Source organism: Pseudoalteromonas sp. 2CM28B (assembly GCF_023161935.1).
On the sequence record NZ_JALNTH010000031.1, the window covers coordinates 1 to 57,671 of the forward strand.

Annotated in this window: 48 protein-coding genes and 1 pseudogene (1 of these 49 running past the window's edge); 24 read left to right on the forward strand and 25 right to left on the reverse strand. The window is 40.5% G+C overall.

Features of this window, described 5'->3' with window-relative positions; translation table 11 throughout:
- Positions 1-569 precede the first annotated feature (569 nt).
- Positions 570-1,097 (reverse strand): sugar O-acetyltransferase, encoded by a 528-nt coding sequence (locus tag MTN96_RS27700; protein WP_036980694.1) that lies wholly within the window; start codon positions 1,095-1,097, stop codon positions 570-572.
- A 162-nt stretch (positions 1,098-1,259) separates the two neighbouring features.
- Between MTN96_RS27700 and MTN96_RS27705 the strand changes: the two genes are divergently transcribed.
- The 4 genes from MTN96_RS27705 (at position 1,260) to MTN96_RS27720 (ending at position 6,650) form a co-directional block, all read left to right on the forward strand.
- Positions 1,260-2,024 (forward strand): DeoR/GlpR family DNA-binding transcription regulator, encoded by a 765-nt coding sequence (locus tag MTN96_RS27705; RefSeq protein ID WP_036980693.1) that lies wholly within the window; start codon positions 1,260-1,262, stop codon positions 2,022-2,024.
- Between the two features lie 46 nt (positions 2,025-2,070).
- Positions 2,071-3,891, forward strand: coding sequence for a glutamine--fructose-6-phosphate transaminase (isomerizing) (gene glmS / locus MTN96_RS27710; RefSeq protein ID WP_248533491.1), 1,821 nt, complete (start codon positions 2,071-2,073; stop codon positions 3,889-3,891).
- Positions 3,892-4,001: 110 nt separating this feature from the next.
- Positions 4,002-5,192 carry an alpha/beta hydrolase-fold protein gene (locus tag MTN96_RS27715; protein WP_036980691.1) on the forward strand — a complete coding sequence of 397 codons (1,191 nt, stop codon included), beginning with the start codon at positions 4,002-4,004 and terminating at the stop codon, positions 5,190-5,192.
- A gap of 150 nt (positions 5,193-5,342) precedes the next feature.
- Positions 5,343-6,650 carry a DEAD/DEAH box helicase gene (locus tag MTN96_RS27720; RefSeq protein ID WP_036980689.1) on the forward strand — a complete coding sequence of 436 codons (1,308 nt, stop codon included), beginning with the start codon at positions 5,343-5,345 and terminating at the stop codon, positions 6,648-6,650.
- Positions 6,651-6,732: 82 nt separating this feature from the next.
- Here the strand turns inward: MTN96_RS27720 and MTN96_RS27725 are convergent, their stop codons facing one another.
- The 3 genes from MTN96_RS27725 to MTN96_RS27735 all read right to left on the reverse strand — a co-directional run bounded on the left by MTN96_RS27725 (position 6,733) and on the right by MTN96_RS27735 (position 8,444).
- Positions 6,733-7,635 (reverse strand): homocysteine S-methyltransferase family protein, encoded by a 903-nt coding sequence (locus MTN96_RS27725; RefSeq protein WP_036980687.1) that lies wholly within the window; start codon positions 7,633-7,635, stop codon positions 6,733-6,735.
- Positions 7,636-7,811: 176 nt separating this feature from the next.
- Positions 7,812-8,057, reverse strand: a complete 246-nt coding sequence (locus tag MTN96_RS27730) for a DUF3297 family protein (protein ID WP_036980685.1) — start codon at positions 8,055-8,057, stop codon at positions 7,812-7,814.
- Positions 8,058-8,120: 63 nt separating this feature from the next.
- Complete coding sequence (locus MTN96_RS27735) at positions 8,121-8,444, reverse strand: putative sulfate exporter family transporter (RefSeq protein ID WP_308200739.1); 324 nt, start codon at positions 8,442-8,444, stop codon at positions 8,121-8,123.
- Between the two features lie 123 nt (positions 8,445-8,567).
- Here MTN96_RS27735 and MTN96_RS27740 point away from each other — a divergent pair, with 123 nt between their 5' ends.
- From MTN96_RS27740 to MTN96_RS27750, 3 genes are all read left to right on the forward strand, one after another.
- Complete coding sequence (locus MTN96_RS27740) at positions 8,568-10,157, forward strand: alkaline phosphatase (RefSeq protein ID WP_248533493.1); 1,590 nt, start codon at positions 8,568-8,570, stop codon at positions 10,155-10,157.
- Positions 10,158-10,168: 11 nt separating this feature from the next.
- Entirely contained in the window at positions 10,169-11,965 is a 1,797-nt protein-coding gene (locus MTN96_RS27745) for an alkaline phosphatase (RefSeq protein ID WP_248533495.1), read from the forward strand.
- 120 nt (positions 11,966-12,085) lie between these two features.
- Positions 12,086-12,814 (forward strand): hypothetical protein, encoded by a 729-nt coding sequence (locus MTN96_RS27750; protein WP_248474557.1) that lies wholly within the window; start codon positions 12,086-12,088, stop codon positions 12,812-12,814.
- Here MTN96_RS27750 and MTN96_RS27755 read toward each other — a convergent pair.
- The 9 genes and pseudogenes from MTN96_RS27755 to MTN96_RS27795 form a co-directional block, all read right to left on the reverse strand.
- Positions 12,789-14,684: a monovalent cation:proton antiporter-2 (CPA2) family protein gene (locus MTN96_RS27755; RefSeq protein WP_248474556.1), complete on the reverse strand. Its 1,896-nt coding sequence runs from the start codon at positions 14,682-14,684 to the stop codon at positions 12,789-12,791. The genes MTN96_RS27750 and MTN96_RS27755 overlap by 26 nt on opposite strands.
- A gap of 102 nt (positions 14,685-14,786) precedes the next feature.
- Complete coding sequence (locus tag MTN96_RS27760) at positions 14,787-15,680, reverse strand: DUF4097 domain-containing protein (RefSeq protein WP_248533497.1); 894 nt, start codon at positions 15,678-15,680, stop codon at positions 14,787-14,789.
- A 207-nt stretch (positions 15,681-15,887) separates the two neighbouring features.
- Positions 15,888-18,422 (reverse strand): TonB-dependent siderophore receptor, encoded by a 2,535-nt coding sequence (locus tag MTN96_RS27765; protein ID WP_248533499.1) that lies wholly within the window; start codon positions 18,420-18,422, stop codon positions 15,888-15,890.
- A 274-nt stretch (positions 18,423-18,696) separates the two neighbouring features.
- On the reverse strand, positions 18,697-19,542 hold the full coding sequence (locus MTN96_RS27770; RefSeq protein WP_069438887.1) for a DUF4198 domain-containing protein: 846 nt from the start codon (positions 19,540-19,542) through the stop codon (positions 18,697-18,699).
- 34 nt (positions 19,543-19,576) lie between these two features.
- The gene (locus MTN96_RS27775; protein ID WP_013466240.1) at positions 19,577-20,086 is read right to left on the reverse strand and encodes a DUF2271 domain-containing protein; all 510 of its coding nucleotides are present in this window, start codon (positions 20,084-20,086) and stop codon (positions 19,577-19,579) included.
- A complete protein-coding gene (locus MTN96_RS27780; protein WP_036983344.1) occupies positions 20,086-20,718 on the reverse strand; it encodes a PepSY-associated TM helix domain-containing protein in 633 nt (210 codons plus the stop codon). The genes MTN96_RS27775 and MTN96_RS27780 overlap by 1 nt, the downstream gene beginning before the upstream one ends.
- An 82-nt stretch (positions 20,719-20,800) precedes the next feature.
- Positions 20,801-21,196, reverse strand: a complete 396-nt coding sequence (locus MTN96_RS27785; RefSeq protein ID WP_036980673.1) for a YbaN family protein — start codon at positions 21,194-21,196, stop codon at positions 20,801-20,803.
- A 142-nt stretch (positions 21,197-21,338) separates the two neighbouring features.
- A pseudogene (locus MTN96_RS27790) lies at positions 21,339-22,297 on the reverse strand (hypothetical protein).
- 110 nt (positions 22,298-22,407) lie between these two features.
- Positions 22,408-22,893, reverse strand: coding sequence for a MarR family winged helix-turn-helix transcriptional regulator (locus MTN96_RS27795; protein ID WP_008466785.1), 486 nt, complete (start codon positions 22,891-22,893; stop codon positions 22,408-22,410).
- A gap of 406 nt (positions 22,894-23,299) precedes the next feature.
- On the opposite strand from MTN96_RS27795, the gene MTN96_RS27800 reads away from it, so the two are divergent.
- From MTN96_RS27800 to MTN96_RS27815, 4 genes are all read left to right on the forward strand, one after another.
- On the forward strand, positions 23,300-24,154 hold the full coding sequence (locus MTN96_RS27800; protein ID WP_036980670.1) for a D-hexose-6-phosphate mutarotase: 855 nt from the start codon (positions 23,300-23,302) through the stop codon (positions 24,152-24,154).
- A 16-nt stretch (positions 24,155-24,170) separates the two neighbouring features.
- The gene (locus MTN96_RS27805; protein ID WP_248533552.1) at positions 24,171-24,716 is read left to right on the forward strand and encodes a PH domain-containing protein; all 546 of its coding nucleotides are present in this window, start codon (positions 24,171-24,173) and stop codon (positions 24,714-24,716) included.
- Positions 24,706-26,256, forward strand: a complete 1,551-nt coding sequence (locus MTN96_RS27810) for a PH domain-containing protein (RefSeq protein WP_248533501.1) — start codon at positions 24,706-24,708, stop codon at positions 26,254-26,256. The genes MTN96_RS27805 and MTN96_RS27810 overlap by 11 nt, the downstream gene beginning before the upstream one ends.
- 143 nt (positions 26,257-26,399) lie before the next feature.
- Complete coding sequence (locus MTN96_RS27815; RefSeq protein WP_248533503.1) at positions 26,400-29,213, forward strand: hypothetical protein; 2,814 nt, start codon at positions 26,400-26,402, stop codon at positions 29,211-29,213.
- 65 nt (positions 29,214-29,278) lie between these two features.
- Here the strand turns inward: MTN96_RS27815 and MTN96_RS27820 are convergent, their stop codons facing one another.
- Positions 29,279-30,412: a PepSY domain-containing protein gene (locus MTN96_RS27820; protein WP_036980663.1), complete on the reverse strand. Its 1,134-nt coding sequence runs from the start codon at positions 30,410-30,412 to the stop codon at positions 29,279-29,281.
- A gap of 272 nt (positions 30,413-30,684) precedes the next feature.
- Between MTN96_RS27820 and MTN96_RS27825 the strand changes: the two genes are divergently transcribed.
- Together MTN96_RS27825 and MTN96_RS27830 are read left to right on the forward strand one after the other, a co-directional pair.
- A complete protein-coding gene (locus MTN96_RS27825; protein WP_069438893.1) occupies positions 30,685-31,299 on the forward strand; it encodes a PQ-loop domain-containing transporter in 615 nt (204 codons plus the stop codon).
- 65 nt (positions 31,300-31,364) lie between these two features.
- On the forward strand, positions 31,365-32,153 hold the full coding sequence (locus MTN96_RS27830) for a PhzF family phenazine biosynthesis protein (protein ID WP_248533505.1): 789 nt from the start codon (positions 31,365-31,367) through the stop codon (positions 32,151-32,153).
- 52 nt (positions 32,154-32,205) lie between these two features.
- Here MTN96_RS27830 and MTN96_RS27835 read toward each other — a convergent pair whose 3' ends face one another.
- Complete coding sequence (locus MTN96_RS27835; protein WP_248533508.1) at positions 32,206-34,716, reverse strand: zinc-dependent metalloprotease; 2,511 nt, start codon at positions 34,714-34,716, stop codon at positions 32,206-32,208.
- Between the two features lie 292 nt (positions 34,717-35,008).
- Between MTN96_RS27835 and MTN96_RS27840 the strand changes: the two genes are divergently transcribed.
- The 3 genes from MTN96_RS27840 (at position 35,009) to MTN96_RS27850 (ending at position 41,513) form a co-directional block, all read left to right on the forward strand.
- Positions 35,009-36,187, forward strand: a complete 1,179-nt coding sequence (locus tag MTN96_RS27840) for an efflux RND transporter periplasmic adaptor subunit (protein ID WP_069438896.1) — start codon at positions 35,009-35,011, stop codon at positions 36,185-36,187.
- Between the two features lie 13 nt (positions 36,188-36,200).
- Complete coding sequence (locus tag MTN96_RS27845) at positions 36,201-39,332, forward strand: efflux RND transporter permease subunit (protein WP_248533510.1); 3,132 nt, start codon at positions 36,201-36,203, stop codon at positions 39,330-39,332.
- A gap of 108 nt (positions 39,333-39,440) precedes the next feature.
- On the forward strand, positions 39,441-41,513 hold the full coding sequence (locus MTN96_RS27850) for a S9 family peptidase (protein ID WP_248533512.1): 2,073 nt from the start codon (positions 39,441-39,443) through the stop codon (positions 41,511-41,513).
- Between the two features lie 64 nt (positions 41,514-41,577).
- Here the strand turns inward: MTN96_RS27850 and MTN96_RS27855 are convergent, their stop codons facing one another.
- Entirely contained in the window at positions 41,578-42,051 is a 474-nt protein-coding gene (locus tag MTN96_RS27855) for a Dps family protein (protein ID WP_008112861.1), read from the reverse strand.
- 400 nt (positions 42,052-42,451) lie between these two features.
- Here MTN96_RS27855 and MTN96_RS27860 point away from each other — a divergent pair, with 400 nt between their 5' ends.
- Positions 42,452-42,661: a hypothetical protein gene (locus MTN96_RS27860; RefSeq protein ID WP_036980649.1), complete on the forward strand. Its 210-nt coding sequence runs from the start codon at positions 42,452-42,454 to the stop codon at positions 42,659-42,661.
- On the opposite strand, the gene MTN96_RS27865 is transcribed toward MTN96_RS27860, so the two are convergent.
- The gene (locus MTN96_RS27865) at positions 42,658-43,263 is read right to left on the reverse strand and encodes an alpha/beta hydrolase (protein WP_010392243.1); all 606 of its coding nucleotides are present in this window, start codon (positions 43,261-43,263) and stop codon (positions 42,658-42,660) included. The two genes, MTN96_RS27860 and MTN96_RS27865, sit on opposite strands and share 4 nt — an antisense overlap.
- A 498-nt stretch (positions 43,264-43,761) precedes the next feature.
- Positions 43,762-44,298 (reverse strand): YaeQ family protein, encoded by a 537-nt coding sequence (locus MTN96_RS27870; RefSeq protein ID WP_036980646.1) that lies wholly within the window; start codon positions 44,296-44,298, stop codon positions 43,762-43,764.
- Between the two features lie 306 nt (positions 44,299-44,604).
- Here MTN96_RS27870 and MTN96_RS37075 point away from each other — a divergent pair, with 306 nt between their 5' ends.
- A complete protein-coding gene (locus MTN96_RS37075) occupies positions 44,605-44,706 on the forward strand; it encodes an AlpA family transcriptional regulator (protein WP_282452114.1) in 102 nt (33 codons plus the stop codon).
- A 153-nt stretch (positions 44,707-44,859) separates the two neighbouring features.
- Here the strand turns inward: MTN96_RS37075 and MTN96_RS27880 are convergent, their stop codons facing one another.
- From MTN96_RS27880 to MTN96_RS27895, 4 genes are all read right to left on the reverse strand, one after another.
- Positions 44,860-45,543, reverse strand: coding sequence for a hypothetical protein (locus MTN96_RS27880; protein WP_248533514.1), 684 nt, complete (start codon positions 45,541-45,543; stop codon positions 44,860-44,862).
- A gap of 432 nt (positions 45,544-45,975) precedes the next feature.
- Positions 45,976-46,518: an Eco47II family restriction endonuclease gene (locus MTN96_RS27885; RefSeq protein ID WP_308200740.1), complete on the reverse strand. Its 543-nt coding sequence runs from the start codon at positions 46,516-46,518 to the stop codon at positions 45,976-45,978.
- A 15-nt stretch (positions 46,519-46,533) separates the two neighbouring features.
- A complete protein-coding gene (locus MTN96_RS27890; protein WP_248533516.1) occupies positions 46,534-46,773 on the reverse strand; it encodes a hypothetical protein in 240 nt (79 codons plus the stop codon).
- Positions 46,774-46,833: 60 nt separating this feature from the next.
- Positions 46,834-48,075 carry a DNA cytosine methyltransferase gene (locus tag MTN96_RS27895; protein ID WP_248533518.1) on the reverse strand — a complete coding sequence of 414 codons (1,242 nt, stop codon included), beginning with the start codon at positions 48,073-48,075 and terminating at the stop codon, positions 46,834-46,836.
- A 145-nt stretch (positions 48,076-48,220) separates the two neighbouring features.
- Between MTN96_RS27895 and MTN96_RS27900 the strand changes: the two genes are divergently transcribed.
- The 3 genes from MTN96_RS27900 to MTN96_RS27910 all read left to right on the forward strand — a co-directional run bounded on the left by MTN96_RS27900 (position 48,221) and on the right by MTN96_RS27910 (position 50,586).
- Positions 48,221-48,928: an Eco47II family restriction endonuclease gene (locus MTN96_RS27900; protein ID WP_248533520.1), complete on the forward strand. Its 708-nt coding sequence runs from the start codon at positions 48,221-48,223 to the stop codon at positions 48,926-48,928.
- On the forward strand, positions 48,921-49,319 hold the full coding sequence (locus MTN96_RS27905; RefSeq protein WP_248533522.1) for a MazG nucleotide pyrophosphohydrolase domain-containing protein: 399 nt from the start codon (positions 48,921-48,923) through the stop codon (positions 49,317-49,319). The genes MTN96_RS27900 and MTN96_RS27905 overlap by 8 nt, the downstream gene beginning before the upstream one ends.
- A gap of 64 nt (positions 49,320-49,383) precedes the next feature.
- Positions 49,384-50,586 (forward strand): IS256 family transposase, encoded by a 1,203-nt coding sequence (locus MTN96_RS27910; RefSeq protein WP_248533524.1) that lies wholly within the window; start codon positions 49,384-49,386, stop codon positions 50,584-50,586.
- A gap of 4 nt (positions 50,587-50,590) precedes the next feature.
- Here MTN96_RS27910 and MTN96_RS27915 read toward each other — a convergent pair whose 3' ends face one another.
- Together MTN96_RS27915 and MTN96_RS27920 are read right to left on the reverse strand one after the other, a co-directional pair.
- Positions 50,591-50,899 carry a hypothetical protein gene (locus tag MTN96_RS27915; protein ID WP_248533526.1) on the reverse strand — a complete coding sequence of 103 codons (309 nt, stop codon included), beginning with the start codon at positions 50,897-50,899 and terminating at the stop codon, positions 50,591-50,593.
- A gap of 59 nt (positions 50,900-50,958) precedes the next feature.
- Positions 50,959-51,885, reverse strand: a complete 927-nt coding sequence (locus MTN96_RS27920) for a hypothetical protein (protein ID WP_248533528.1) — start codon at positions 51,883-51,885, stop codon at positions 50,959-50,961.
- A gap of 280 nt (positions 51,886-52,165) precedes the next feature.
- Here MTN96_RS27920 and ylqF point away from each other — a divergent pair, with 280 nt between their 5' ends.
- From ylqF to fusA, 3 genes are all read left to right on the forward strand, one after another.
- Complete coding sequence (gene ylqF, locus MTN96_RS27925; RefSeq protein ID WP_248533530.1) at positions 52,166-53,119, forward strand: ribosome biogenesis GTPase YlqF; 954 nt, start codon at positions 52,166-52,168, stop codon at positions 53,117-53,119.
- 942 nt (positions 53,120-54,061) lie between these two features.
- The gene (locus MTN96_RS27930; RefSeq protein WP_374276066.1) at positions 54,062-54,490 is read left to right on the forward strand and encodes a hypothetical protein; all 429 of its coding nucleotides are present in this window, start codon (positions 54,062-54,064) and stop codon (positions 54,488-54,490) included.
- 432 nt (positions 54,491-54,922) lie between these two features.
- Entirely contained in the window at positions 54,923-57,007 is a 2,085-nt protein-coding gene (gene fusA / locus MTN96_RS27940; RefSeq protein ID WP_036983338.1) for an elongation factor G, read from the forward strand.
- Between the two features lie 163 nt (positions 57,008-57,170).
- Here the strand turns inward: fusA and mdoH are convergent, their stop codons facing one another.
- Positions 57,171-57,671, reverse strand: the final stretch of a protein-coding gene (mdoH, locus tag MTN96_RS27945; RefSeq protein ID WP_138627375.1) for a glucans biosynthesis glucosyltransferase MdoH. 1,464 nt of this gene lie beyond the right edge of the window; the window shows 501 of its 1,965 coding nt (coding positions 1,465-1,965); its start codon lies off the right edge, out of view; it ends in the stop codon at positions 57,171-57,173.

The following is a 57,671-nucleotide window of genomic DNA, read 5'->3' on the forward strand; positions in this document are numbered from 1 at the left end:
ACCCCATGCCGAACTCAGTAGTGAAACGAAACAGCGCCGATGATAGTGTAGCATTTGCTATGTGAAAGTAGGACATTACCAGGCTCCAAATTGAGAAAGCCCGACTAGCAATAGTCGGGCTTTTTTACGTCTGCAGGAAAGTAAAAACGCAGGTGAAAGGTAAAAGGCATCAGGTAAAAGGAAAATAATAAGCGCCTAATGCCGACTCTATACATTTGCTATGTGGCTCTCTACCGCTGTGGGCACCACGACATCACCAAGCTCCAAATTGAGAAAGCCCGACTAGCAATAGTCGGGCTTTTTTACGTATGCAGGAAAGTGAAAGCGCAGGTGAAAGGTAAAGGGCATCAGGTAAAAGGAAAATAATAAGCGCCTAAAGCCGACTCTATACATCTGCTATGTGGCTCTCTACCGCTGTGGGCACCACGACACTCTACTGCGTAGCGCACCGACTCCAAATAAGAGAAAGCCCGACTAGAAATAGTCGGGCTTTTTTACGTCTGGAATAAAGTGAAAATATGGGTTCGAGGTATAAGGGTAAATGTGAGTCTAAGGCTTAACGATGATCCTTAGCACTTTCTTATTTCACGTGCTGGATTGCCGGCAACCACGGTATTTGATGCAATGCTCTTAGTTACCACTGAACCCGCACCAACAACAGTGTTATCACCAATGGTAACACCAGCTAACACAATAACTCCCGCGCCAATCCATACGTTATTACCTATAGAAATTGGTGCTGCAAAATTTTCTTTATTGAGGCGCTCAGTTGGGTTCACAGCATGTGAAACTGCTAATAGCTGAACATTAGGGCCAATTAAGCAGTCACTACCAATCTTAATCACTCCTTCATTAATTGGTGCATCTAATACAGTGCAGTTAATGTTTATAAAAGTACGATCACCTATATGTATTTGCGAGCCATAGTCACAATGAAAGCCCGCTTCAATAATTACTCCATCACCACAGTGTGAGCATAATTCTTTTATTCGCTTTAAATTACCTTTACTGGGGCTTTTATTAAATAAGCGGCAAATTTCGTGCACAGCTTTTCGCTGCGCTAGATTCTCTTTACTAATACTATTAAATGACTGCATATCAATTTTGTTTAACTTAAATAATGGTGCCTAGCTTAACCTACTTTATGCATGATGATAATTTGAATAAAATTGCTTTATTTTTATGCATTCACTTGCCATTTATAATGTTTCGTTTAAAATCCACTAACTTTCGAAACGAAACTTAATAGCAGTTACTTAATGACCAAACGAAACACTCAGCAACGCCGTCATCTGATCCTTAGCCAAGTAAATGAGCTTGGTGAAGTGGCCGTTGAGACTCTTGCTGAACAGTTTCAAACATCAGAAGTAACCATTCGAAAAGACTTAACCGCGCTTGAAAAAAGTGGCTTGTTGCTGCGCCGTTATGGTGGAGCTATTGCGCTACCAAAAGAGATTGTAAGCGATGAGATTGATTCTAAGCGCAAAGTAGCCATTGCTCAGGCAGCAGCGGCGCTTATAAAAGATCATAACCGCATTATTATTGACAGCGGGCGTACAACAGCAGCGATGATCCCTGAGTTGGCTACCAAGCAGGGGTTAGTTGTTATGACGAACGCGATTAAAGTAGCAACGCGTTTATTAGCACTTGAAAACGAGCCAACCCTTTTGATGACAGGTGGCACGTGGGATCCGCATTCAGAATCGTTTCAAGGGCAAGTAGCCGAAAATGTACTATGCTCATATGATTTTGATCAGCTGTTCATTGGTGCCGATGGCATTGATGTAGCACGAGGAACAACCACGTTTAATGAACTTGTTGGGCTAAGCCAAGTGATGGCTAAAGCGGCGCGTGAAGTTATTGTGCTGGTTGAGTCAGAAAAAATCGGCCGAAAAATACCAAATTTAGAATTACCGTGGCAAACAGTAACCACATTAATAACCGACAGTGGCTTAGCGCATGATAAACGCGCAGCGATTGAGGCATGTGGTGTAAAACTAATTTGCGCAGAGATTATGGATTAGTAACTACGCCGTGAGTTGCTAGAATTAAAAAATTAATGGAGACACTATGTGTGGAATCGTTGGGGCTGTTGCAGAACGTCCAGTAAATAAAATCTTAGTTGAAGGCCTTAAACGTCTTGAGTACCGTGGTTATGACTCAGCAGGTGTAGCTTTACTTGAGGGTAATACTCTTAATACAGTTAAAGCAGTTGGTAAGGTTGTAAACTTAGAATCAGCACTTGAACAAGCTGGTGTTAGCGGTCACACAGGTATTGCACACACTCGTTGGGCAACTCATGGCGGTGTAACTGAAGCCAATGCTCACCCACATGTTTCAAGCAATCAATTAGCGCTTGTACATAACGGTATCATTGAAAACCACGCAAGTTTGCGTGCAGCACTTAAAGGCGACGGTTACGAGTTTTTATCAGATACCGACACCGAAGTAATGGTGCATTTAATTCATCAGTTACGTCAGCAGCACACCACTTTATTAGCGTCAGTTCAAGCTGCTGTTAAACAGTTTGAAGGTGCATTTGGTACAGTTGTGTTCGATAAAGCGAATGATAACGAAATTATTGTAGCGCGCTCAGGCAGCCCGTTAGTTATTGGTTTAGGCCTTGGTGAAAACTTTATTGCTTCTGATCAACTTGCATTATTACCGGTGACTCGCAGCTTTATCTTCTTAGAAGAAGGTGATGTAGCGCGCATTACTCGCGACACAGTAGAAATTTTTGATGCCGATGGCAACGCGGTTGAGCGTGAAGTTGTTGAATCAAACATTACACAAGATGCATCAGGTAAAGGTGATTACCGTCACTACATGTTAAAAGAAATTTATGAGCAACCACTTGCAGTACGTAACACCCTTGAAGGACGTTTAAACGATGACCGCGTAGCGATTGATGCTTTTGGCGACAGCGCACAGCAAATATTTAAAGATGTAAAACACGTACAAATTATTGCCTGTGGTACGTCATACCACTCAGGTATGGTTGCTCGTTACTGGCTTGAGCAATTTGCAGGTGTTAGTTGTAACGTAGAAATAGCCTCTGAGTTTCGTTACCGCCAATCGTATGTACACGAAAACAGCCTACTTGTGACTATTTCACAATCGGGTGAAACAGCCGATACGCTAGCAGCACTGCGCTTAGCCAAAGAGCAAGGCTATATGGGGTCAATGACTATTTGTAACGTACCAGCCTCATCGCTTGTACGCGAATCCGACCTTGCCTTTATGACCAAAGCAGGCGCTGAAATTGGTGTAGCCTCTACTAAAGCATTTACTACGCAGCTTGTTGGTTTGTTAATGCTTACTGCGTCTATTGCGCAAGAGAAAGGCTTAGATCAAAGCACGATTGTTAACGCTATTAAATTACTTCCTGCTAAATTAGAAGAAACGCTACTATTGGCTGATGGCATTGCTGACCTTGCAGAAGAGTTTGCTGATAAGCATCACTCACTGTTTTTAGGTCGCGGTTCACAATACCCAATTGCAATGGAAGGCGCGCTTAAGCTTAAAGAGATTTCATACATTCACGCAGAAGCCTATGCAGCAGGTGAGCTTAAACACGGCCCATTAGCACTGATTGATGCCGACATGCCAATTATTGTTGTAGCACCAAACAACGAGCTGCTTGAAAAGCTTAAATCAAACGTAGAAGAAGTACGTGCACGTGGCGGCATCATCTATGTATTCGCTGATAAAGATTCACACTTTGAGTCAGACGACACAATGCGTGTAATCAACGTAAACCACGTAGACGACGTAATTGCTCCTGTTGTATATACAATTCCACTACAGTTGCTGTCGTACTATGTAGCGGTCATTAAAGGCACAGATGTTGACCAACCACGTAACTTAGCAAAATCGGTTACAGTTGAGTAAAATCAACAGGTTATAGTTTTTTATTAATGTTAAAAAAGCGCTTAAGGCGCTTTTTTTGTGCCTGAAACTCTGTTAGCTTAAGTAACTTATTATTCTCTAAGGGATTAGTCATGCGTTTATTAACCGTTATTTTTTTTGTTAGCTTTAGTATTTTTAGTTCACAAAGTGCCTTTGCACAAGCTAGCATTAAACAGCAAAGTGCTGATTATTCTCAGTACACACATACATTTAAATCTACTGTTTTAAATGAAGAACGCACTGTTGTTGTACAGTTACCAAAGAGCTATCAAGCTGAGCCAAATAAGGTATATCCTGTCATATATCGCTTAGATGGCGCGGGTAATATACCGCTTGCTAGTGCTGTTATTGAGCGTTTACAAAATGATAATCGTGCGCCTGAGGTTATTATTGTCGCTATTGAAAACACTAATCGACTTAGAGATATGTATCCTACAGTGAACAAGGAACCACAAGGGCCTGTCGGTGAAGGGGGCGGCGCGGCAAAGTTTTTAGCGTTCTTTGAACAAGAGCTCATTCCTTTAGTAAATAAGAACTATCGCACGCATGACTATAAGGTTATTGCTGGCGCATCTGCTGGTGGTGTATTTGCGCTGTATGCGTTGCAGGCCAAATCTGAGTTATTTCAAGCGCATATTGCGTATAGCCCTGCTGTTTGGTGGAATTATGGCGCAATGGTAAAAAGCACAAAATCATTTATAACTAAAACGAAAGACCTGAATAACTACGTTTACATCAATATCGGCGAAGAAGCCGGCATAATGCGGGAAAGGTATGATGAATTGCTGCAAGGTATGCAATCGCCTAAAGTGCGGGGGTTACGCTTTTTTAATGATGCGTTTGATGGTATCTCACATGGCTTAACCTCTGTTGCTGGCGTATTTAATGCCTATTACAACTTATTTTTACCTAAGCAAATGCCAATCAGTGCTTTAACTGACGATGTAGCTTCTATTGATGCTTATTATCAAACATTATCTCAGCAATGGGGCGAGCAAATATCACCACCGGATCGCGCTGTTAGATCGCTCGGTTATAACTTAACGGGCAGCAAGCAGTTTACCCGCGCTATAGAGGTGTTTAAGTACAATATAAAAAACTACCCAAAATCAGCTGATGCGCTTTCTGCCCTATCTTATGGCTATGAAATGCAAGGTGATACTCGTCAAGCACTTGAACAGATGGAGTCTGCTTTAGCCATTGCAGATGACTCATATCCTTATATAAATTATTTAAGAGAAACAAAAGCTAGGTTGCAGGCAGAGTTTGATAAGCGTAACTAGGGTTTTTAGTTACTGTTAAATAAAAACGACGCGCAAGCGTCTTTTTATTAGTTGTAGTTAAATATTATTTAAATCACTAATCTCTACTTAATAGCTGCTAAATACGCTAAAATTACAGGCTACTTTTTTAGCAATAAGCCCGTAATAAATATGACCTCAGCCGCAAGCCCTAGTACTTTTAACGATCTTGGCCTTATTCCAGAGCTAATTGCTCGTTTAACTGATTTACAATATAGCCAGCCTACGCCAATTCAAGCTAAGGCGATCCCAAGTGTACTTGCTGGTAGCGATTTAATTGCGGGGGCAAATACCGGCTCAGGTAAAACAGCAACGTTTGCCTTGCCTATGCTACAAACGCTATTTTTAGCGCAAGGTGCTAAAAAAACTGCTAGCAAAGATAACTTTGTTTCAGGGCTTATTTTGGTACCTACCCGTGAGCTTGCAACGCAAGTAGCTGATAATGTTAAATCGTATTCTGCACACTTTAATGGCGCCATTAAAACGGTGGCGGTATTTGGTGGTGTGTCGGTTAATACCCAGATGCAGGCACTTCGCGGTGGTGCTGATATTATCGTAGCAACCCCAGGGCGTTTACTCGATTTAATCTCAAGCAACGCCATTAAGCTTGATAAAGTAAATACCTTAGTGCTTGATGAAGCCGACCGCTTATTAAGCTTAGGCTTTACCGAAGAGTTGGCTAACTTATTAGCGCTTATGCCTGCTAAAAAGCAAACCATGTTGTTTTCAGCTACTTTCCCAGAGCAAGTAACGCTTTTAACGCAATCGCTGTTAAATAATCCGGTTGAAATACAAGTTCAGAGTAAAGACGAAAGCACCTTAGTACAGCGCGTATTTACAGTTAATAAAGGCGAAAAAACCACGGTTTTAGCGCATTTAATTAAGCAGCACAAATGGCGCCAAGCGCTGATATTTGTCAACGCTAAAAAAGATTGTGAGCACTTAGCCAGCAAGCTTGAAAAGCGCGGCGTGAATGCACAAGTATTCCATGGTGATAAAGGCCAAAGTGAGCGTACTCGCGTAATCGAAAAATTTAAAGCGGGCGAAATAGAAGTACTTATTGCCACCGATATAGCAGCCCGTGGTTTAGATATTGCCAAACTGCCTGTTGTTATTAACTTTAACTTACCGCGCAGCCCCGCTGATTACATGCACCGTATTGGCCGCAGCGGCCGTGCCGGTGAAGTTGGCCTAGCGTTATCGTTAATTGATTATGAAGACTTCCATCACTTTAGAATTATCGAAAAGAAAAATAAACTACGCTTAGAGCGCGAAGAGGTAGCAGGCTTTGCAGTAAACCAAGCGAATCTTGATGCAGCTGATGCGCTTAAAAACGATAAACCCATGGCCAAGCCCGAAGGCACCGGCAAGAAAAAGAAAAAAAATAAAGCTAACCCAGAAAATGATGTGTGGAGTGGCTGGCGAGGCCGTTCTAAATAATACAAGGGCTCGATTGGGTATTGGGAATCAGTCAATAAGCTCGAAAGGGATTCTCGATACTTTTGTAATTAAATAAATGATATTAAAGCGCTTCAATATCGCTTTTCCACTTTACCAGCGCTGCTATGAATTCGGGGCCAATACCACAGCAGCCGCCAATAATTGTTGCGCCTAGGCTATGCCATTGCTTTGCAAACGCTACATACTCAGCGGGTGATAAGTCGCGGTAACCTTGCGAGCCTTCATTGGCTTTATAATCGCTGGCGATTGGTGTAAAACCATTTGCAAAGACTCCTAAATCAAGATGTTTATTTTGCTTGGCTAATACCGCGTTGGTATCGCTAAAGGCTTGCTCTATAACCTCAGGAATAGAGCAGTTGAAGAGTATGCCCGTTATATTATGTTCGAGTAATGCTAAGATAGCGTCGGATACTAATTCACCAGAGCGCAATGTCGCTTGTTCGCTTACTTCATCATTTAAGGTAAATGCGTAATAACATGGTTTGTTTGAATTCTTAAGTACCCTTGCCATAACCCGCGACTCTTCAATGTTTGATATGGTTTCACCAATCCAAACATCTACATATTCATCCTGTGCTTTATACAGGGTATTTAAAATAGTAAATGCGCGTTCACTTTGAAAAAAATCAGCACGGTACGATCCAAATGCGGGTGGCAATGAACCCGCAACTAGCACGTTTTGATTAGTGTTTTGAGCTGCTTTTTTTGCAATTACAGCAGCTTGCTGTGCAAGTGCTGCACCTTGTGCTTGGTAAAGCGTTTCACCTAAATGAAAGGGGACACACGCATAGCTATTTACTGTAATAATTTCAGCGCCCACACTTATGAAAGCTTGATGCGCTTGAGTTACACATTGTGGTGCTTCTATTAAAGCTTGTGCACTCCAAAGTGGCTGTGAAAATGGCGCGCCCATGCGTTTAAGTTCACAACCCATGCCGCCATCTAATATTATTAATTTGCTTATAATAGACTTTTATACGTCTAAATGGTTGGGCTATTCAAACATACTTTTTGAAAATTCATAATGAAACTTCATCAGGTTGAGTATGAAAAAAGTTCAACATGTTAAAGCTGTTTTTAAAAGGCACAAAAAAAGCGACTACCCAGTAAGGTGTCGCTTTTCTTTTTACAAGTAAGCAATTACTTGTAAAACGCTTCTACCGTGCCTTTTACTTTCATAAGTAAAGGTTGGCCGCGGCGGTCTAGCGCTTTAGGTGCGGCAATTTTAATCCAGCCTTCGCTAATGCAGTATTCTTCTACATCAAAGCGCTCTTTACCGTTTAACTTTACGCCAATTTCGTGTTCAAACACTTCTTCTACGTAATGCTTGCTGCGTGGATTAATAGAAAGCTGATCAGGTAATGCTGGTTTTGTTGAATCGGTCATGATTTTAATCTTTATTAAAAAGTGATGCGCTATTGTAGGCAATCCACTCAATACGCTCAAGGTTTAACTACACAATACAAAGCCAAGTATTAACAGTGGTATCCAAATTGTTTCAGCAACAATCATTATTATTGGTTTTAAGCCCACCTCGGTGAGTTTGCCTAAGTTTGTTTTTATACCAATAGCGGCTATGGCGGCAATTAAAAAGAATCGAGAAAGCTCGTTAGCGGTTTCGAGCACGATAGCTGGTAGGTTAAAGGTGCTGTTAATAAGCATTAAAATAACAAAGCCAATTAAAAATCCGGGTACTTTTGGCAACTCGCCATGGTTACCTTTATTTGAGCGGTTAACCGCTGCGCTTTTTTTGTGTCTTAATTTTGTAATGATTTAGTCATTTTTTTTTAATTAAAAATACGCTTAGAGGTCACATCTGTTTTTTATAGTGCTGCGGTTACTTATTTGAGGCTTAGGCTTCAAGCAAAAATAACCACTACATAATGGGAATTACGGATGAAAATTAAAAAAGTTGCTGCGGCAATCGCACTAACCTGTGCGTTTAGTGCCGTTAGTCATGCCAATGTTTTACCGCAAAGTCAAAAAGACAGCAGCTGGTACAGCGCTGCCCAAGCAAAACTAACAACAAAAACAACGCAAGCGCAGGCAATTAAAAACACTAAAGCTAAAAATGTTATTTTGTTTGTGGGCGACGGTATGGGTGTATCTACCCTTACCGCAGCACGTATTTTACAAGGGCAAAGAGCGGGCAACTTAGGTGAAGAAGGTTATTTAAGCTTTGAAAAGTTCCCGTACTCAGCACAAGTAAAAACATACAACGTAGATGCACAAACACCGGATTCTGCAGGCACAATGACTGCGATGATCTCAGGGGTTAAAACCGATGTAGGTGTTATTGGTGTTGATGAAGAAATTGAGCGCGGTGAGTGCTCAACGGTGGCTGGTAATGAGTTACTTACAGCCACTGAGCTTGCTGAAATTAAAGGCCTAGCAACAGGAATTATCTCTACTGCCCGCATTACCCATGCAACGCCTGCGGCAACCTATGCTAAATCGGCTGATCGCAACTGGGAAGATATCTCAGACATGCCTGAGGCAGCAGTGAATGCTGGCTGTGAAGATATTGCCTCACAGCTGGTTAATTTTGAAAAAAACCTAGAAGCACGCTTTGTCGGAACCGATGTTGATGGCTTAGATTTTGTTATGGGTGGCGGCCGTCGTCACTTTTTACCAAAAGAGGCCGCGGCAAATTCTACTGATGCTATGAGCGCAGTAGAAGGCGATCGTACCGATGAGCGTAACCTTGTTACTGAGTGGCAAACACAATATCCAAATGGCACTTATGTGATGGATCAAGCTGGGTTTGATGCTATTGCCGATGACGCCACTAAAGTATTTGGCTTATTTAACGAATCGCATATGCAATACGAAGCTGACCGTGCAAACGATATAGCTGGTGAGCCGTCGCTTACCAATATGACCACCAAAGCGATTGATGTACTGGGTAAAAACGAAAAAGGCTTTTTCTTAACCGTAGAGTCGGGCCGTATTGACCATGCTCACCATGCGGGTAACGCATACAATGCACTTAATGACACCATTGAATTTGCAAAAGCAGTACAAGCTGCCGTTGATAACACCAATCCAGAAGAAACCCTTATTTTAGTTACAGCTGACCACAGCCATGTATTTACTATTGCAGGGTACCCTAAACGTGGTAACCCAATTTTAGGTAAAGTGGTTGCTGTAGGGCAAACTACACCAACGCTAGCTGCTGATAACATGCCATACACCACAGTAGGTTATGCAAACGGCCTCGGTTTTAGAAACTTAATCGATGAAACGGATGCGGACGCAAGCTATGAAACAGCTGCGGTTGCAGGACGTGTTGAGCTAAATGGTGTTGATACAACAACGCCAGGTTTTCACCAAGAAACCACGGTACCACTGAGCTCTGAAACACACGCAGGTGAAGATATTTCACTGCATGCAACCGGACCGGGTGCTCACCTAGCTCAAGGTGTTATTGAGCAAAACGTTGTATTTCATTTAATAAATCAAGCTCTTGAACTAACTCAGCAATAATGGCGGCTCACATGAATAAATTAACAGTACTTTCTTTAGCAGTAATGGTCGCATTAACGGGGTGTTCGAGTGATGACGACAAAAACAGCAATAATATTTTAGCGGTCGATCTCCCAATTGCAGTGGGATCTGCGCAATGTATCAATGGCGGCGTAGAAACACAAAGCGGTGTTGATACCAATACAAACGGGCAATTAGAGGGCAACGAAGTAACGCACACTAACTTAGTCTGTAACGACCCAGCCACCTCATTAACGAGTGAGCAGCTGGCGTCTCTTAGCAATAACGTATGGTTTAGTGATGCACAAACTAAGCTCGCCGGCGCGCAAGATGCTGCAAGTAAAGTGGTAACTGAATCGGGTAAAGCTAAAAATGTGATCTTGTTTGTTGGCGATGGAATGGGTATTTCTACTGTGACAGCTGCTCGTATTTTAGCGGGGCAATTACAGGGTGAAATGGGTGAAGATCACCAATTAAGCTTTGAAACCATGCCGTACTCTGGGTTTGTAAAAACCTATAATGTGGATGCACAAACGCCAGATTCTGCCGGTACAATGACGGCAATGGCCTCAGGTGTAAAAACCGATGTGGGTGTAATTGGTATAGACGAAGCGGTTGAACGTGGTAGTTGTACATCAGGCAAAGGACATGAGCTTGTTACGTCATTAGAGCTGGCTGAGATTGCCGGTAAGTCTACGGGTATTGTTTCTACTGCGCGTATTACCCATGCAACACCTGCGGCAACCTACGCTAAATCGGCAGACCGTAACTGGGAAGATATTTCAGATATGCCTGCTTCTGAGTCAGCTAATTGTGAAGATATTGCCTCACAGCTGGTTAACTTTGAAAAGAACCTAGAAGCACGTTTTAGTGGTGTTGATGTAGACGGAATTGAAGTGGTTATGGGTGGCGGGCGTCGTCACTTTTTACCAAAAGATGCCGCGTTTAACTCAGCTGATGCTGTTAGTGCTGTAGAGGGCGATCGTACAGATAATCGCGACTTAACCGCCGAGTGGAAAACGCAATATCCAAATGGTGCTTATGTGATGGATCAAGCGGGTTTTGCTGCTATTGATGCAACCACAACTGAGCGTGTATTTGGTTTATTTAATGAATCTCACATGCAGTACGAAGCCGACCGTGGCAATGATATTGCAGGCGAGCCTTCATTATCACAAATGACCGAAAAAGCGATTGATGTGCTTGATAATAACGAGCAAGGGTTTTTCTTAACGGTTGAGTCGGGACGTATTGACCACGCGCATCATGCGGGTAATGCATACAACGCACTTAACGATACTGTAGAGCTGGCTAAAGCAGTAAAAGTAGCGATGGAAAACACCAACCCAGAAGAGACGCTAATTGTAGTAACAGCCGATCACAGTCACGTATTTACCATTGCGGGTTACCCTAAACGCGGTAACCCAATTTTAGGTAAAGTGGTTGGTGTAGGGCAAACAGAGCCCAGCCTTGCTGCCGACGATATGCCTTATACTACAGTTGGTTACACTAATGGTTTGGGTTACAGAGACCTAGGTGCAGAAACCGATGCTGATGCATCTTACTTAGCAGCACCCGTTACAGGGCGTGTTGATTTAAGTAATGTTGATACTACAACGCCAGGTTTTCACCAAGAGGCACTTGTGCCACTATCATCAGAAACTCACGCAGGCGAAGATGTAGGTGTGTATGCAATGGGCCCTGGGGCGCATTTAGTAACAGGTACTAATGAGCAAAGCTTTTTATTCCATGTTATGGACTTTGCCGCTGACTTTGTAAAAGCCGCGGATGAAAAAGTAGCGCAATAAACCTTGCGATATAAAACAACCCGCACACTGTGTGGGTTTTTTTATGTCATTAAACTGCCATTATTTTTGGTTATGATAAAGGCAATTAAGCTAAAAGCGATTAACTAAAGAGATAGCCCAATGAAAAAAGTATTTTTAATAATGAGCGCATTATTTAGCGCAAGCAGCTTTGCTGAGCAGTGCGATATAAATCCACAGGTATTAAAAGCCACTTACACTATTATTAATAAGGCTCCACAAACGCTTAAAAATAATAAGGCAAACAGCCAAACTCTCATCCTTTGGCGAAATGAGCAACAAGTGGCGCACCAAAGCCAAGTTATTACAGAGCTTTGGCAGTATACTAGCAACAATCAAATACGACCTATTCGTTATTTTAATGCGCAGCAGCGCGGTATTGAATATCAGCCATCAGAGGTGCAAGGAGTGCAAAACTGGAGTGCAAAAGTACAGCTGGTAGATAATCATCTCATTAAAAAAATGACATTAGTAAGCACCGAAGGCGAAGGCTGCAACGAAATAAAAAATTACAGCTTAGAAGAAAATAACTCTCAGTATAACTTGGCATTTTTTACCCATTCAAAACTAGTAAAAACATTTAGTATTAGTAACCTAGCGAATAAAGCAAGCACGTCGCTTAGCTTAGACGCGGTGCAAAATGACACACCAGCTATTAAGGCTCAGTTTGCAAAATGGGATAACTTTCAAACCACCGACTATGCCGACATTGGCGATAACGAAAGCGACCCATTTTTAGCAAAAATGATTAACCTAGGTTTTATAGAGCACGGCGCCACCGGTTTTTATAATCCTCAAGGTGAGGCTATTCAAGGTGGGCATCACCATTAGGTCGTTTTTTAGGCTTAGCAGAGTCTTCTGTTAAGCCATTTTCATAATCGTTGGCATCACAGGTATTTAAATTTTGCTGTGCTTGCTTATCTTGCTGTAATACCTGTTTTAAATCTTCCATACGTTGGCGTACTGCAACGCCGTAGCTGGCATCATCTCCCCAAAGCTCAGAAAGTTGTAACACAGATGCACGGTCATGATCCCTAAATAATTTACCAGCACGCTCAGCGTCTTCTTTGCTATTGCCAAGTAGCTGCAGTGATTCTATGGCTAAGTTAATGGCTGAGTCGACGGTTTCGCGGTTAAATGCATCCACTTTTAGATTCAGTAATTGATACGCATGGCGACGATCGATTGCGCGCGCCACTATTTTTAATTGGGGGTAGTTTTTATGTGCCAGCTTAATAATTTCAATGGTTTTATCTGGGTTATCAATCGCAACAACCAGCATTTGTGCTGTATGCGCGCCCGCGGCTTCAAGCAGTTCTTGGCGAGCAGCATCACCGTAAAATACAGTGTTACCAAAGCGGCGCAGCAGTTCTATTTGGCTTGGGCTGTGATCAAGTACGGTAATTTCGTAGCCTTGTGCATGTAATAAACGTCCCATAATTTGCCCAAAGCGGCCATAGCCCGCAATAATTACGTGTTTAGCGGTATTTATTTGTTCTGGTTTATCAAACTCAGGCTTAGTGCTACTACTGCGTTTTTGTATTTGTTCATACAGCATCAGTAATAAAGGGGCTATCAACATAGATACCGCAACCACTAAGGTCACTAGACTGGTTTGTTCTGGGGTTAAAATACTTAATGTGGTGCTCACGCTTAAAAGTACAAAAGCAAATTCACCACCTTGTGCTAGTGCCAATGTAAACAATAGTTTTTGCTTTGAGCTAATTTTAAATGTGACAGCAAGGGCAAACAAAATGAAGGCTTTAATGACAATTAATAAGGCAACTAAAGCAACCACGGTACTAAATTGATTAAATAATAGCTCAAAATTAATTGAAGCCCCCACAGTGATAAAAAATAGTCCCAGTAATAATCCTTTAAAGGGCTCTATGTCGGCTTCTAATTCGTGTCTAAATTCACTTTCGGCCAATACTACACCGGCTAAAAAAGTACCTAAAGCAGGTGATAGGCCAATACTGTGCATTACAAGCGAAATAGCCACGACTAAAAACAATGCAAAAATAGTGAATATTTCACGCATGTGAGTTTGTGCTATGTATCTAAACAGTGGTGCCGACACATATTTACCACCAGCAATGATAGCGGCAATAACGCCAACAGAGACGCCTACTTGTTGCCAAACAGGCCAGCCTGCAATGATTGAATCGCTAATTTGTTTTGAACTACTTGGTGCAGCAAAGGCCAGTAAGGGGAGTAGCGCTAAAATAGGAATAATGGCGATATCTTGAAATAATAAAACCGAAAATGCATTTTGCCCAGCTTCTTGCTTTAACCAGCCTTTTTCTTCGAGGCTCTGCAATACAATTGCGGTAGAGGAAAGTGCCAGCATTAAACCAATGGCCAATGCGGTTTGCCAATGCATGCTAAAAAACCAATAACAAAAGGCAAAAATAACCGCCGCAGTTAGCACCACTTGTAAGCCACCAAGCCCTAAAATAGAATGCCGAAGCTTCCATAGTCGTGAGGGTTGTAGTTCAAGTCCGACTAAAAATAGCATCATCACTACGCCAAATTCGGCAAAGTGCATTATATCGGTTTGATCCCCTACGACTCCCAATGCATAGGGACCAATTAGTATGCCAGCAATTAAATAACCCAGTACTGATCCTAAGCCAAGTCGTTTGGCAATAGGAACAGCTACAATGGCGGCGGCTAAATAAATTAAAGCAATTTCTAACACGCATTTATCCTAATAATTTCAAGACATTTATCATGGCTTAGGTGTTAGTAAAATACAATAACGGATGTAATGAACTGCCATTTATTTCGCTTTATTAGTGTATTAGCGGTCTAATTTTACAGTGCCTGAAATATTATCAATACTGACATCACCCGAGCCTGCTTCTGTAATAGTTAGCGCTTTAGCGTAATTAACGCGAATATCGCCAGAGCCATCATCAATCGTCACGCTTGAGCCAATATGTTCAATCAACATATCTCCTGAGTTATCGTCTACGGTGACTGCGCCATTAATATGTTTAATAGTTATGCCGCCCGAGCCATCTTCAACATTTAATACGCCTGTTACGTTAGTAACTTGCATTTCGCCCGAGCCATCTTCAATAGCGACATTACCACTGACATTATCAATATCAATGCTGCCTGAGCCGTCATTTAATACTAAGTCGCCGACCACATTTTTTACGTAAATACTGCCCGAGCCATCATCAATATTTAGGTTTTTAGCACTATTGATAGATAAGCTGCCAGAACCATCTTTTACATCAATATTGCTTTGCATCTCGTTAATAACAATATCGCCTGAGCCGTCGTTAATATCTAAATTTAGGGTGTTAGGTACGGTAACAACTAAATTGATACTTGGTGATTGCCCGCTGTAAAAGCTAATCCCATTATTACTTTTATTTTGTGCAACAAGTTTTGCTTGTGTACCGCTTTTCTCAAGGGTGAGTTCGTATTCATCGTCAATGTCGGCGGTGTAAATGATGGCATCAACGCTAATACTGGTTGCAGTATTAGAGCCCTGAATATCGAGCGAACCGGCACCACTTAATATCGTTAAGTACTCAAGGTTATTGCTTGGCAGTGAAAGCTGCTGGGTTTGTTTAACTGATGCGACACTGGGCGATATGTGAAATACACAACCGCTGAGTAATAAAATGCCACTAATTAATGAAACGGGCTTAGTGAAGTTCAATAGAGTTGATGTGCTCATGTTTAGTCCTTTGATATTGATTATTTTAGTTAATATACAAAGTATGGAGCAAAATTGAGGCCGAAATGTAAGTTGTTGTTTTATACGAGGTGGCAGCAGTAATTAAAAAGTTAAAATGCCAAAATATGGTTAAAAATACTAAATGTTAATAAAAAGGATGCACACTGCATCCTTTTGTAATTACTCTATTATTAATGGGCGTTTTACTTAAAAATTGTAAGTAATGTTACCGTATAAAAAGCGCCCATCTAAACTGTAGGGTGTGTAAGGCGTGTACGGAAATATTTGGCCAAAGTTAGAGTAGCCAATATTATCTACCGTTGCTTGAGGGTACTGATCGAACAAGTTATTTGCACCCACTGCAAATTTCCACGCTTCGTTAGGACGATAAGCGACTTCTAAATCGGCAATCCATTTAGCATCTAAATATTCATCACCCTCGCTGGTGGTTGAAATATCTGCCACTTCCCCATAGCGAGTTGCACGCAAGGTTGTTTGCCATTGGTTAAAGCTCCAAACAGCCGATAGGTTTAGTTTGTTATCGGGTGTGCCTTGCTCAAAACGGCCTACTTCACGACGGGCAAATACCACGTAGTCATCGCCTAAAGAATTTAGCTCGCTCGGGTTTGCATCTACATGAGTCACTTCGGTATCGTTAATGTTTGCCGCCGCATTTAAGCGCACATCACCCAATGTATTTAAATCAAGTGTGTACGTTGCCACAATATCAACACCTTGCGTGCGCGAATTGATTGCGTTGGTAAAGTAACGAACACTTTCGGTATTTAGCTCGCCAGCATTCGCTAGAATTTGCTGTACAGCGTTACCGCTTAAGTTTTCAGAGAGTACAATCCGGTCATCAATATCAATGCGGTACGCATCAACTGTTAAGCTAAAGCCACCTTGAGTGTAAACAAATCCAGCGGTAACGTTAACTGAGTCTTCTGCATCGAGCTGTTTTGCACCTAACGCTTGAGCTGCAGGAGCAGAGCTTGGGAATAGACCAACTTCAAAAGGCTGGTTATTTTCGAGAATAGTCGATATTTGACGGTACGAGCTTTGTGCAAGTGACGGCGCACGAAAGCCAGTACTTGCCGCACCACGTAACGATAGGTTGTCGTTAATACTGTAACGCGTGGCTAATTTTGAAGTAAATGTGTTACCAAAATCGCTGTAATCTTCATAACGACTGGCTAAAACAACATTCCATTTATCAGTTAAGTAAGTATCAAATTCAGCAAATACAGCAACATTATGACGACTTTCATTGGTTGTGCTTTGCGGCCCAAACCCAGGAAGCACTTGCGCACCGCCAGCAGCAATTGGGTTGCCGTTGTTATCAAGCGCAGTAATATAAGAGGCTTCCTCGCCTTGCTCTATTTTATAGCTTTCACGGCGGTATTCAGCACCAATAGTGAAAAATACATCATCGGGTAGACCAAAATCAACGCTGGTATTGGCATCAAAATTAACTAAAAATTGATCGTAAACCATGGCGCCGTTATCAAACTCAGTTTGGCTATTAGTACCTAAAGAAGTATTGAGGCTATTTACAACCCCTAAACCAAAGTCATTTCGGCCGTAGTTGGTGCTTACATCCCAAGTCCAGTCGCCACTATCGCCTTGTAAACCAAGTGCCAGCGAGTAATCTTTTACGTCGGTAGCAATTTGTGGCAAAAAGCCATTAGGGTATAGCTCTAAAACATTGCGGCTGTCTTTTGCACGACGGTAAAATCCGCCCGAGTTACCTTCACGCTCTGAATAGCTACCAAATGAGTAAACATTAAAGCCATTCTCTAAATCGTATCCCATATTGTAAAACAAAGCGTAGTCTTCCAGCGCTGCTTTACCAAAACGGTGATTGTAGCGATCAATTGTAAATTCGCGTGGGTCTAGGCTGCCATCATCTAGGCGGCTGTATTGTTCGCGCGGATCAAAACCAGAGCGTTGAGTTGAGTCGTTATCACGGTATTCAACTGATACATTTACAAAACCATTGTCTGTTAATGAAAAACCTGAGTTTGTGCTAATTGTGCGGGTACTACCGTCGTTAACGTGACGATCGTCGCCTAAATTAAATGCAAGGTTGCCGTTATCATCCGCATAAGTGCTATTTAGTTGCGGTACACCGGCCATTTGGCTGTCGTATTGGCCATAAGTTACGCTAACACTGCCGCCTTCGGTGGCATCTTTTAAAACAATATTGATTACTCCCGCAATGGCGTCAGAACCATATTGTGCTGCAGCCCCATCGCGCAGAACTTCAACACGCTTAATTGCAGAGGTTGGGATCATGTTTAAATCAACCGCGGTAGAGCCGCGACCAACCGTGCCCCCTAAGTTTAATAACGCACCAGAGTGGCGACGCTTACCGTTAATAAGGACTAAAGTGTGATCGGGTGCAAGGCCTCTTAAAACCGCTGGGCGAGCATGATCGGTGCCATCAGAGAGTGTGGCACTTGGGTAGTTAAAGCTTGGTACTTGGTTAGCGAGCACTTGGCTAATTTCAAGTTGCCCCGTACTTGCCATATCATCACTGCTAATAATATCTACAGGCACAGTACTTTGCGCAATACTACGCAAACTGCGGCGCGTGCCTGTTACTGAAATTACTTCGATATTTTCTTCGACTTGGTTAGTTTGCTCAGCCGCATTCGCAGCTGAAAAAGAGGCGCCAAGTGCGGTGGTAATAGCCAAGCTAAGTGCTAATTTTTTATTAGCTGATAAATGCTGAAAAGTCATTGAGCGTGCCTTGAAGATTTTGAAAAGGACGCATCATATATAAGCGGCTAGTGCATCGCAAAGATCTAAATTGACTAAGCTATTCAACTATTTTCATAAAAATAAGTGATCGGAATAATAGATTGAAACAGGAACAGACAAGGAGGCTAAAATATAGGATTATGCTTATTTAGGCAGCGAAAATGACTAACTTGGTTTAAAGCTTTGTTAAAGGGGTTTAATTATAAAGAAGCTACAGGCCAAACGATTAATGTGGCCTGTAGGGAATTAAAATTTATTCAGGTGCTACTTCAAGGGTGGTAAATAATACATAGCGGCTGGCGTCTACATCTTTTTCGTTTACTGTCACTTTTTGAGAGGTTTCGATTAGGTATAGGCCTGGCTCTTTCCACGTTGTGCTAAACATGCCGTTTTTGTCGGTCGTTACTTTTATTTCGCCACGTTCGTTACGATAGCGTGTATCACCTTTTAAAATGCTGACTTCAATGCCTTCGCCAACCGGCTTTCCATCGCTTATTAGCTGAAAGCGCGCTTGCTCGCCAACAAATAAATCGTTTGGATGCGTTGGGCCGCTAAGCTCTAAGCCTTGACCTAATTGTGCTGGTTTAGAGGTACCATTATGACTAACAAAGGTATCAACAGTAGAGATGGTTTTAATTGTAGTGATGTCGCTGGCGTCTTTAGGTAGATTGGCATCTGCTTTTTTGGCGAATACACGGCTTCGCTCACCTGCTGCATTTTTGTAGAATGTCATGTACATAGGTTTTTGCGTCATCGCAATATGATAGGTGCCTTGTTGCTGAAGTTTTACTGCAGCAGAGCTTTTGCGTTGTAGGTAATAGGCACGAATGGTATCGCTAACTTGCTCGCCATTTGGGGCAAGTGCCATAAGCAGAGTATCGTCGTATTCAGCGCCTTTTGTGCTTGGACGAAATGCTTTATCAGGTGCAAAAATTTCGTTAGAAATACTCGCATCAATCATTACATAATGGGCTTTATCCCCTGATAGCGAGGTATGCGAAGGTAGTAACCAGCGGCCATGTGCACTTGCAGCTGTTGATACCAGCGTTGATAAACTCAGTACGCCAATGAGTGCTGTTTTTAATAAATTAACGTTCATTATTTTTCCTTTAAATTTGAATGATAAGTAGGGACTACCTAGCGGATACAGTGACAAAGCTGGTTGAAAATTCGTTTTTGCCATCAATGGTTATTTTTCCTGATTGGGTTAAATCAAGCTCAATACGGCTGTAATCACGCCCGCCTTCTTCACGAACAACTTCAATATTTAACAGGTATTTTCCTGCGATAACTGATTTGCCATTAAGATCGTTTCCGTCCCAATTAATGGTATAAGTGCCTGCGCGTTTGGTTGCGCTACTAACCCCATCGAAGTTTGCATCACTTTTACCGGCTTTGCGCCACCATTGGCGTAGGTCTTTAAACCATTCCGCTTTTTGTACCCAAAGCGCTAAAGTTGTGACATGTTTACGCTCTGGTGTTTCGAGCCAAACAGCAACATAAGGTCGATGATAGGGCTGCACATCTAACTCAGGTAAAGTTAATTCGATTTCTAATTGGGGGGATTGCGCTGCCACCGAAGTGTGAAAACACACGGCAATTAACAGCAATACGGTGCTAATTAAAGATTTAAACTTGAACATTAAAACACTCCTTTAATTTGTGGAACCCAGCATAAATAAATAACCAATGGTGTTGCGATTCCTAATACGGTTATCCATATTCCTGCTAAGCGTTTTTTTCTGTTTTGAAATAAAATAATCATGCCGGTGATGGCAAATAGAATCATCAGTACTGCAGATATATCAATAACCCAGCTCCATACTTCTCCTGAATGACGACCTTTGTGTAAATCGCCAATAACACTTAAAAACCCCCCGGTTTGATAATCGAGTAACAATTCGCCACTAATAAAATCAAACTCTGCATAGGCATAGCCTGCTGGTAATGGGTAGTCGAGCATAACCAGTGAATCTTGCTTTTCCCATTCAATGCTTTTCACTTTATTCAGCCCATAGTGTTTGGCTAAGTAAGCTTCTATTTGTGGATAAATAGCAGGCAGGCTATTCAATTGTGTATTTGCTTGAGTAAGCAGAACTTGGGGGATTTGGACCGTAATTTGGCCATTGTTTTTATCGTTTTTTAACCAGTCAACATGGTTTAGCACTATACCGCTTACACAAAATAGAATAAGTAAAAAAAACAAAGCGGTGGAAATATAGATATGTAGAGTGCGACTTGTACTATATAAAGTGCGTTTATTAACAAAGGGCATAAAAGGTACAAACTTATTTAACTTACACGGATGATAATGATTTTCATTAGCTGTTACAAATTTATTTACCAAACTTTACACTTTATTTTTTAGGAGGAGTTGAGTGCTTAGAGATTAAGTAAGTTAAAATCAGCACTTCAACAACAGCCACTAGAGCAATAATCCAAGCTGGAGGGCTGTTGTATAATAAAAACATAAAGCCTATTAGCATACCTATACCCGCAGCATACTTTGCCTTTACAGGAACCACTTGATGGGCGCGCCAATGTTGTAATGTTGTGCCAAAGCGAGGGTGGTTTAATAGCCAAGATTCAAGCGCCGCGGATGAGCGAGCAAAACAGGCTAAGGCTAAAATTAAAAACGGCGTGGTTGGCATAACCGGTAGGGCAACACCAACAATGCCGAGTAATACACACAGTAGTCCCAGCAATTTAAAGCCGAAATTTTTATAATAAATAAAAGCGTTTTTTATACTCACTTTAGCTCTTTTTTAATTAATTAAACGGTAAAAGTGTAAGCTAATTAAAAGGTAAAATGAAGATAAAATGGCTTAGTTGCATGTTATCAACTAAGCCATTTAGGGTTAGCAAAGGAAAAGAATTTCCTGATTGCACTACCTATTAAAAGTAATAGCCTAAATTAATATTAAAACGGCGCCCGGTATCGCCATCACCAATAACGGTACCGCCAATAAAGGGTTGATTACGGGCTTGTACGAAATCAACATAACTAAAGAATCCGCCAGCAGTGATGCTCATACCGGTTACATTCATCCAAGTATTGGCGCTATTATCTGACTTGTTGTCGATGATCCCATAGTCGTTATAAAACTGCAGATTGGGAACTGGGCCCCATTCTAGTGCGTAGTCATAGGCAATATTAAAGTTGGTCATTGTGGCTTGGCTCGATACACTGTCATAATAGTCAAAAGCACCCACCGCAAAGCGGTTATTACCATCGTCTAAGTCATATTCACCGTCGTGAAGTCCGCCACTGAGTAACGATGCCCCGATGTCAGTGGTGATATTTTTACTATGCTCAAGCTGATAAGTAGCGCGACCAGCAAAGGTGTTGTATTCACCAAGTTACTTTGCAGGCTCGGCATAGGTGCCTTCATCGGCAGGGCGACTACCAACAATATCATAAGAGTAACGATGATTTTTGTCTGATGCTGAGCCATCAACTCCACCCAGTTCATCGTTTTTAAAAAAGCCGAGATCAAGTGTCCAGTTGTCTTTAAGCTTATGCTTGGCGACTACCCCTAAATCAAAGTCACCACCGCGATCTTCATTGCCTTCATCGTAAGAGTTTATACCGTAGTTAGCGCGAATAGCATCTCCTACTTTTATCCAGATTATTGCTTTTCTTGCTGTGCAGTGTCTGTAGAAGTAGCTTGCAACTGTTTGCTAACTTGTTCTACTTGCTGAGACTTTTTTTCAGCGAGTTTGCTTTCAAGTTTATCTACTTGTTGCTTTAACTGCGTTAATTAGTTTTGGAGAGGTTGAAGGTTTGATGCATAAGAATTGCTAGCAACACCACTTAAAATTAATGCGAGTGTTAGTTTTGAGAGTTTAGTCATAATAGCCGTTTTGATTGTGATTAAAAAATTAAGGCGCAACGATGCGCCTTTTAGTGTGGAAATAGGAGAAAATGGCAGACTAATTTAGTTTATTGTTTTTATACTGCGTTTTATTCTTTAGTAGAAGTTTGAAATAGTGCGCCTACTTCTAAAAGAGGAGAGGCATCTAGCTTATCTGCATCCATCATTGCGGCAATACGTTGCATTGATGAAAGTAGTAGGCTCTGTTCCCATTCAGCAAGCGCTGAAAATTTTTCGATAAAGTGTTCTTGCAAGGGCTGAGGGGCTTTTTCGAGTAATTCTTTACCTTGTTCAGTAAGATATAAGCTGACCCGGCGTTTATCCATTTGACTACGAACGCGTGTTACCAAATTCTTGCTTTCTATTCGGTCAAGAATATTTGTGACCGTTGCCGGGCTTAAATTTACATTTTGCGCAATACGACTCGCGGTAATGCCGTCAGTTTGAGACACTTCTTGCATAATAAGCAGTTGTGGTCCTGTTAAACCCGCTGTTTTATTAAGTTGTTTTGAATGTAAGTCAATCGCACGGATCACCTTGCGTAAAGAAACTAGTAACTCGTCATATTTTTGCATTTGTTTGTCTCATGAAAGGCGAATCAGTTGCCGTAATCACGAAATGTTACACATCAAATAAATTGAATTCAAATGATATATATCATTTAACGCCGCTATTATTGGTTTTTATTAATTTGATCAGTAATTAAAATGGCATTTATTATCTTTATTTTATTAAAAGTTAATAATACTCAGCCTTGCTAAGGCTGCGCACCTTACGTAAGTTAAAAGCGATACGCAAGCCACAGGTTTAAAGCTTTAGTCGTAATTGAGCCGTTGATGTGGCATAAAAATATAGCAACTAACTCAATTTAAATAACTATTCTATGTAGCTTATGCTTTAAGCATGCATTATTGTTTGTGTACAGTAACCTGAACTCAGGTTAAGTACTAAAAAATTAGTCTCAGTGTTAAAGGAGATAAAATGCAATTATCACCCTCAGTATGTATTGAGCGTACATATAGCGGTTTGGAATTTATTAGTATTAATAGTCGCCAATGTAAGGCGAAGATATTTTTACAAGGTGGGCAAATAACTGAGTTTACACCCAAAGGTAAATTGCCACTATTGTGGGTGTCTGGGGATGAAACCTTTAGCGAAGGGAAGGGCATTCGTGGCGGTATTCCTATTTGCTGGCCTTGGTTTGGTCAACATGAAAATAAAGACTTTCCAGCACATGGCTTTGCGCGCACGCACGTATGGCAAGCCGATGAAGTGCATGAAACCGAGAACGAGATTACTGTTAGTCTTAAATTACCAATGAAGCAGATAGATTCTACCTTTTGGCCTCATCAATCTTCTTTAAGGGTTGAGTTTATTTTATCTGAGCAGTTAGAGGTGCGTTTAACCACCTGTAATTTAGGTAACACCCCATTTAGTTATACACAGGCGCTGCATACTTACTTTCCAACTGATGATATTAATAATACTTGCGTAACAGGGCTGCAAGGGGCGCAATACATAGAATTTGGCCAAGGGCCTTATCGGCAAAGTGATGTGGTTGGTTTTACCCGTGAAACCGATATGGTTTATACCCAAGCCGGGGCTGTACAAACCATTGAAACTCCTCAAGGGACGATCAGCGTTAGCAGAGAAAACTCGCGCTCGTGCGTGTTATGGAATCCATGGATTGAAAAATCAAAGCGACTATCAAATTTTGCCGATGATGATTATAAAAGCATGTTATGCCTAGAGGCTGCGAATGTACTTGAAGATGCGGTTACGCTTGAGCCAAAACAAAGTCATACCCTAGTAACAACAATTAAGTGGCTTGGCTAAGCCTACCATACGCGAAATGGAGCAAAGTGTGTTTACTAATCAACAAATAACCGACCTACCGCAACATAAAAGCATAGTGTTTGAGCCGCTTGCGGACAAAGCATTGTTGCATGCACAATTGAATTGGTTGTTATTTTTCATTCCTTTTTGCTTAGTACTAGCGGCTGTTTACTATTTTAATACAGACTTTGCTGCTATGGCGCAAGGTTACTTATTGGTTGCTGTTCCGCTATTAATTTTACTGTGTATGTTATACAGCGTGTTCAGCATAAAATTACAGGGCAGCGCGTTGCGTACCCACGATATTGCTTTTAAAAAAGGCATTATTTGGCAGCAGGTGACAATTTTACCGTTAGCGCGTGTGCAGCATATTGAAATACACCGTGGGCCCATAGAGCGAAAACTTGGTTTAGCCAGTTTAAGACTTTATAGCGCCGGCGGTATGAGTGCCGATTTACAAATTAGTGGTCTGACCCACGAAAAATGCAAAAATATTCGTCAGTTTGTACAAAGCTATCGCCACGATGAAACCGCAAGCGAGGTAGCTGCCAGTGAGTGTTGATGCTGCGCAAATAACGTCACCTTCACTTAACTGGCAAAAAGTGTCGCCCTGGGCGCTGGCTTATTTTGTGATGCATTTTAGTGTGCGCTTCATAAAAGACGGCTTATTTAATTTACTGCCCGTGTTGGTGGTATTTGTTACCCAAGTAGAAAATAAACTATTTTGGGGGCAAGTTGGGCTCGCGGTTGCTTTAACTTCATTGCTTGCCTATTGTTTTTTGTATTACCGTAGTTTTCGTTTTTGTATTACTGACGAGCATGAAATTTTACTTAATAAAGGCGTATTTAAAAAAGAGCGACTTACCTTAAAATTTTCTCGAGTGCAAAACGTAAATATAGCGGAGCCATTTTACTTCACCCCCATAGGGTTAGTTAATTGTATTTTTGATGCGGCAGGCAGTGTTGCTCAAGAAGCTGTTTTGCCAGGGGTAACTAAAGATTACGCGCAACAAATGCGTAAACGAGTGTTTGACTATAAAGCGCAGCAACAACCATCAGCTGAGGTGGCTGATACAGCGCAATCTCATATTGAAGAGCAGAGCGAAAATAGTTTAGTTATCACCAATAAAGAAATTGCTAAATTTGGTTTAATGTCGAATATGGCCATTTTAGCACTTGCGGCAATTGCCCCTTTTATGAATGTGGCCATCGACTTTTTAGAGCAGCAGTTCATAACAAAAATAGAGGGTTTTTATCAGCAAGAGCTGGGTATGATGGCTAATGCAGCTGTGTTTGCGGTTATAACTTTAATTATTATGTTGGTATTTATTGCGGTGTTTTTATCAGTGACTATGTCGCTCATTCGTTTTTATAACTATCAGCTTTTCTTTAAAAATAATAAATTCAAACGTATTGCAGGGCTGTTAGAGCGTCATCAACTATCAATTAGTTTAGACAAAGTACAGTCAATCGTTATTAAGCAAAACCTAGTTGCTAGGCTATTAAAACGCTTTACTGTGGAGTGTTTGCAAGCCAGTAGCGGCGGTGCTGCAAGCATGGCGAAAAAGAATAAACAAACCTTAGTGCTGCCTGTGCTCACGCAGGAGCAAGTTGATAATGTGTGTCAGTGGATTTATCCGTGGTTTGACAGTAAAAAGCTGGCATTCAATGCGGTAGAAAGGGCGTTGTTATATAAAAACACGGTGTTTTATGCTTTGCTACCGAGCGTTGCTTCTGGTTTTTTTATTAGCTTTATGCAACTTAATACATTAATTGCATTAGCATTATTCTTGGTACTAGCCGCGTTAGTGTTTTTATCTTATAAACGTTATGGGTATTACCTTCATCAACAAGATGGGCGTTTTTATTTGGTGGTACGCAAAGGTATGATTGGCGTGCATTACCGGGTATTTGAGCTCTACAAAGCACAAAGCGCTCGCAGTGTGAGCACCTTTTTTATGCGTCGTTCTGGCTTAAAAAGCCTGTATATACAACTTGCTGCAGGCGGTGCGTATGTCCCATATTTAAAACAGCAAGATGCTGACTTCATTATAGATTTTACACTTATGCAGGCTGAGTCAGACCCTCGCAGTTGGATGTAACTTCCTTTGTTCAAAACTCAGATTAAATAATAAAGCGGGTGTTAAAACACATTTGCACATGCTTTATTACACTTTTTTACTGCCCGTTTTTTCCATTTGATAATACTCTAAGCATTATCAAATGTACTATTTAAGGGATTATTGTGAAAAAGTCACTCATTGCATCAGTCTTATTATTGGCTGCACCTAGCTTTGCTGCTAATTGGCAAACCATTCATACCGAGCATTTTAATGTTCACTTTAGTAGTGAGCATACTGATTTTGCTAAATCGACTGCGGTAGAACTTGAGATTGTTCGCACTAAAGTGCTTGAGCAACAAAATCGGGCGCTTGATAAAATCGTCGATGTGGTGGTGTTTGACCCTCTAAATGCAGCAAATGGCTTTGCCTTACCAACCTCTAATAATCCTGTTATGGCGCTTTTTACTACGCCACCACAATCGGATACGGTAATCTCAAACTCATCGGGCTGGCAGCAATTACTAGTATTGCATGAGTACATTCACTTAGTGCATTTAGCGCAGCCAACCCGCAGTGAGTGGCAACAAAAAATTAGAGGGGTATGGGATCTTTACGATTTAACCTATGGCGATACACCGCGCTGGGTAGCTGAAGGATACGCCACCTTAATTGAGTCTAAAATGACAGGCCGAGGGCGACTCTTTGATAACTATTCTGAGGCAATACTCAGGGAGTTTGCTCAGCAAGGAGCGCTTCCGACCTATGGGCAACTAAATAGCGATGAGGGCTTTATGGCGGGCTCTATGGCGTATTTAATGGGGAGTCGTTTTTTATACTGGCTAGAGCAAAATTACTCAGAGCAGCTACTCGATAATGTATGGGTTCGTATGCGAGCAGTGAAATCACGAGATTTTGACGACGCATTTTCTGGTGTATTCGGGCAAAGCGCTGCCAAGCTATATCGTCGATTTATTGCTGAATACACTTATAAAGCAATGCAACAAGAGCAAACCGAATCATCACTTAATAGCAAGCTTTGGTTAAAGCTAGATTTATACGCTAGCAATCCAGCTCTTTCAAATGATGGTAGCAAAATTGCGATAGTTGAACGTGATGAAAAGAGTAAAACAAAACTAATAATTTACAGTACAGAAGACAACACCAAAGCACGAGATGAGTTTACTAAGGTGCAAAAGGAGCTTCTAGAGAACGATAAGCAAGATGTTCCTGATACCCCGCCAATCGTATTTAAGCGCGAACAAAAACAAGTACTAAATCAAATTAATCGCGCAGGTATTGCTAACCCGCAATGGGTAAATAACAACACACTTTATTTTAATGCCTACAGTAGTGAAGAATCGGGAACTTATAACAAAGTGTCTGACATTTTTAGCTACAACACCGACACTGGCAACATAGAGCAACTTACAGAGCTGGCCGGTATTCGCCGTTTTAGTGTTACCCGTGATGGTGAAACACTTTACGGTGAGCAAATAAGAGCTGGGTATTCTGAATTAGTTAAAGTCGATCTTAATACACAAGCAATCACGCCACTTTTTACCAAGAGCTTAAAAACAACGTATGATTACCCGACTCTAAACCCCGATGAAACAAAACTAGCTTACTTATCAGCATCATTAAACGAAAATTGGCAATTGTATATACAAGATGTAAGCGGTGATGCCAGGCAGTCAATCCCAATGCCTAATGGGTATCAGTATTTAAGTCAGCCAAGTTTTAGTCAAAATGGGGAGTCTATCTATTTTGTTGCTGGCCTAAATAATAAGACTGATATTTATAATTATCATATAAAAAATAACACCCTCACCCGCTTAACTAACGGGCAAGAAGCGCTCGCATACCCGATTGAGGCTGAAGATGGCTCACTACTTTATTTCTCCATTAATGCCGATGGCCCTGATGTAAAAACGCTAACAACAAAAAACCGTACAGTCGTAACAGATCTCGCTGTAAACAGTGAAGCCCCATTGTTAATGGTAAATAAGCATACCTTGCCACCGGCAAAAATATATACCGATGAGATAGCAGAACAAAGCGATTACTCAGTACTTGAGCAGCAAGCGACGTTTGCCTTGGGATCACAGTATTATTCAGCGTCAACCAGTTTGCTAAGTGTAGGTATAAAAAGTAGCGACCTATTAAAGCAACTTGATTTACAAGCGGGTTATAACATTGATTTGCATAACGGTGCATTAAATGGCGGCTTTATACAAGCAAAATACAATGCGTTAAACACAAAGTTTAAGCTTGCGCTATTTGATTATAATTTGGATACATCACATCAATATCAACCTAGCTTAAACGCTGATATTGATGCCCGAGGTGGTTTTGCTGCAATAAACCATCCATTGAAATTTGGCCAGCTTCAGTTAACCCCAGAGCTTGCTTATAACTATACAGATTATAAAAATAGCCATAAAAATTGGACACGGTTGAGTATTGCTCAAAGCTGGCAACATGACCGCCAAGCATTTGCCATAGGGCAGAGTATTTATGCCAGCATTTATGATGGGCGGAATCACAGTAGTCATTGGCAAGGTTATGACTTGGCAGCAAAAATATTTGGTAAAGCGTTTGATATACCACTTTTTGTTAACTTTGAGCAAAAGCAAAGAGATGACAGTAGCCTGACATTAGGCGGCTTTAGTTCTAATTTAATTAATCAGCAGCAAAGTAGTGAATTTGTGCTTGCTGCTGAATTACCTTTTTATAGTGCAACTGCAGAGCGCTATCAAGGTTATGGCGGTGGCGTTAGCTTTAAAGAGGGGATGCCTTGGCTTTATTACAAACAACATCAATTAGATAGCAACGTTTATGCACAAAGTTACGGCTTAAAATACCAAGGTGACTTTAGCTTCGGGATGGGGCCTGCGGGCGTAAACGATTTAACCTTTAATGCTGGACTGTCGCGTGTTGAAGGCGACAGCTTTGAAGATGAAATGCGCGCGTGGTTAAGCTTTTACTATTCATTGTAAAAGCCTATTTAGCTAAGTTACTTACTTGCCTTTAAGGACAGTAACTTAGCTGAGCACTAATACTATCAAGCATTCACATTTCTTCGCTGAGTTAAGCGATTCTTTTGTGAGTGCTTTTTACGTTTGCGGCGGGTAAGCCATAAATAAAAGCCTGTACCAGCGAGCCATACAGGGCTAAGGCCAACAATACACCATAGTATTTTACTGATAAGCCCAGCAAAATAACCAAAGTGTAGTTTTCTAAAACTGTCTATTACTTGCCAACCAGCACCAGCCTCTCGAATATCCCAGTTAGCCATGTGTTCACCTGTTTGCTTATCATAGGTTATGGTATTGGCGTATTCACTGGTTAGTGGGTTATTGGTATTTACTTCGCCATAAAGAGTGATATTTTCATCGGGCTCTCGTGGAAAAACTAAAAAAGTTGTATTAAAAGTGGGTATTTGCAGCTTGCTATCATTAAGAATCCGCTCAAAAGAGATGTCGTCACTATATAATTTATTTGTAATAGTGTGGTGCTCTTCTTCTGCGTGTTCTATTACTTCGTGATACCACACTGCACCATTAAAATAACCACCTGTAATAGCTAAAACGATAAGGATAGGTGAGCCTAAAACACCGGTCATCTTATGAATGTCACTGAGTACTATTTGTAACGTTGCGCGCCAGCGTACGCTAAATAGTCGCTGCCAAAATTTGCGGTAAATAATTAAGCCAGTAATACCTAAAGTTAATAAAAATAAAGCAAAAAAGAACCCTAATACGGTGCCTGTTTGCCCTGGTAAACTTTTTAAGTCGTTAAGTAAAAAGGTGTAATGGAGCTCTAAAAACCAGTCGGTAAAATAATGAGTTGTGCTTACGGGTTCTGATAAAACTTCTCCCGTGTATTGGTCTAAATGCAACTTATACCAATCGTCAGTGCCACGCTTAACCAAGTAAAGCCGGTCGGCGGTGGTGTTATTAAAAAGCTCCCAGCTTCCTACTACATACTCAGGAAAGGCTGCTTCGGCTTTATCTATTAATGAGTCCATAGGTAAGCGAGCAGCTTGCTGCTGTACCACAAAGTGTTTGTCAGGCATCAGTAAGCCGTCTATTTCACTTTTAAACACTAAAACACTACCAGTAATGCTAATAACAATTAACGGAATAATGGCAATTAGCGCCAACCAACTATGAATTTTAAACAGTGTTTTTCTCATTATTTTAGCTTGTATGTTAAATTATACGCATGCGCATGATAACAGTTATCATTTGTATTGCAATTGGTTGGAGTGGCGTGCTGTGAAGTTTTAGTAACGGTTTTTGTATACTCAAGTTGCCATCACTAAAAACTAAAGTAAGCGTTAAGCTTGTATAAAACCTAGCCAGCTCTACAATGCGCGCACAAAAATAAAGCCTTTAAAAACAAATGTTTAAAAAATGTTTTATTTCTTCCTTTTTATTAACAACAATGTAACGAGCGAGGTTTGCTTTGGCGTATTATTTGCCTATTTTGTCAGTGTTTATTTTGGTTTTTAGTTTTTTACCGCTACTTAATAAAATTATTAAAAACCGCAGTGTATCGGGTGTATCACTGTTAATGATGACATTTGGTTTAGCGCAAAGTGTGTACTTTATTAGCTACAATCTTTATTTTGCTCGCTTTTATATTGCTTTGCCGTTTTTTGCGACAGGATTGTTGAGTGGTTTAATTTTATACTTTTTTGCCCGTTATAATGCCGCTAAACGTCAGAAGCTGCAGTTACTTGGCATGCTTAGTTTTTCGTTATTACCTTTTTTGTTGCTGTTAAACCCTAACCTAGATACTGCCTCTGTGCTAAACGGCTTAACTTATGTGGGCTTAATTATGAGTTCAGTACGGGTTATGCCACAAACCTATAAAACACTGCGAACAGGGAATATTAGTAACCTGAGTGCGCGCTATTTTAGTTTGCAATTTATAGCAGGTATCTGTGGTTTGTTTGCAGAGCTAGCCATGCCAGTGCAAAGTACTTCGCATATATTAATGTTTATTATGATATTGCTAACTAATGCGCTGCAATTTGCGTGTATGCAGTATTATCGCGTACGTCCTGTGATGGCATAAAATTATAGTGACCGTTAATTTCATTTGTGGCACTTTGAGTGACCAATAAATAAAAAGTGCCCACTATGAAATTAACTATCCATCAAATCGATGCGTTCAGCAGTGAACTGTTTAAAGGTAATTATGCTGCCGTGATCCCATTGGAGTCTTGGCTTAGTGATGATCTTATGCTGAATATCGCTTCGGAAAACAATGTGTCTGAAACCGCTTTTACTTGTCAGTCGGCAGATGGAAGCTTTGCGATACGTTGGTTTTCGCCATTAATGGAGATTGATTTTTGTGGCCATGCTACTTTAGCGGCGGCCTATGTGCTTTGTGAGCAACATAGTATATCGCAGGTGTGCTTTAGCGCAGAGGCTGTGGGCAAACTGATTGTTAATAAAAATAACGATGGCAGCTTTGCTATGACCTTTCCTAAACAAGCCCCTGAAGAGGTTCAACTCATCCCTAATGCTCTATTAGCTGGCCTGTCTATACAACCTGTTAAAGTGCTGAAAAACCGCCAAGCTTATTTTGCTATTTATGATAATGAGCAGCAGGTTGTAGATCTGAAAACAACCAATGAACAACTAAAAAAATTAGCCCCATTAGATGTGGTTGCAACAGCACCGAGTGTTGAGTATGACTTTATTTCTCGTTATTTTTGGCCTGCAAGTGGGGGGGATGAAGACTTTGTAACCGGCTCAATTCATACTGGGCTTGCCCCTTATTGGGCAGGGCAGTTTGGAAAAAATTCTCTCAGTGCTTATCAAGCCTCACAACGAGGCGGGAAACTTTACTGTGAAGTGTGTGATACAACAGTAACTTTGACGGGTCATGCCGTAAGGTACCTTAAAGGTACTATTTACCTTTGAGTTAGTGTAAAAAAGGCCACGTAAAACGTGGCCTTGGTTTACTCAGTGTTATTTATGCTTCTAGCGCTTTGCTAATTAAGCGGTCGATATATTTTTTATGTGCTTTGGTTGCGGTGTCTGCACCCCATGCAACATCTTGATCGGCTATTTGAGTTAGCTGATATAGCGCGGCTGTTTTCGCTAAGTTATCGTATTTACTTGCTTTTTTTAAGCCTGCAATTGCAATAAGCTGATTTACGTATTCAATCTGTAAATTATGACTGACTGAATTAGCATTTTTACTATCAACAAAAATACTTGCAGTTAAATCCTCCATAAATTGCGTAAGGCTGTATTCATTACCATATAAAGCGGTATCTGAAATACGCAGTAACACAGCAGGATGCAGTAGTTGAGCTAATACACCTTTTTGCATGCCTAAAATCATTTTATGCGGTTTAGGGTCTTCGTTTTTACCGTAATGATTAAACCCACGACGCTGCTGCTGCATAAAGTTATACAATGGCTGCATGCTTTGCAGTACATTTGGAGCAAACACATACTCAGCTAAAATAGCCATTGCTTGGGTTTGACGCTCAAGTGGTACCGGTGTAAAAGGCTTTGCTGCATTTTCATCGCCCACGACGGCACGCTCTACATAAACCCCTTCAATTTGACGAGATACCACGCCTGCTTGTGCACGATATTGGCCAAATAGGCTGTTAGCTGAAGTAACAAGCTGTTGGTAAGACTCACCTTTTACTGTAGCTTTGTCTTTAAGTTCTGAAAAGAGTGTATTGATCAGTGCCATTCTATCTGCGCCGTAAGCTGCAGGGTTAGACGACAAGTCACCTATCATCACGCGAGGGTCTATATGGCGGCCAGGGGCACGCATGTCGTCGGCATCGTTACCAAAGGAAAGCGCATGTTCGCTTGAGCGAGCGAGTATTTTATCAAGGCGAGCTTGCTCTGCAGCTTCATCTTTAAGCGCTGCGCTGTAGCCGTAATTTATTGCCCAATCATCGTATGGACCTGGTTTAGTTTGGAAAATATCGCCTTGAGTCACACCCGTTGGCGCTATATTTGCTGGCGCATAGTCCATTACCGAGCCGGTAATTATGCCTTGGGTTTTACTTTTGTCGTGAACTTCTTTCTCATCCCACAAAATAGAAGACTTCATGTTGTGATTAAGACCTAGAGTATGCCCTACTTCATGTAAAACCAGCTGAGTTAAGCCTTGGCGTAACATTTGGGTATCTTCAATATCAGCGCCATTTGCTAAGCCCTTGGCCATTATTAGGCTTTGCTGTAATTCATGACCTAAAGAGCAATTGAGTTCTGAATAGTTGGTTGGCTGTGTATGGCTCATCGTGCCTTGAGTATAAAGCGTATCGTATATCCAGCGGTTTTTCATAAATACAAACTCAAGCATAATGTCTGAGCCTAAAATTTCACCGGTTAACGGGTTCGCTAATGCTGGCCCATACCCACCAAACGGTGGTTTGGGTGATGAAGTCCAGCGTAGTACGTTATAGTTAATATCGCCGGCATCCCAATCGGCATCGTCAGGTTGTATTTTTACTTCGAGCGCATTTTTAAAGCCTGCTTTTTCAAACGAGGTGTTCCAAGCAAGTACGGCATCACGCACGGTGTCACGCCATTCAACCGGTGTAGTGTTTTCTATCCACCAGGTAATCGGCTTTACTGGCTCTGATAGTGCTGCGTTTGGAGCTTTCTTTTGCAAATCCCAGCGCTTAATGACATCTTGGTATGGCGCCCAGTCGGTTGACGTCATTTTATCAAACTGATTGGTGAAATAACCAATGCGCGCATCATCAAAACGAGGTTGGTAGCTATTATCAGGTAGAGCTACAAATGAGTGTTGAACTTTTACCGACACACTTCGGGGGTCGCTTACAGCACCTGAACCTCGAACGGTTGGGCTACTATTGGTAAAAACATAATCGACAACCACATCGAGGTTGTTAGGGTATGGGCGCTGTTTGATGATGCGTGATTTTTTATCGTCTAATTTACCTACTTTAAAACGCTTTTTAGCATTTTTATCGTTCGGGTTAGGCGTAGGAGACACTTTATGTAGCGCTTCACTTAAAAAAAGCTTATTTACATTAAAGGCTATTTTACCTTCTTCTTGCTTTTCTATTTTTATACTTGCAAGCACGGCTTCGCTGATATTAGCTTCACTGGCTTTGACAAGTGCGCTATTTTCGTTAAATAAGTAGCGAGGGGTTTTACTAATAATATCAATACGATCAAAGTATTTTCTAAATTCAATCAGCTTTGTTTCACGATACGACCCACGAAAATGACCCGCATCAGTTACACCATCAATGGTATGCGCAAAGTACACAAAGGGCGTATCGAGCTGTGACTCGTTAATTACCATTAAGTGATCGCCGGTTTTTTCATCTTGGTAAAGATTAAAAATACCCGCAAATTCGGTTTGCCCTTTAATCATTTCAGTTAATGTTTGTGGTTTCTTTTCTTCTTTTTTTTCTGCTGCAACAGCATAGCTGCCACTAAGCGCTATACTCAGCGCCAAGGTAAGTGTGGTTAATTTCATCGTTTAGTCTTTTTTAGTTGTTAATATAACTTTACTGTACGGTGTGTCATGCTTTTTCGCACAGTATGATTAATAAATACTAACCTAAAGTGATTAGCTTTATGATTTATAATGGTAAAAGATTGTAACAATACATTTATAAAGCGGCTTAACAGTGCTTTTGACTTACCTTTTATTTGCGGAAGAAGACCTTGTTTATACCTTTTTGTAACAGTTGCTTACAAATGTCACGTTAATGTTTCATTAAGCTTTGGTATCATAGTGCTAATAGTAATTTGGGAGAAATAAACAGATGCAAGGTAATGTACTTAGATGGGCTTTTCCATTTGTAGCACTGGCATTAGGTGTTGCTGGTTTTGTTGCAATTAATGCGATTGCAAAAGAGTCAGACAAAAAAGAAGTCATAGACACTCGACCAACGGTGCAGGTTGAAGCCGTTTCCGCTAACAACCATCAAGTTATCATTAATAGTTATGGTGAAGTGCAGCCGCTTGAAAATACCCAGCTTTCAGCGCAAGTGTCAGGTGAAGTCGTCAGCTGGCATCCGAGCTTTGTAGCAGGTGGGGTTGTGGGCCGCGGTGAAACCCTATTTACAATTGAAAAAGACAACTATGAGGCCGCAGTATTGCAAGCTGAAGCTGAACTTGCCCGCGCTCAAGCGGTGTTAATTGAAGAGCAAGCGCAAGCCAAAGTAGCAGAAGACGAAGCAAAACGTTTCCCAAATAAAGCACGTACAGATTTATTTTTACGCAAACCACAAGTGCTGAGTGCGCAAGCATCAGTTAAGTCGGCGCAAGCAGCATTAAAAAGAGCCCAACGCGATTTAGATAATTGTGAAATCACTGCACCATACGATGCGTTAGTAGTGAGTCGTAACGTAGGTGTTGGCCAGTTTGTCAGTATGGGCGCTCAAGTTGCCGAGCTGAATAATATTGAAACCGCTGAAGTGATTATTCCGATCGCTGGCTTTGACAGTGTGTTTTTACCTGAGCGTGTTAAAGGGGTAACGGCAACGGTTATTAAAACAGGATTAAATGGGTTTGCTCGTCAAGCAGTAATAGACCGCGATTTAGGGATTGTTGATAACGCGACTCGCATGGGCAGTTTAGTGGTAAGAATTGAAGATCCTTATGGGCTTACTAATCAGCAGCCTGCAATTAAATTTGGCACTTATGTACAAGTAAACTTTGCCGGCACTATGCTCAATAATATTTATCGTTTACCGCAAGAGTTAGTGAATAACCAAACTGTGTGGATAGTTAATGATGAGCAACAGTTAGAGCCGCGTAAAGTAAAAGTGATTCGTGAAGAGGGTGAATATTTTTATATTAGCGATGGCTTACAAGTCAACGATAAGCTCGTTACTACCTTACCGGAATACCCTCAAAAAGGCATGGCAGTAAAAATAGCCGGTTTAACAGAGACTAAAAATACAGATGCAGCAGAAAATGCATCCACTGAAAAACTTTAAGGTAGGGTGAGTTATGAATAACACAGAACAGCCCAATACAACCAAACAAACAGGGTTAATTGCTTATTTTGCTAACAACTCTGTTGCTGCCAATTTAATGATGTTTTTTATTATTGTAATGGGGCTTATAAGCTACTTTACCATTCAGCGACAAATGTTCCCTAATATAGAAGTTAACTATATTACTGTAAATGCAAACTACCCAGGGGCATCGCCACAAGAAATTGAAGAAAGTATCTTAATAAAAATTGAAGAATCGCTAAAAGATATAACTGAGATAAAAAAAGGGGTATATCGCGCTTTTCGTAATGGGGGTTCTGCCAGCCTTGAAATTAATACTGACGCAGAGCTTACCGACGTTCTCGATAAGGTAAAACTGCGAGTAGATGGTATCGCGACTTTCCCTGCAGGAATGGAGCCGGTTACCATTAGTCAAATAGAGTTTCGCCAAGATGTAATTGGTATGACGCTCGTTGCCGACCTACCGCTAAATGAGCTTAAGCCAATTGCAAATCAGGTTGAAGATGAACTCTTGCAGTTATCGAATGTCTCTTTGGTGGTAAACGATGTGCCACTGGATGAAATTGCCATAGAAATAGAGCCTGACACACTGCGCCAATATAATTTAACCTTATCGGATGTAGCGAACGCGGTACGTCGTTATTCGGCTAACTTTTCAGCCGGACAATTAAAAACTGATGCGGGTGTTATTTCGGTTCGAGTAGAAAATCAGTTTTATTCTGGTGAAGAGTTTAGGCAAATTCCGGTAAAAATTGGCGCCAATGGTGCCAAGGTGTTGCTACAAGATATTGCGATTATTAAAGATCAGTTCGTTGAAGGTGAGCGTTACTTTAAATTTAATGGCGAAAACGCAGTTTATTTATCGGTAAAAGCCACCGAAGATCAAAACATTATTCCGGTGGCCGATTCTGTTAAAGCCTACATGGACCAAAAAAATAAAGAGCTGCCATTGGGTGTGCGTTTAGAGCCATTAATGGACATGACATACTACCTCAATGCACGCTTAGATATGATGAAAGCTAACTTGTTTCAAGGGGCTATTTTAGTTGCCATTATGCTTTCATTATTTTTACGTTTTAAGCTGGCACTGTGGGTAATGATTGGTTTACCAGTGTGCTTTTTAGGTGCGATGATGCTGATGCCGTTATTTGGTATCACAATTAATATTGTGTCTTTATTTGCCTTTATTATGGTGCTGGGGATTGTGGTGGACGATGCCATTGTCATAGGTGAAAGTGCCTACACCGAAATAGAAAAAAAAGGCGGCGGTGTTGTTAATGTGGTTAATGGCGCTAAACGAGTGGCAACCCCTGCCACCTTTGGTGTACTAACAACCATTGCGGTATTTGCGCCGTTTACGCTTTCAAGCGGCCCTGAAAGTTCCTTTTTTATAGGTATTTCAGTGGTGGTGATTTTATGTTTAATATTTAGCTTGATTGAATCTAAGCTGATATTACCGGCACACATTGCGCATACTCACTTTTCACCTATTAACCCTGACGGTTGGCGAGCACGCTTTAATAAGCGCTTTTTTAGCTTTGTGAATGGGCCGTATAGGCAGTTTATTGTTAATTGTATAAAGTGGCGTTGGACGGTGCTGTTTAGTTTTATTGCGCTACTAATTTTCACCTTTGCGTTAATATCGTCAAACCAGGTGAGAATGATCCCATCGCCTAAAGTGCCGCATGACTTCCCGCAAATTAATGTTGAAATGAATGATAATGTATCAGACATCCAAACCATTAATGCTATTCGTCAAATCGAAGCCATGGTGCTTGAAATAGATAAGCAAACCGAGCGCGAAGAAGGGCAAAAGATGATTCGCGATGTATTGGTATTTAACCAAGGTCGTACAGAGGCGCAGTTATTAGCGCCATTGGTTGATGAAGATTTACGCCCTTATAATGCCTTTGAGCTTTCGCGCCGCTGGCGTGAAGCGATGCCTAATATCGCGGGTGTTAAATCACTAACTATTCAGGATGACGTTGGCGGTGGAGGTGGCGGCGGTAACGGTGAGTTTGGTTACTTACTGTATGGCTCTGATATCGATACATTGAATGAAGCAGGGCGTCGCTTTATTGGGTTATTGCAGCAGCAAGAAGGCTTATTTGATATAAGCTCTACCATTGACCCTGCTAGCAAAGAAGTACAAATGAGCTTAAAACCAGTCGCCTTTGACTTAGGGTTAGATTTGGCCTCAATTGCAAATCAAGTAGGCGCGAGCTTTTATGGTGGCGAGGCGCAACGTGTTATTCGCCGCGGTGAAGAAGTACGGGTGATGGTGCGTTACCCTAAGCTTACTCGCGAAGCGTTTTCATCGCTTAAACACGCGGTTATCACTACGCCACAAGGCAAAGATGTATTGCTAGGTGATGTAGTTGAGCTAACCGAAACCCCTGGTATTAGTTATATACGTCGTGAAGGCGGTTATCGCACTGTTTATGTGTATGGCAATATTGATGAGGAAGTGATTGAGCCAGGCGAAGTGGTTAAGCAAGTAAAAGAAAATCTACTACCACAACTGTTGGACGAATACCCAAGTGTTAAGTCAGAACTAGGTGGCGCAATTGAAGAACAACAGGCGCAAGCTAATGAGCAATTGTTATTTTTTGCTGGCGGTATGATTTTAGTTTATATATTACTTGCCGTGCCGTTAAAAAGTTACTCACAACCTCTCATTGTAATGTCGGTTATTCCATTTAGTTTAACGGGGGCAATATGGGGTCATTTTTGGTTTGGTTTAGATATTAGTTTAATGTCGGGTTTTGGTTTAATTGCTGCTGCAGGGGTGGTTATTAACGACTCTTTGGTGATGACTGATTTTATTAATCAGGCGCGTCGAGCTGGTATTAGTATAAAAGATGCGGTTATTGAAGCAGGCTGTGCACGCTTTAGACCCATATTACTTACCTCAATTACGACCTTTGCAGGGGTATTGCCGATTATGTTTGAAACCAGTTTACAAGCCAAATTTGTAACACCTATGGCGGTAGCCCTGGGCTTTGCGGTTATGTTTGCAACACTGATCACCCTTATTTTGGTGCCGTGTTTGTATATTATTTTAACCGACATAGGCGCGCTATTTAAGCGCCCGTTCGCAAGTAAAAAAGCGAGCGTAAGTTAACATCACCCAGATCATGTAGCTGAAAAAAGCCAACCTTTTATAAAGCGGTTGGCTTTTTTATTTTTATGATAAACTGACCGCCATTGTTATTTTTTAAACGGTTTTTTTGTGTCTTCTTCTGATTATTCTTTAAGCTTATTGCCTAATTTTCCTATTGCTAAAAAGCAAGCTCATGCGCTGACTACTCACGCAAAAACACGCAGTGATGATTATTATTGGATGCGCGATGATGAACGAAAAAGTGCCGAAATACTCGCGCATTTAGCACAAGAAAACGCTTATTGTGATGCACAATTAGCTGCCATTAAGCCACTACAAAATACATTATTTGAGGAACTCAAAGGCCGTATTGTAAAAGATGATAACACTGTACCGGTAAAAGATGGCCAGTATTGGTATCACTCAGAGGTTCGCGGAGATGATGAATATGCGCGTCATTATCGCAGCAGCAGTATGGCAATGGCTGATAAAGAGCTACTACTTGATGTTAATGAACTTGCCAATGGCTATGAGTTTTATGAGTTAGGGGAAGTGGCGCTGAGCCCCAATGAGCAATTAATGGCTTACTCTGAAGATACCGACGGCAGACGGATATATACAGTACGGTTTAAAGATTTAAGTAGCAATACAATGCTCGACGATGTACTTGAGATTACCGAGGGGCAAGTGGTTTGGGCGAACGACAATAAAACCGTATTTTATGTAAAAAAGGATTTAAAAACCTTATTAGGTTATCAAGTTTTTAGACATGAACTAGGGACTGAGCAACACCAAGATGTGCTGGTATACGAAGAGCAAGACAGCAGCTTTTTTATGGGGTTGGGTAAAAGTCGTGATGAAAGCTTCATTATTATTGATTTGGCGAGCACAGAAACTAACGACATGTGGGTGCTTGATGCCAATCAACCGCAAGGTGAGTTTACCGCTTTAATGCCGCGCGAAGAGGGGCATGAATTTGATATCGATAAGCTTGGTGATACTTTTTATATAGTGACTAACTGGCAGGCCAAAAACTTTAGATTAATGACCGCAACAAGCGACACCATTGCTGATAAAAACCAGTGGCAAACACATACCCCTCATCGTGAAACTGTATTATTAGAAGGCGTTGAACTATTTAACGACTTTTTAGTGCTTAGCGAGCGCGAACAAGGCCAAGCACGCTTTGTTGTGGTTAATAAAAACGCCGAGCGAATGAACCTTGAGTTTGATGATCCTTGTTACTACGCCGCTATTGCGATGAACCCAGAGCCAAGTGTAACCCATGCACGCATTTACTATTCAAGCTTAACAACGCCAGGCTCGCTTTATAATGTTGATTTAACCACCGGTGAAAAAACCTTACTTAAACAACAAAAAGTACTTGGTGATTTTAACGCAAATGACTACCAGTCAGAGCGACTCATGATAAGCGCTCGAGATGGAGTAAAAGTGCCGGTGTCGTTGGTATATCGTAAAGATAGCTTTAACAAAGATGGCTCAAATCCGTTGTTTCAATATGGTTATGGCGCGTATGGGATCACCATTGATCCTAGCTTTTCGAGTACGTCACTTAGCTTACTCGACCGTGGCTTTGTTTATGCGATTGCGCATGTGCGTGGTAGCGAAATGCTAGGGCGTTCATGGTACGAACATGGTAAAAAACAGCATAAACAAAATAGCTTTAATGACTTTATAGATGTAACCAAAGCGCTCACTGAGCAAGGATACGGCAACAAAAGTAAAGTATTTGCCTCGGGTGGCAGTGCTGGGGGGTTATTAATGGGAGCTGTGGTAAATCAAGCGCCTGAGCTTTACTGTGGAGTGGGCTGCCATGTGCCATTTTTAGATGTGCTCACCACCATGTTAGATGAAAGCATTCCGCTTACAACAAATGAGTATGATGAATGGGGTAACCCAAATGACCCCCATTTTTACGACATTATTGAAGCGTATTCACCGTACGACAATATTAGTGCGCAACACTACCCCAATATATTGGTGACAACCGGTTTGCACGACTCACAAGTACAGTATTGGGAACCAATGAAATGGGTGGCTAAAATGCGTGAATATAAAACCGATGATAATATTTTAGTGTTTAAAACCGACATGGATGCAGGGCATGGTGGGGCATCGGGTCGCTTTAAGAGTTTAGAAGAAAAAGCCCTAGAAATGGCCTTTTTTATCGCTTTGTCATAGCCTGTAAATGATTGTTACAAAAAAGCCTCAGTAATAACTGAGGCTTTCTATTTTTTAAAATAACTTAATCTAGGTAGGCTTTTAACATCCACACTAGTTTTTCTTGCTCTTTAATGTAGTCACTCATTAGTGACGCGGTACCTTCATCATCCGCTTCAGCGGCTTGTGCAAGAATATCGCGCTGCATTTTAATTAAGCTGCTGTATCCGGCAAGTAAGTTCTCTACTGCGGTTACGCCATCGCTGATCCCTTTTGCTTCTTTAATTTCACTTACTTCTAAGTAATCTGAAAACGCATGTAGCGGTGCACCATCAAGCGTTAAAATACGTTCTGCGATTTCATCTACTTTTAATAGTAGTAAGTTATAAATTTCTTCAAACTTTAAATGTAATTCAAAGAAGTTTCGGCCTTTAATATTCCAGTGAAAACCGCGCGCATTCATATATTGAATTTGATAGCTGCTTAAAAGCGTATTCAGTGACTTAATAATATCTTCACTTTTTGTACTGTTTAAACCAATTGCATTTACTTGCGACATACCTTGCTCCTTAAAGAACCGTTTTTATGAATTTGTTTACACCTTGTTCAATTCAGTCATTATTACCTAAGATGGTGTATTAATAAAATTGTTTATATATATTGGTGTCATAGCTAAAAGCTATCACCGTAGCTCGACTTTTTAAATAAGTTAGCTAACGCTGTTTAATAGATATGGGTTGTGTTTATAAAAATACTACCTTGAGCAGTAAAATTAGTGCTTTATTAAGTATAAAACATGATCTAAAACAAGCTTTTGACAGGCGCAGCACAGACTTATTTTATTTATTGATTTAGGTCAAAAAATGCGCATAAGTAAAGCGCATAATCACTATAACCCAACTTGATAGAGAGCACTTTATTGAGTTAAGGGGCTACTTGATTATATGCGGAGAGAAATAATGGAAGCTAAAACACGTAAAGAGAATAAAGCTGAACTCATCGTTATTGGTATTGCTTTGGTCGCGTTTGTTATTGGATTAGTTGCGCACTTAGCGGGTGCGAGTTTTGCAAACTCTGATACCTTTGGTTATATCGCTGCACCCATGCCGCTGGTGTTGGGTATTATATTTTTGATCAGCTATAAAGTGGCCGCTGCAGCCGAGGACTAAATGTCCTCGTTCAAGCGTTCAAGAATATAATTAACGACTTGGCGAGAGTAAATCATACTGGTATGGCTTAAATGAAACACCTTGTGTTCAGCCATACCTTTAAGTTTGGTTTCATCCAGCAGTACGGTGCCATCAGAGCGGCTGCCTTTTACAATGAGTGGCATTAAGCCAATCGGTAAGTCGCCGGCAATGCTATATAGCTTGGCTTTAAAAGGCCAATCACCATTTTTAGAAAGTAAAAACTCAACACTATTTTTTAATAATAGCTCGAACCCTTTTTGCTGCATTTTTTCAGCAATATGGCTGCCAGTATGTGGCGTACCTAAGGTGATTACCTTTTCAACATGATGACTTGGCGCTGAGTTTGCCTCTAAATAGGCGCGAGCAACTAAGCCCCCCATAGAGTGACACACTAAAGCAGAAGGCTCATTGCTAATAAACTCATCTATTTGCGTAAAAATAGCATCTCGATTAGGGTCTCGAGTATTGTAGGTTAAGTTTAAAACTTTAACCCCCGACTCTTCCAAGCGTGAGCACAACGGGCGCATAACCAAGCCAGACATATACAAGCCATGTAAAACAATAACGCGTTTAACTTTCATACGCCCCCTAATACCAATTTTATTAAAAACATGATCATTCTAGCGTATTAAATAATCCGCTACCTACGTTAAAAATTATTTATATAGAACAACTATATGCCACAATTTTCGCCTTGTTACCGACTTATTTACTTGTCGCTATAATAGATAACTAATTTAATGCAATCAGGGTCTGTTGACCTTTCAAGGTTGAGTTTGCAGCAGTGTGTTTGGTATTTAGGCAAGGCAGAGCCTATGTGGTGTGGTTATTCCTCATAAATAGGCGATAACGCAGCATCAATGCCAAACATCCGTTGCCCTTCGGGTTCTGCCTAGGAGCGATTTACTCTTTGTTACTCGGTTTTTTACTTATTCTTACATGGATGTAAGCCAGTAGAATAACGCAGGAGCAGTTATCGAGCCCACTAGGTTACAAACCTCGCGCCGCGATTAAACCGCTCCTAGTTTGAACAAATTATAATCCGCAAAGGTCAACAAACCCTAGTATAACTACCGTAATTACATTAATTGCTGCGGTTTTATCTCAATATTCGTGGTGTCGGTATTAACCCATACTTCACCATCTTGAATGGTAATAGCCAATTTAATATTACGATCAACCAACGCAGCTAATAACTGAGTAGCAGCATAATCAAGGCTAAAAATGCTTAAGTTTTTAAACTCGTATAATTTAGGCTGATGCTTTTGCCACCAAATAGCTTGGTTATTCTCACCGTAAGTATAAAGCACTACTTTTTTAGATTTATTACAAGCTTTTTTAAGGCGCTTTTCATCAGGCAGCCCTAGCTCAATCCAAAGCTCTATTTCTTCACTGTAATTGACATGCCAAAGCTCCGGCTCATCATCAGCACATAAACCTTTAGTAAACTCTAATCCATCACAGCTATTAAGTGCAAAAGCGAGTAAGCGGATCATCAAGCGCTGCTCGGTTTCAGATGGGTGTTGTGCCAAGGTTAAATTAAAGTCTTGGTATACGTGACGGTCCATATCGCTAAGCGATAACTGCGCCTTCATGATGGTAGATTTGAGAGCCATAGTGTCTTATATGAAAAAATTTGCGTCAGTATAGCGCATTAATACCCAAACCACCTCAAGATACAGCGCTCAGCGTTTCATTAAAGCCCAAAAAAAGATTACTTTGCAAATAGGTTTTTAAGTGTTAATAGCGCAGAGAATAAGCGTTCATGAAACGCCCAAGGGTAGGTTTAAAAGCGATTAATACTGCGTTATTAATTTTAGCAATAAAACCACTATTACTTGCAATCAATGCCTTGCCTAAATCATTTTTAATTCCAACTGAAACTCTCATCTTGAGGTGGTTTGGGTATATAGACTTGCCAGTTGAAAATTATATACTCTGTAAAGTTAGGTGCTAAGTCAGTGGCTTGGGTTGAGTCAGAAGTGGATGATTGGATAATGGAAAGAATAGGTGAAAGGGGATAGGCTGATGTAGTCACCTAATCATTTTAATTTAGATAGATTAAGTAAACTTTTACTTGTGTTAAAAGCCTTAGCAGCTCGATTATTAATATATAGAAGGGTAGGCCAAGCTTACCCCTCTATTAGATCTATTACTTTAATATTAAGCTTAAAAGCTTAAATACGGCCTTGCTCCTTAAGCCACCACTTTGGCGCCCAGCTGGTGGCGCCTTTAAATAACTCCTCGTTTTCATTAAACGTATAAAACTGTTTTAATTCGCTGAGTACTGTTGAGCTATTTTGTTCACTGTTTGAGTTTGGATACATAGAGCGAAGCCAAAGACCAAAGTAATCAGTAAATTTAGGGTGCTCAGCAATTTGGTACCTACAGTTATCCATCACAGACCTGAAGTAATGACCCATCGCCAACAATAAGTAGCCTAAATCTTCGTACTGAGTTTTTTTGCTTTCAAGACAAGAGTATCCATAATCCTTCAATGTTTCTTTATTAATTCCCCACCGTGTTAATTTCTCAATATCTTCTAGTGACGATTCATTATTAATTGGGGTACGCAGTAAATCCCAAAACTTAGCTATAAGCTCTTCTTTTGGCTCTTTTGTTATACAGTTATTAAATGCTTTATTAATTAGCTCAGGGTATTTATCGATTAAGCAGGTACTGGATACGGCATTGCTATTCAACGAATTAGCTTGCTGCATTAAATCGTGATAATCACGATAGCCTAAATCTTTCGAGCACTCTTCTAAGTATTGTGTGTGTGTTTTTTCTGGGTTTTGTTTATGTAGTTTCTTTGCACGCTTTTTAACGTGTGCAATTAAGTTTGAATTTGTATATGACATGACGTTCTCCTCAAAGCCATTGAACAAAGTGCACCCCTCACCAAAAACAATGACGAAAAAAACGTTAAATTTGAATAGTTAGGTTCTCCTGAGGAGATTTCCCTTTGGGGTGGGGAGGCGCCCTTTTAAGCACCACAAATATGATGTCTTAAAATAACAGGTGTTGTCAACATAGATATTTCATAAGTAACCAATAACGTTACAAATAATATTTAATCTTGGTGTGTATAAGTTCGGCTGTTAGTAAGGGGTAGCTAATATATTTACTTAGGAGTGTTCAATTTATCAAGTTTGTTTTACTCTACCAGTAATAAAGGATTGTTTAGCGTTAGATTGAGTCAGAAGTGGATGATTGGATAATGGAAAAAATAGGGGAAAGGGATATTAGCCGCACATAGGATGCAGCTAGTTACTGAGGACTGGCTAATAAACCTACTTTTTTTTAACAAAAGAATATTCGAAAATATCTTCACGTATTTGATCTAAATGATCAGTAAATTCTTCTGCTATTTCATTTGCTATATCAATAAAATTTATTCTATTGTTCATGATACCGCTTATCTCGTTAGGTAGAGCATCATATAATCTTTTTAAATTATCTCCATCACCTGTAACTATTTTATAAACCTCGGATCCCCAAGCTTTGTAAAGCCTGTCATGGATTACGGCCATACTAGTGCCACCTGGTTGAGTTTTTGCGGCTCTTTTTTTCCATTTTATGGAGCCAGAACGTGCAGCTGTTGAAGGTACTATAAATCCCCAATATGCTTTGGCTTGTTCATTTTCTTCTAACACTTTGATTAGCTTGTCTTTGACCTGAGTTAAAGTATCGCTGTTACAAGTATTATATTTATTCTTTAATTCAATATATATTGAATTATCCTCTTTAACCAAGTCCACCTTTGAATTGTCACCTACGCCTAAATCTAGCCACCCATCAACGTTTCCGAGAATAAGTTGATGAAACTCGCCTATTTTTTGCTCGTAGGTTTAGTATAATTGACGAAGTACTTCTGTCCGTAGCCAATTGTCTTTACCGCACAACTCCAATCCAAATACCATAGCAAACGGATCGACTGAATTAGAAAATAAATCTGATTTAAAAATGGTGTTATTTTCGATGTTTAAGATAACACTATCTTTAAAGTCATCGGCGTCATTTAGACTATTTGTTACATGATAAATTGCTTTTTCTAAATTTTCATTAGATATAAAAGGTAAAGTTTGCATAATGTTTCCATGTCAGAATGAAAATTCATTCTGACATAAAGTACTTTAAAAACAATAGCTCTATCTTGTTATTTGATTTAATAAATTAACTAAAGAACGCCCTAATGCCGCAGCCATATTCACGGGCACAGCATTACCAATTTGTTTATAAACAGCGGTTAATGATCCTTGAAATTCCCAGTTGTCAGGGAATGTTTGAATGCGAGCATATTCTCTAACTTGTAATGGTCGAGTTTCTAATGGGTGGCAGCGCTCTGTTTGCTTTTGAGCAGGGGCAGTTGTTAATGTAAGACTAGGTTCCTTTAAGGATAGGCGCCTAGCCATACCTGTTTTGCCACCACCTAAGAAATAGCTACCTTTCATATATTCTCTTTGCAGCTCATCAGGGAGATCGCGCCAATAACCTCCTTGAGGAACTAGAGACATTATCTCTCGCTTTCTCTCTGGATAAACTTGACCGGGTGAAGATGGAACATCAGTCGTGAATAGATCGCCTTTATAAAAAGCATCTTGCAACGTTGTGATACGTTTATATGGGGAAGGCCACTCGAAATAAGCTTTATCTACTAAATCTTTGCGGATTGCAACTAAAATTAACCTTTCGCGCTTTTGAGGAACTTTATAAAAAATTGCTTTGAGAACACGTGGCTCAACCAGTTTATATCCTAATTCATCAATGACATTTTTAATAACTTCTAAGGTTTTTCCACCATCGTGACTTAATAAAGCTTTAACATTTTCGGCCATGAAAACTTTAGGTTGTAACTCTTTTATCGCACGAGCCATTTCAAAAAATAATGTACCCCGTGTATCTTCAAAACCTAGACTTTTTCCGGCATAAGAAAATGCTTGGCAAGGGAAGCCACCAGTTAAAAGATCAATATTTTCAGTTATATTAGTAAAATCAATTTTACTAATATCTCCTTCAACAACGTTCCACTCAGGACGATTAAACCTCAAAGTGGAGCAAGCATGCTTATCCAATTCATTTAAAAGCACACTATGAAACCCAGCTTGCTCCATTCCTAACGCTAAGCCACCGCCACCAGCAAATAATTCAACTAAGTTATACTGACGTATAGGTTTTATTTTAAGTTCTTCATCCCATTTTGTTTCAATTAAGTTTATTACTTCAGGATGTTGAGCTACTTGGTCAATTGATATTAGGCCGCTTTCAGGATCAGGAGTAAGTTCCCCACGCTTTATTCTTGCGCCTATAGTGGCCTTTGATTGAGATAAAATATCTGCAAGTACTTCTACGCTAAAGAGTATTGGCTTTTCATTACATTGGACATCAAACATATGACGCTTCCATTTTATTAAATTTTTGAACACTGTCTTAATATACAGTATTTTTATGGGTTGGTCCAGTATTTTATCTATCTTATCCTAGATATTCTATTTGTAATTAATTTGATCAATAATAAGGTTTTTATAAGGGATTAATATGAAAGCATTTGATAGGGAAGTGGTTAAGTCGGCGATAAAAGAGAGTGTGTTGCGTGTGTATGATGCCCATCATAGTAATTTGGATCTTTACCGCAACACCTTGGATTGCTTTTCATCTTCAATTGACTCTGTGGTTCAAGGGATTAGTTTAGATGAATGGATGCTTCAAGAAAAAGAAAGGCAAGTTCAAAAAACTAAGCAAAATGCTATTGGTACTCTACATGAAGAGGTTATGGGGGCAATACCTGGGGTTGATAATTTAGCTGTTGGGAACCTTATTGATATAGTTTCTGATAAGCATCGTATAGTTGCGGAAGTTAAGAACAAGCACAATACTACGAAAGGAAACCATAGGGTTGCCGTTTATCATGATTTAGCCCAAGCTCTGGACAAGTACCCGGGCTTTACAGGGTACTATGTTGAGATATTACCTAAAGGTCAGAAGCAGTATAATAAACCCTTCACACCATCAGACAATAAAGCCAAGAAGAAACTTCCTAAGCGAGAAGATATTCGTGTAATTGATGGAAAATCTTTTTATGAATTACTGACGGGTGTTGAAGGTGCCTTATCTGAACTGTATTCGGAGTTACCAATTCTCGTTGCTGAAATTTTAAATGAAAAATATGAAACGAAGTTAACAGCTAATAAAGTAACCGAGTCAGAAGCGTTTAACTACAACTTTAGGAAGGCGTACGGTGGGTAATAAATTTATCGAAGTACAAATAAAAAAGCTTAACGAAATCGCTAAAGTTAAGGTTAATAAGGATTTAAAGGGCACTTGGTCAGAAGGTAGTATAACCTATTTAAACGGAATGTATGATGAGTTAGAAGAGGTTACAAAGGAACTAAACTCTGGTCGTCAATGCTATTTAGAGGATGAGTTAGGCGATGTACTTTGGGATTACTTATGCATGGTACAACACTTGGAACTAGAGGAAAAAGTATTAGTTAGTAAAGTATTTGACAGAGTTGTGAAAAAGTACAGCGAAAGAGTTATAACTCTGGAGGAAGGAGAGACTTGGGGAGATGTCAAAGCTAGGCAAAAAATAAAGCTACAAAGCGAATTTAATGAGACTAAGCGTTTAAAAAAATAAGAGGCCTGGGTAGTGTTTAGAAATCTGTGTCATTTCAGTAATATTAAGAAAACAGGAGTGACACATGACTCAATCTTTCGATTTCAACAAAGCATTAGCTGAACTTCAATCTGGTAAAGGGTTAACTGGTGAAGATGGTGTTTTAACACCGCTAATTAAACAATTAACTGAAGCTGCACTCAGAGCAGAGCTAGAGCAGCATCTAGAATCTGATCTGCAACCAAACCGTAAGAACGGCACTAGCAAGAAAACCGTTAAATCATCTGTAGGTCAATTTGAACTTGAAACACCAAGAGACCGCGCTGGCTCCTTTGAACCGCAACTCGTTAAGAAAAACCAAACTAAGTTAACGCCAGAAATTGACCAAAAAGTCCTATCTATGTTTGCGTTAGGCATGAGCTATCGTGATATTCGCAGTCACATTCAAGAAATGTATGGCATTGAAGTATCAGAAGCCACAATAACCGCTGTGACTGACCAGCTAATACCAGAGCTTAAAGCGTGGCAATCTCGCAGTCTTGATGCGTTGTATCCATTTATCTGGCTTGACGCTATTCACTATAAAATCAATGAAAATGGTCGCTACGTTAGCAAAGCGGTTTATAGTGTGCTGGGTATTAATATTGAAGGCCGTAAAGAATTACTTGGCCTCTACGTATCAGAAAGCGGAGGTGCTAACTACTGGTTATCAGTGCTGACCGATTTACATAATCGTGGCGTATCCGATATTTTAATCGCCTGTGTTGATGGACTAAAAGGTTTCCCTGAAGCCATTGGCACTATCTATCCTGAAACAGAGGTTCAACAGTGCGTTATTCATCAAATTCGTAACTCGATGAAGTACGTAGCCTCTAAGCACCAAAAAGCCTTTATGGCTGACTTAAAACCCGTTTATCGTGCAGCAACTAAAGATGCCGCAGAAGCAGCACTGGATGAGCTAGACGATAAATGGGGCAAGCTATATCCCATTGTTATCGACTCTTGGCGTCGTAAATGGACGAACCTGTCGGTTTACTTCAAGTACCCAGATTACGTGCGAAAAGCCATTTACACCACCAATGCTATCGAGGCGGTTCACCGCCAGTTTAGGAAATTGACCAAGACTAAAGGCGCATACCCGAATGAAAATAGCTTGATGAAATTATTGTATGCAGGCATATTGAACGCCTCGAAGAAATGGACAATGCCAATCCACAGTTGGAACCTGACATTGTCGCAATTAGCCATTCACTTCGAAGGTAGGTTAGATGGCGTGCTAGATATTTAGCAATTTAGGCTGACACAGAATTCTGAACGCCCTCCTCGTACTGATAGGCTATTTCCCCATTGCCAGCATAGATCTCAGGTGCTTCATTATTTCTCTCATTGATAGCTTCGACAATTACATATCTAGGCGTATCTTCCTCTCTTTGCTCTATGTCAGCATAATCAACCCATAGTACATAATACTGTTCGCCTACTTTAAAATAGAAGCTAGGGCAAAGGTCATTGTGCCAGCTTTTATCTATTAAGTAAGGGTGATCTTTTAAGTTGAAGCCTAATTCAAAGCCTTGACCAAATTCTTGTTTGTATAATTCCATCTAAAACTCCTAATAATGAAAAAGAGCCACTCAGTTGAGAGGCTCTTTTTCATGCATTTTTAAGATACTTTTATGAAGTTTTCTTGATCTTCATGTAAATAGTAATATTTCAATTCAAACCAGAGGTTTGCTTCTAACTTTTGAAACCATATTACGTCTTCTTGCGTAGGTTTTTTTGATCCAACAATCCAAAATTCATCAGAAGGTTCTACTTCTGGATAGTACCCATACCTAAGTAATTGCCCTATAGCAGCTTCAATTTCTTCAGTCGCAGTTCTTTTATACTTTAATTCAGCTGTTATCTTTTTTGAACCATCGACTATAACTATATCTCTTTTAAAATTGAGATCATGGTATTGACGCTTTATCAATAGCTCTGGATTTCTAAGTGTATACCATTGAACAAAATTATCCTCCATGAATTGCTCTTTCCTTTCACAGACTTTTTCAGACATAGCTCGTCTTATATAAGTTTCTGGTGCTTCATTACGGACTTCAGATTGAATTTCATTATATAACGCTTGATTTTCTTCATTGTAAATAAAGCCATCGCAGATACCAGCTTTGAGAAATGACTTTATTGCTTCGAGCTGTTTAAGGTTATCTTCCTTTAGATAAAATAATATATCGTAATAGCTCTGTTTCTTATTGAAGCAATTTTCAGGTCGCAACAGTTGTGAAAGATCTTCCGAGTAGAAGTAATCTGGAATATCTAAAGTGTTAACTCCAAATCTCACATTTACCCCATTTTTAGATGGTCTAGGATCAATTGATACTCGGCCGTTTTTATTACTAGGTCCAAATTTATACTTGGCATTACCATCATTAACCCAGCCTTTATTGCTTCCCCTGTAGTGCAAATGTAAAAAATCTATAATGCTGTCAAGTAAAGGCTTGTAATTTGGGTTTTTAGAAAGCCATAGCATAGCTTGTTCTTTATCTTCAATTTCAGTTGCTCGACCTATTTTAGATTTTTTTTCGTCCATACTCATTTTTCCTTCCTAATGCTTTTTATAAATGATTACTATCAACTATTTATAACTCTAGAGCTAATTCAGTTTATTTAATAGAGTTATTTCATTAACGCCAATAAAGGTGCAAGTTGTTTTTATTTGTAAATTGTCGCAATTTTTTATAAAGAACTAATCTAGTGTTTTGTAGTAAACTACGCACTATTAATTGAGGTGATAAATCGAAATTATTCACCCAGTACCCCACACAGTACCCCATGGTGTTATGGGTTGAATTAAAAGGTTTAATAATCAAATGAGTAGAGCAGGAATACAGTGGTTCCCTGGGCACATGAATAAAGCCCGAAATGAAATTAAAGAAATAATGCCACAAATGGATGTGATCATTGAAGTGCTAGATGCGCGCATTCCTTACAGTAGCGAAAACCCGATGGTGGCTACCTTACGAGAAGGTAAGCCGGTCATCAAAATTCTCAATAAAGCCGATTTAGCTGATCCTAAAATGACGCAAATCTGGAAAGACTATTTTGAGCAAGAAAATGGCGTAAAAGCCATTGCGTTTGGTAATGATAAAGCCGCAGAAGTGCATCGAATTAATGAACTGTGTAAAAAGTTAGTGCCGCATAAAGTCGGTGCCGATAAGCAAATTAAAGCCATGATCATGGGGATTCCTAACGTAGGTAAATCGACGCTCATAAATGTGCTTGCTGGGCGAATAGTGGCTAAAACCGGTAACGAGCCTGCAGTTACTAAGGCGCAGCAACGTATTAAACTTGATGATGGCATTATGCTTTACGATACGCCAGGGATGCTGTGGCCAAAAGTAGAGAACGAAAACTCAGGTTATCGTTTAGGCGCAACCGGTGCGATACGTGATACCGCTATTGAGTACGAAGAAGTGGCAAGTTACACCGCTGAGTATTTATTGCATGCTTATCCTGAGCTTTTAAAAGCGCGCTATAAATTAGATGAACTGCCAGAAAGCGATTGGGAGTTTGTTGAAATGGCGGGTAAAAAGCGCGGCTGTATTCGCGGTGGTAACCAAATCGATACGTATAAAATGTCGGAAATTCTAATTAATGAATTACGAGATGGCATTATCGGTCGTATTACCATGGAAACACCTGCCATGCGTGAAGAAGAAGAGATAATGGTAGCTGGGTTGCGCGCGGCAGCAGAGGCGAAAAAGCAAGCCAAAGAAGAAGAGAAAAAACAACGCCGAGCACGTGCACGAAAAAACCGTCGTTAATTTATAAAAGCGCAGGTTAAGGCTTTACGCGTTAAATTACAGACATAAAAAAAGCCCGTAAGGGCTTTTTTAGTTTCATATCTACCGTCACCGATATGAGCAATGTAGCAAGTAAATGAGTAGGGCGGAAACAGGTCATAATCAGCAAGGGGCGTTGTGGTTTATAACAGGTTTCCATAGCTGTTAGCGTGCGCCACACGTTTGTTTCAGGGTCGAGAAACAAATGAATTTTTCAGTCACAAGAAGCAATGTACTCCTTCTTGTTGAGATTGATTATCAGTTAGATTTGAGTGGCTGTCAACACCTTAATGAAAATGATTCTCATTAACTTTGGGGTGGTTTTATATTAAATGATAGGCATAAAAAAAGCCCGTAAGGGCTTTTTAGTTTCATATCTACCGTCACCGATATGAGCAATGTAGCAAGTAAATGAGTAGGGCGGAAACAGGTCATAAACAGCAAGGGGCGTTGTGGTTTATAACAGGTTTCCATAGCTGTTAGCGTGCGCCACACGTTTGTTTCAGGTCGAGAAACAAATGAACTTTACCGTCACAAAAAGCAATGTACTTCCTTCTTGTTGAGATTGATTATCAGTTAGATTTAAATAACTGTCAACACCTAAATGCAAATAATTCTTATTTTAACTTTTTGTTTATTTATAGCACTAAAGTAAGGGCTGATTTTTGCTGCAGTTCTCCTTATGCCAAGTTAAGTATTATAATAACAAGAACAAAAATATGTTTTCTATTTGGTTTATTAGCCTTATTGCCGTGGTGTACCTAGGAGTATTATTTGCAGTGGCGGGGTGGGCAGATAGGCGTAAGATGCTGCCATTCAAGGGCATGATTTATGGCCTATCATTGGGTGTTAATTGTACCTCATGGGATTTTTATGGCACAACTGCGCAAGCCGCAAGTAATGGTTGGTGGTTAGCACCAACTTATGCGGGCACTATTATTTATTTTTGGCTGGCAATTGTATTGCCGCATTGCACATATTTGTCGACAACAAAAACTCACGTCATTAGCTGATTTTATTGCTACGCGATATGGGCAATCGTCGAGTTTGTCAGGGCTGATCTCACTTATTTCAGTAATAGCGATTGTGGCGTATATCTCTCTTCAGCTAAGTGCAACTGCGCAGAGCATCAACTTAGTCACCGACCGAGCCCCTACTCAAAGTAACCAAGTGTGGGCTGATAGTACGTTTTATATTACGTTATTACTGGCTTTATTTGCGATTTTATTTGGCGCTCGCAGGCTTAAGCCCAGTGAGCATAACCCCGGGTTAATTGCCAGTATTGCCTTTGAATCGATTGTTAAGTTACTTGCCTTTATTGCGGTGGGCTTGTGTGTGTTTTTCTATATTTGATCGCCTCTAAATATAAGTCGGCTTATATCGCTGCAAAACATGGCGCTTTTCATTTATTAGAATGTGCACCCGGTGTGACTATTGATGAAATCAAAGCCAATACTGCGGGTAATTTAGTTATTAGCGACAAATTCAAAACTATGAGTTTTGAGTGATTTTACTAACGATTTGTATGGGCAAAATAATTGTGTTTGCTTCATGTCATCATCCGATTGCGCTTTTGATGTTCAACAATGACGCTGATAAAGACTTAAGTCGTTTAAATACAGTTTATAATGTGCCTCTTTTAAGCCCATCTCATACCTCAAAATATCTTTAAAGCAAGTTTTTTATAAATTGATTGCATTTTAAGCGACTTCTATGGTGATGTTCGCTTTAAGTAATGCTATACTCCCGCCGAATAATTTATCGACTTTATTAAGAGTAAAATTAATGGCAGATTTATCGAAGTACAGAAACATTGGTATTTTCGCGCACGTTGATGCGGGTAAAACCACAACTACTGAGCGTATCCTAAAGCTTACAGGTACAATCCACAAAAGCGGTGAGACACATGATGGTGAGTCTACTACCGATTTCATGGAGCAAGAAGCTGAGCGCGGTATTACTATCCAGTCTGCGGCAGTAAGCTGTTTCTGGAAAGATCACCGTTTTAACGTTATCGATACTCCTGGACACGTTGACTTCACCGTTGAAGTTTACCGTTCACTTAAAGTACTAGACGGTGGTATCGGTGTATTCTGTGGTTCTGGTGGTGTTGAGCCACAATCAGAAACTAACTGGCGCTATGCGAATGAGTCAGGCGTTGCACGTATCATCTTCGTAAACAAATTAGACCGTATGGGTGCTGATTTTTACCGTGTAACTGAGCAAGTACAAAAAGTACTTGGTGCTACTCCATTAGTTATGACTTTACCAATTGGTATTGAAGACGAATTCATAGGTGTTGTAGACGTTTTAAACAAACAAGCGTATGTTTGGGATGAGACAGGTCTTCCTGAGAACTACTCAATTGTTGACGTTCCAGCTGACATGGTAGAGAAAACTGATGAATACCATGAAATGCTTATCGAAACTGCTGTAGAGCAAGACGATGACCTAATGGAAGCGTACATGGAAGGTGAAATCCCTTCAATCGAAGACATCAAGCGTTGTATCCGTAAAGGTACTCGTGACCTTGCGTTCTTCCCTACATTCTGTGGTTCTGCATTCAAAAACAAAGGTATGCAACTTGTACTTGACGCAGTAGTAGATTACCTACCTGCCCCTACAGAAGTTGATCCTCAACCTCTTATGGATGAAGAAGGTAACGAAAACGGCGAGCATGCAATTGTATCTGCAGACGAATCTTTCAAAGCGTTAGCATTCAAAATCATGGATGACCGTTTTGGTGCATTAACATTCGTACGTATCTACTCTGGTAAGCTTAACAAGGGTGACACTATCCTTAATGCATTTACGGGTAAAACTGAGCGTGTTGGCCGTATGGTTGAGATGCAAGCAGATGATCGTAAAGAGCTTACTTCAGCACAAGCGGGCGATATCATCGCTATCGTTGGTATGAAGAACGTGCAAACTGGTCACACTCTTTGTGATCCTAAGCACCCAGTAACACTTGAGCCAATGGTATTCCCAACTCCAGTAATCTCGATTGCTGTACAGCCTAAAGATAAAGGCGGTAATGAGAAAATGGGTGTTGCTATCGGTAAAATGGTTGCAGAAGATCCATCTTTCCAAGTTGAAACTGATGAAGATTCAGGTGAAACTATCCTTAAAGGGATGGGTGAGCTTCACTTAGATATCAAAGTAGATATCCTTAAGCGTACTTACGGTGTAGACCTTATCGTTGGTCAACCACAGGTTGCTTACCGTGAAACTATCACTCGTGAAGTCGAAGATAGCTACACGCATAAGAAACAATCTGGTGGTTCTGGTCAATTCGGTAAAATCGATTACCGTATCAAGCCTGGCGAAGTGGGTTCTGGTTTCACGTTCACATCTTCAGTTGTTGGTGGTAACGTACCTAAAGAATTCTGGCCTGCAGTTGAGAAAGGCTTTAAGTCAATGATGAACGAAGGTGTTCTAGCTGGCTTCCCAGTACTTGACGTTGAAGTTGAACTTTTCGACGGTGGCTTCCACGCCGTGGATTCATCAGCAATCGCATTCGAAATCGCAGCTAAAGGCGCTTTCCGTCAGTCTATCCCTAAAGCGGGTGCACAACTTCTTGAGCCAATCATGAAAGTTGACGTGTTCACGCCAGAAGATCACGTAGGTGACGTAATCGGTGACCTTAACCGTCGTCGTGGTATGTTAAGCAACCAAGAAGCTGGTTTAACTGGCGTTCGCATTAAAGCAGACGTACCGTTATCAGAAATGTTCGGTTACATCGGTTCACTACGTACAATGACATCAGGTCGTGGTCAGTTCTCTATGGAGTTCTCACACTACGCACCATGTCCACAAAACGTAGCTGACACAGTAATTGCTGCAGAAAAAGAGAAAAAAGCAGCTAAGTAATTAGCACTTTAACTCTTTAAAAAAACCCGCACGTGTTGCGGGTTTTTTATTGTCTGAAGGTTATTAAGCTCGAAAATTAAAACGTGCGGTCATAAAAAAGGAGCAACAGTTAGTTGCTCCTTTTTTATTTATTATGGCTATACAAATCTTCAAAATAGCTGACTTAATTTAGCTTATTAGCTGTTTTTGTGATGAGTGCTTTAAACTTCTTACGATGTGATTCACCACTAAAGCTCTGAATAGGCATGGTTACTTTATGTTCTTGTGGTAACAGCGGTATTGCTGTTGAATAACGCCCTGCAGGTGGAACGGTTATCTCTTTGAGGTGTACTTTAAGTGCCGCTAATGTTGCATCATTATCGACTTCACTCGGGCAGAGAAAAATTCCCCACTGCCTGAGCTTAACGCCTAGCTTGATACTACTTGAATAGCGCACAATAGGTGCAGCGAGTATGAGCCCTAATAAAATAGGAGATAACCACCAAAAAAAGACCGGCGTAAAGTAATAAGCAACGCTACCCCATACAATGGCAACCAGCGAAGAAAGCAATGTATAACTAAACGCTTCTTTCCATGGCACCATTCTGCCTTCACGCGGTTGAGCGTCCCATTTTACTTTTTTACCTAAAAATACACAGACTACAAAATACGCATGAAAAACCAT

What these genes read in the sequence shown, in the direction of transcription:
- MTN96_RS27700 (WP_036980694.1), bottom strand. Translation starts at nt 1,097, where the DNA reads ATGCAGTCATTTAATAGTATTAGTAAAGAGAATCTAGCGCAGCGAAAA.
- MTN96_RS27705 (WP_036980693.1), top strand. Translation starts at nt 1,260, where the DNA reads ATGACCAAACGAAACACTCAGCAACGCCGTCATCTGATCCTTAGCCAA.
- glmS (WP_248533491.1), top strand. Translation starts at nt 2,071, where the DNA reads ATGTGTGGAATCGTTGGGGCTGTTGCAGAACGTCCAGTAAATAAAATC.
- MTN96_RS27715 (WP_036980691.1), top strand. Translation starts at nt 4,002, where the DNA reads ATGCGTTTATTAACCGTTATTTTTTTTGTTAGCTTTAGTATTTTTAGT.
- MTN96_RS27720 (WP_036980689.1), top strand. Translation starts at nt 5,343, where the DNA reads ATGACCTCAGCCGCAAGCCCTAGTACTTTTAACGATCTTGGCCTTATT.
- MTN96_RS27730 (WP_036980685.1), bottom strand. Translation starts at nt 8,057, where the DNA reads ATGACCGATTCAACAAAACCAGCATTACCTGATCAGCTTTCTATTAAT.
- MTN96_RS27740 (WP_248533493.1), top strand. Translation starts at nt 8,568, where the DNA reads ATGAAAATTAAAAAAGTTGCTGCGGCAATCGCACTAACCTGTGCGTTT.
- MTN96_RS27745 (WP_248533495.1), top strand. Translation starts at nt 10,169, where the DNA reads ATGAATAAATTAACAGTACTTTCTTTAGCAGTAATGGTCGCATTAACG.
- MTN96_RS27750 (WP_248474557.1), top strand. Translation starts at nt 12,086, where the DNA reads ATGAAAAAAGTATTTTTAATAATGAGCGCATTATTTAGCGCAAGCAGC.
- MTN96_RS27760 (WP_248533497.1), bottom strand. Translation starts at nt 15,680, where the DNA reads ATGAGCACATCAACTCTATTGAACTTCACTAAGCCCGTTTCATTAATT.
- MTN96_RS27765 (WP_248533499.1), bottom strand. Translation starts at nt 18,422, where the DNA reads ATGACTTTTCAGCATTTATCAGCTAATAAAAAATTAGCACTTAGCTTG.
- MTN96_RS27770 (WP_069438887.1), bottom strand. Translation starts at nt 19,542, where the DNA reads ATGAACGTTAATTTATTAAAAACAGCACTCATTGGCGTACTGAGTTTA.
- MTN96_RS27775 (WP_013466240.1), bottom strand. Translation starts at nt 20,086, where the DNA reads ATGTTCAAGTTTAAATCTTTAATTAGCACCGTATTGCTGTTAATTGCC.
- MTN96_RS27780 (WP_036983344.1), bottom strand. Translation starts at nt 20,718, where the DNA reads ATGCCCTTTGTTAATAAACGCACTTTATATAGTACAAGTCGCACTCTA.
- MTN96_RS27795 (WP_008466785.1), bottom strand. Translation starts at nt 22,893, where the DNA reads ATGCAAAAATATGACGAGTTACTAGTTTCTTTACGCAAGGTGATCCGT.
- MTN96_RS27800 (WP_036980670.1), top strand. Translation starts at nt 23,300, where the DNA reads ATGCAATTATCACCCTCAGTATGTATTGAGCGTACATATAGCGGTTTG.
- MTN96_RS27805 (WP_248533552.1), top strand. Translation starts at nt 24,171, where the DNA reads ATGGAGCAAAGTGTGTTTACTAATCAACAAATAACCGACCTACCGCAA.
- MTN96_RS27820 (WP_036980663.1), bottom strand. Translation starts at nt 30,412, where the DNA reads ATGAGAAAAACACTGTTTAAAATTCATAGTTGGTTGGCGCTAATTGCC.
- MTN96_RS27830 (WP_248533505.1), top strand. Translation starts at nt 31,365, where the DNA reads ATGAAATTAACTATCCATCAAATCGATGCGTTCAGCAGTGAACTGTTT.
- MTN96_RS27835 (WP_248533508.1), bottom strand. Translation starts at nt 34,716, where the DNA reads ATGAAATTAACCACACTTACCTTGGCGCTGAGTATAGCGCTTAGTGGC.
- MTN96_RS27840 (WP_069438896.1), top strand. Translation starts at nt 35,009, where the DNA reads ATGCAAGGTAATGTACTTAGATGGGCTTTTCCATTTGTAGCACTGGCA.
- MTN96_RS27845 (WP_248533510.1), top strand. Translation starts at nt 36,201, where the DNA reads ATGAATAACACAGAACAGCCCAATACAACCAAACAAACAGGGTTAATT.
- MTN96_RS27855 (WP_008112861.1), bottom strand. Translation starts at nt 42,051, where the DNA reads ATGTCGCAAGTAAATGCAATTGGTTTAAACAGTACAAAAAGTGAAGAT.
- MTN96_RS27860 (WP_036980649.1), top strand. Translation starts at nt 42,452, where the DNA reads ATGGAAGCTAAAACACGTAAAGAGAATAAAGCTGAACTCATCGTTATT.
- MTN96_RS27865 (WP_010392243.1), bottom strand. Translation starts at nt 43,263, where the DNA reads ATGAAAGTTAAACGCGTTATTGTTTTACATGGCTTGTATATGTCTGGC.
- MTN96_RS27870 (WP_036980646.1), bottom strand. Translation starts at nt 44,298, where the DNA reads ATGGCTCTCAAATCTACCATCATGAAGGCGCAGTTATCGCTTAGCGAT.
- MTN96_RS27880 (WP_248533514.1), bottom strand. Translation starts at nt 45,543, where the DNA reads ATGTCATATACAAATTCAAACTTAATTGCACACGTTAAAAAGCGTGCA.
- MTN96_RS27890 (WP_248533516.1), bottom strand. Translation starts at nt 46,773, where the DNA reads ATGCAAACTTTACCTTTTATATCTAATGAAAATTTAGAAAAAGCAATT.
- MTN96_RS27895 (WP_248533518.1), bottom strand. Translation starts at nt 48,075, where the DNA reads ATGTTTGATGTCCAATGTAATGAAAAGCCAATACTCTTTAGCGTAGAA.
- MTN96_RS27900 (WP_248533520.1), top strand. Translation starts at nt 48,221, where the DNA reads ATGAAAGCATTTGATAGGGAAGTGGTTAAGTCGGCGATAAAAGAGAGT.
- MTN96_RS27910 (WP_248533524.1), top strand. Translation starts at nt 49,384, where the DNA reads ATGACTCAATCTTTCGATTTCAACAAAGCATTAGCTGAACTTCAATCT.
- MTN96_RS27915 (WP_248533526.1), bottom strand. Translation starts at nt 50,899, where the DNA reads ATGGAATTATACAAACAAGAATTTGGTCAAGGCTTTGAATTAGGCTTC.
- MTN96_RS27920 (WP_248533528.1), bottom strand. Translation starts at nt 51,885, where the DNA reads ATGGACGAAAAAAAATCTAAAATAGGTCGAGCAACTGAAATTGAAGAT.
- ylqF (WP_248533530.1), top strand. Translation starts at nt 52,166, where the DNA reads ATGAGTAGAGCAGGAATACAGTGGTTCCCTGGGCACATGAATAAAGCC.
- MTN96_RS27930 (WP_374276066.1), top strand. Translation starts at nt 54,062, where the DNA reads ATGCGGGCACTATTATTTATTTTTGGCTGGCAATTGTATTGCCGCATT.
- fusA (WP_036983338.1), top strand. Translation starts at nt 54,923, where the DNA reads ATGGCAGATTTATCGAAGTACAGAAACATTGGTATTTTCGCGCACGTT.